This is a genomic window from Brevibacillus sp. AY1, from assembly GCF_029870785.1.
GTDB lineage: Bacteria > Bacillota > Bacilli > Brevibacillales > Brevibacillaceae > Brevibacillus > Brevibacillus invocatus.
Genome location: NZ_JAFLPN010000020.1, coordinates 1 through 54,466, shown reverse-complemented (window position 1 = coordinate 54,466; position 54,466 = coordinate 1). Strand labels below are relative to the sequence as shown.

General features: G+C 50.0%; 65 protein-coding genes and 2 pseudogenes (1 of these 67 cut by a window edge). 45 read left to right on the top strand and 22 right to left on the bottom strand.

The window, feature by feature from the left end:
• The 4 genes from JZI27_RS16080 to JZI27_RS16065 form a co-directional block, all read left to right on the top strand.
• Window positions 1–384: the final stretch of a sulfite exporter TauE/SafE family protein gene (locus JZI27_RS16080; protein ID WP_280208257.1), read on the top strand. It extends 441 nt beyond the left edge of the window; 384 of the gene's 825 nt are visible here — the last part of the coding sequence; its start codon lies beyond the left edge, outside the window; the stop codon is at window positions 382–384.
• Window positions 385–412: 28 nt separating this feature from the next.
• Window positions 413–1,852: a bifunctional metallophosphatase/5'-nucleotidase gene (locus tag JZI27_RS16075; RefSeq protein ID WP_122908894.1), complete on the top strand. Its 1,440-nt coding sequence runs from the start codon at window positions 413–415 to the stop codon at window positions 1,850–1,852.
• A 74-nt stretch (window positions 1,853–1,926) separates the two neighbouring features.
• Window positions 1,927–2,229, top strand: coding sequence for a YunC family protein (locus JZI27_RS16070; protein ID WP_122908895.1), 303 nt, complete (start codon window positions 1,927–1,929; stop codon window positions 2,227–2,229).
• A gap of 140 nt (window positions 2,230–2,369) precedes the next feature.
• Complete coding sequence (locus JZI27_RS16065; RefSeq protein ID WP_280208285.1) at window positions 2,370–3,464, top strand: HD-GYP domain-containing protein; 1,095 nt, start codon at window positions 2,370–2,372, stop codon at window positions 3,462–3,464.
• Between the two features lie 6 nt (window positions 3,465–3,470).
• Here JZI27_RS16065 and corA read toward each other — a convergent pair whose 3' ends face one another.
• Complete coding sequence (gene corA, locus JZI27_RS16060) at window positions 3,471–4,406, bottom strand: magnesium/cobalt transporter CorA (protein WP_122908896.1); 936 nt, start codon at window positions 4,404–4,406, stop codon at window positions 3,471–3,473.
• A 392-nt stretch (window positions 4,407–4,798) separates the two neighbouring features.
• Between corA and JZI27_RS16055 the strand changes: the two genes are divergently transcribed.
• The 5 genes from JZI27_RS16055 to yunB all read left to right on the top strand — a co-directional run bounded on the left by JZI27_RS16055 (window position 4,799) and on the right by yunB (window position 10,165).
• Window positions 4,799–6,748, top strand: a complete 1,950-nt coding sequence (locus tag JZI27_RS16055) for an AMP-binding protein (RefSeq protein ID WP_280208254.1) — start codon at window positions 4,799–4,801, stop codon at window positions 6,746–6,748.
• Window positions 6,749–6,946: 198 nt separating this feature from the next.
• Complete coding sequence (locus tag JZI27_RS16050) at window positions 6,947–8,263, top strand: globin-coupled sensor protein (RefSeq protein WP_280208252.1); 1,317 nt, start codon at window positions 6,947–6,949, stop codon at window positions 8,261–8,263.
• Between the two features lie 160 nt (window positions 8,264–8,423).
• Window positions 8,424–9,023: a DUF4004 family protein gene (locus tag JZI27_RS16045; protein WP_280208250.1), complete on the top strand. Its 600-nt coding sequence runs from the start codon at window positions 8,424–8,426 to the stop codon at window positions 9,021–9,023.
• Between the two features lie 68 nt (window positions 9,024–9,091).
• Window positions 9,092–9,394 carry an MFS transporter gene (locus JZI27_RS16040; protein ID WP_251244597.1) on the top strand — a complete coding sequence of 101 codons (303 nt, stop codon included), beginning with the start codon at window positions 9,092–9,094 and terminating at the stop codon, window positions 9,392–9,394.
• A 42-nt stretch (window positions 9,395–9,436) separates the two neighbouring features.
• Window positions 9,437–10,165, top strand: coding sequence for a sporulation protein YunB (gene yunB, locus JZI27_RS16035; RefSeq protein WP_280208248.1), 729 nt, complete (start codon window positions 9,437–9,439; stop codon window positions 10,163–10,165).
• A gap of 70 nt (window positions 10,166–10,235) precedes the next feature.
• On the opposite strand, the gene JZI27_RS16030 is transcribed toward yunB, so the two are convergent.
• Window positions 10,236–10,913: a hypothetical protein gene (locus JZI27_RS16030; RefSeq protein ID WP_280208246.1), complete on the bottom strand. Its 678-nt coding sequence runs from the start codon at window positions 10,911–10,913 to the stop codon at window positions 10,236–10,238.
• Between the two features lie 202 nt (window positions 10,914–11,115).
• Between JZI27_RS16030 and kynA the strand changes: the two genes are divergently transcribed.
• The gene (gene kynA / locus JZI27_RS16025) at window positions 11,116–11,964 is read left to right on the top strand and encodes a tryptophan 2,3-dioxygenase (RefSeq protein ID WP_280208245.1); all 849 of its coding nucleotides are present in this window, start codon (window positions 11,116–11,118) and stop codon (window positions 11,962–11,964) included.
• Between the two features lie 19 nt (window positions 11,965–11,983).
• On the opposite strand, the gene JZI27_RS16020 is transcribed toward kynA, so the two are convergent.
• The gene (locus JZI27_RS16020; protein ID WP_251244601.1) at window positions 11,984–13,516 is read right to left on the bottom strand and encodes an aldehyde dehydrogenase family protein; all 1,533 of its coding nucleotides are present in this window, start codon (window positions 13,514–13,516) and stop codon (window positions 11,984–11,986) included.
• 218 nt (window positions 13,517–13,734) lie between these two features.
• Window positions 13,735–14,742, bottom strand: a complete 1,008-nt coding sequence (locus JZI27_RS16015; RefSeq protein WP_251244602.1) for a M23 family metallopeptidase — start codon at window positions 14,740–14,742, stop codon at window positions 13,735–13,737.
• Between the two features lie 165 nt (window positions 14,743–14,907).
• Here JZI27_RS16015 and JZI27_RS16010 point away from each other — a divergent pair, with 165 nt between their 5' ends.
• The 3 genes from JZI27_RS16010 (at window position 14,908) to lipA (ending at window position 19,208) form a co-directional block, all read left to right on the top strand.
• Window positions 14,908–16,032: a metallophosphoesterase family protein gene (locus tag JZI27_RS16010; protein WP_280208242.1), complete on the top strand. Its 1,125-nt coding sequence runs from the start codon at window positions 14,908–14,910 to the stop codon at window positions 16,030–16,032.
• On the top strand, window positions 16,029–18,221 hold the full coding sequence (locus tag JZI27_RS16005; protein WP_280208240.1) for an ATP-binding protein: 2,193 nt from the start codon (window positions 16,029–16,031) through the stop codon (window positions 18,219–18,221). Before JZI27_RS16010 ends, JZI27_RS16005 begins: the two co-directional genes overlap by 4 nt.
• Before the next feature lie 99 nt (window positions 18,222–18,320).
• Window positions 18,321–19,208 carry a lipoyl synthase gene (gene lipA, locus JZI27_RS16000; RefSeq protein WP_122908907.1) on the top strand — a complete coding sequence of 296 codons (888 nt, stop codon included), beginning with the start codon at window positions 18,321–18,323 and terminating at the stop codon, window positions 19,206–19,208.
• 63 nt (window positions 19,209–19,271) lie between these two features.
• Here the strand turns inward: lipA and JZI27_RS15995 are convergent, their stop codons facing one another.
• Window positions 19,272–20,171: a YhcN/YlaJ family sporulation lipoprotein gene (locus JZI27_RS15995; protein WP_280208238.1), complete on the bottom strand. Its 900-nt coding sequence runs from the start codon at window positions 20,169–20,171 to the stop codon at window positions 19,272–19,274.
• A gap of 135 nt (window positions 20,172–20,306) precedes the next feature.
• Between JZI27_RS15995 and JZI27_RS15990 the strand changes: the two genes are divergently transcribed.
• On the top strand, window positions 20,307–20,936 hold the full coding sequence (locus tag JZI27_RS15990) for a YutD family protein (RefSeq protein ID WP_245996763.1): 630 nt from the start codon (window positions 20,307–20,309) through the stop codon (window positions 20,934–20,936).
• A gap of 131 nt (window positions 20,937–21,067) precedes the next feature.
• On the opposite strand, the gene JZI27_RS15985 is transcribed toward JZI27_RS15990, so the two are convergent.
• The 3 genes from JZI27_RS15985 to glpX all read right to left on the bottom strand — a co-directional run bounded on the left by JZI27_RS15985 (window position 21,068) and on the right by glpX (window position 22,753).
• Window positions 21,068–21,334, bottom strand: a complete 267-nt coding sequence (locus JZI27_RS15985; RefSeq protein WP_122908910.1) for a hypothetical protein — start codon at window positions 21,332–21,334, stop codon at window positions 21,068–21,070.
• Window positions 21,335–21,498: 164 nt separating this feature from the next.
• A complete protein-coding gene (locus JZI27_RS15980; protein ID WP_122908911.1) occupies window positions 21,499–21,768 on the bottom strand; it encodes a DUF3055 domain-containing protein in 270 nt (89 codons plus the stop codon).
• Between the two features lie 10 nt (window positions 21,769–21,778).
• Window positions 21,779–22,753 carry a class II fructose-bisphosphatase gene (gene glpX, locus JZI27_RS15975; RefSeq protein ID WP_280208234.1) on the bottom strand — a complete coding sequence of 325 codons (975 nt, stop codon included), beginning with the start codon at window positions 22,751–22,753 and terminating at the stop codon, window positions 21,779–21,781.
• Between the two features lie 242 nt (window positions 22,754–22,995).
• Between glpX and hepT the strand changes: the two genes are divergently transcribed.
• The 3 genes from hepT (at window position 22,996) to JZI27_RS15960 (ending at window position 24,999) form a co-directional block, all read left to right on the top strand.
• Complete coding sequence (gene hepT, locus JZI27_RS15970; protein WP_280208233.1) at window positions 22,996–23,430, top strand: type VII toxin-antitoxin system HepT family RNase toxin; 435 nt, start codon at window positions 22,996–22,998, stop codon at window positions 23,428–23,430.
• 91 nt (window positions 23,431–23,521) lie between these two features.
• Entirely contained in the window at window positions 23,522–24,151 is a 630-nt protein-coding gene (locus tag JZI27_RS15965) for a helix-turn-helix transcriptional regulator (RefSeq protein WP_251244609.1), read from the top strand.
• Between the two features lie 65 nt (window positions 24,152–24,216).
• Window positions 24,217–24,999, top strand: coding sequence for a TIGR01457 family HAD-type hydrolase (locus JZI27_RS15960; protein WP_280208231.1), 783 nt, complete (start codon window positions 24,217–24,219; stop codon window positions 24,997–24,999).
• Here JZI27_RS15960 and JZI27_RS15955 read toward each other — a convergent pair.
• Window positions 24,961–25,503, bottom strand: coding sequence for a phosphatidylglycerophosphatase A family protein (locus tag JZI27_RS15955; protein WP_122908917.1), 543 nt, complete (start codon window positions 25,501–25,503; stop codon window positions 24,961–24,963). The two genes, JZI27_RS15960 and JZI27_RS15955, sit on opposite strands and share 39 nt — an antisense overlap.
• 132 nt (window positions 25,504–25,635) lie before the next feature.
• Here JZI27_RS15955 and JZI27_RS15950 point away from each other — a divergent pair, with 132 nt between their 5' ends.
• From JZI27_RS15950 to JZI27_RS15940, 3 genes are read left to right on the top strand one after another with little or no spacing between them, the layout of a single operon-like run.
• Window positions 25,636–26,721: a hypothetical protein gene (locus JZI27_RS15950; RefSeq protein WP_280208230.1), complete on the top strand. Its 1,086-nt coding sequence runs from the start codon at window positions 25,636–25,638 to the stop codon at window positions 26,719–26,721.
• On the top strand, window positions 26,678–26,908 hold the full coding sequence (locus JZI27_RS15945) for a hypothetical protein (RefSeq protein WP_280208229.1): 231 nt from the start codon (window positions 26,678–26,680) through the stop codon (window positions 26,906–26,908). Before JZI27_RS15950 ends, JZI27_RS15945 begins: the two co-directional genes overlap by 44 nt.
• Window positions 26,908–27,816, top strand: a complete 909-nt coding sequence (locus JZI27_RS15940; protein WP_122908960.1) for an alpha/beta hydrolase — start codon at window positions 26,908–26,910, stop codon at window positions 27,814–27,816. The genes JZI27_RS15945 and JZI27_RS15940 overlap by 1 nt, the downstream gene beginning before the upstream one ends.
• A gap of 58 nt (window positions 27,817–27,874) precedes the next feature.
• Here JZI27_RS15940 and JZI27_RS15935 read toward each other — a convergent pair whose 3' ends face one another.
• Window positions 27,875–28,102 carry a NifU family protein gene (locus JZI27_RS15935; protein WP_122908920.1) on the bottom strand — a complete coding sequence of 76 codons (228 nt, stop codon included), beginning with the start codon at window positions 28,100–28,102 and terminating at the stop codon, window positions 27,875–27,877.
• Between the two features lie 188 nt (window positions 28,103–28,290).
• Between JZI27_RS15935 and cysK the strand changes: the two genes are divergently transcribed.
• The 4 genes from cysK (at window position 28,291) to JZI27_RS15915 (ending at window position 31,205) form a co-directional block, all read left to right on the top strand.
• The gene (gene cysK, locus JZI27_RS15930) at window positions 28,291–29,214 is read left to right on the top strand and encodes a cysteine synthase A (RefSeq protein ID WP_251244611.1); all 924 of its coding nucleotides are present in this window, start codon (window positions 28,291–28,293) and stop codon (window positions 29,212–29,214) included.
• A 2-nt stretch (window positions 29,215–29,216) separates the two neighbouring features.
• Window positions 29,217–30,350: a bifunctional cystathionine gamma-lyase/homocysteine desulfhydrase gene (locus JZI27_RS15925; RefSeq protein ID WP_280208228.1), complete on the top strand. Its 1,134-nt coding sequence runs from the start codon at window positions 29,217–29,219 to the stop codon at window positions 30,348–30,350.
• A gap of 36 nt (window positions 30,351–30,386) precedes the next feature.
• On the top strand, window positions 30,387–30,722 hold the full coding sequence (locus JZI27_RS15920; RefSeq protein ID WP_251244612.1) for a YuzD family protein: 336 nt from the start codon (window positions 30,387–30,389) through the stop codon (window positions 30,720–30,722).
• Window positions 30,723–30,890: 168 nt separating this feature from the next.
• Window positions 30,891–31,205 carry a hypothetical protein gene (locus JZI27_RS15915; RefSeq protein ID WP_280208227.1) on the top strand — a complete coding sequence of 105 codons (315 nt, stop codon included), beginning with the start codon at window positions 30,891–30,893 and terminating at the stop codon, window positions 31,203–31,205.
• A 122-nt stretch (window positions 31,206–31,327) separates the two neighbouring features.
• Here JZI27_RS15915 and JZI27_RS15910 read toward each other — a convergent pair whose 3' ends face one another.
• Entirely contained in the window at window positions 31,328–31,642 is a 315-nt protein-coding gene (locus JZI27_RS15910) for a hypothetical protein (protein ID WP_280208226.1), read from the bottom strand.
• A gap of 110 nt (window positions 31,643–31,752) precedes the next feature.
• Between JZI27_RS15910 and JZI27_RS15905 the strand changes: the two genes are divergently transcribed.
• Window positions 31,753–32,094 carry a hypothetical protein gene (locus JZI27_RS15905; RefSeq protein ID WP_280208225.1) on the top strand — a complete coding sequence of 114 codons (342 nt, stop codon included), beginning with the start codon at window positions 31,753–31,755 and terminating at the stop codon, window positions 32,092–32,094.
• 106 nt (window positions 32,095–32,200) lie between these two features.
• On the opposite strand, the gene JZI27_RS15900 is transcribed toward JZI27_RS15905, so the two are convergent.
• Together JZI27_RS15900 and JZI27_RS15895 are read right to left on the bottom strand one after the other, a co-directional pair.
• Window positions 32,201–33,058 (bottom strand): AraC family transcriptional regulator, encoded by an 858-nt coding sequence (locus JZI27_RS15900; protein ID WP_183184971.1) that lies wholly within the window; start codon window positions 33,056–33,058, stop codon window positions 32,201–32,203.
• Window positions 33,059–33,135: 77 nt separating this feature from the next.
• Window positions 33,136–33,393, bottom strand: coding sequence for a hypothetical protein (locus JZI27_RS15895; RefSeq protein WP_122908926.1), 258 nt, complete (start codon window positions 33,391–33,393; stop codon window positions 33,136–33,138).
• A 231-nt stretch (window positions 33,394–33,624) separates the two neighbouring features.
• Here JZI27_RS15895 and JZI27_RS15890 point away from each other — a divergent pair.
• Window positions 33,625–34,206 (top strand): annotated as a pseudogene (locus tag JZI27_RS15890) (beta-eliminating lyase-related protein); the annotation flags it as partial.
• Window positions 34,207–34,389: 183 nt separating this feature from the next.
• On the opposite strand, the pseudogene JZI27_RS15885 reads toward JZI27_RS15890, so the two are convergent.
• Together JZI27_RS15885 and JZI27_RS15880 are read right to left on the bottom strand one after the other, a co-directional pair.
• Window positions 34,390–34,476: pseudogene (locus tag JZI27_RS15885) on the bottom strand (NUDIX hydrolase); the annotation flags it as partial.
• Between the two features lie 107 nt (window positions 34,477–34,583).
• Entirely contained in the window at window positions 34,584–35,651 is a 1,068-nt protein-coding gene (locus JZI27_RS15880) for an NAD(P)/FAD-dependent oxidoreductase (protein WP_280208221.1), read from the bottom strand.
• A 174-nt stretch (window positions 35,652–35,825) separates the two neighbouring features.
• On the opposite strand from JZI27_RS15880, the gene JZI27_RS15875 reads away from it, so the two are divergent.
• Window positions 35,826–36,086, top strand: coding sequence for a DUF1450 domain-containing protein (locus JZI27_RS15875; RefSeq protein WP_280208220.1), 261 nt, complete (start codon window positions 35,826–35,828; stop codon window positions 36,084–36,086).
• 101 nt (window positions 36,087–36,187) lie between these two features.
• Here the strand turns inward: JZI27_RS15875 and mqnE are convergent, their stop codons facing one another.
• Window positions 36,188–37,291, bottom strand: coding sequence for an aminofutalosine synthase MqnE (gene mqnE / locus JZI27_RS15870; protein WP_251244617.1), 1,104 nt, complete (start codon window positions 37,289–37,291; stop codon window positions 36,188–36,190).
• Window positions 37,292–37,546: 255 nt separating this feature from the next.
• On the opposite strand from mqnE, the gene JZI27_RS15865 reads away from it, so the two are divergent.
• Window positions 37,547–37,774, top strand: a complete 228-nt coding sequence (locus tag JZI27_RS15865; RefSeq protein WP_122908932.1) for an aspartyl-phosphate phosphatase Spo0E family protein — start codon at window positions 37,547–37,549, stop codon at window positions 37,772–37,774.
• Window positions 37,775–37,954: 180 nt separating this feature from the next.
• Window positions 37,955–38,311: an iron-sulfur cluster insertion protein ErpA gene (gene erpA / locus JZI27_RS15860; RefSeq protein ID WP_122908933.1), complete on the top strand. Its 357-nt coding sequence runs from the start codon at window positions 37,955–37,957 to the stop codon at window positions 38,309–38,311.
• An 84-nt stretch (window positions 38,312–38,395) separates the two neighbouring features.
• On the opposite strand, the gene JZI27_RS15855 is transcribed toward erpA, so the two are convergent.
• Entirely contained in the window at window positions 38,396–38,854 is a 459-nt protein-coding gene (locus JZI27_RS15855; RefSeq protein ID WP_280208216.1) for a DinB family protein, read from the bottom strand.
• A 139-nt stretch (window positions 38,855–38,993) separates the two neighbouring features.
• On the opposite strand from JZI27_RS15855, the gene JZI27_RS15850 reads away from it, so the two are divergent.
• The 5 genes from JZI27_RS15850 (at window position 38,994) to JZI27_RS15830 (ending at window position 43,121) form a co-directional block, all read left to right on the top strand.
• Complete coding sequence (locus tag JZI27_RS15850; RefSeq protein ID WP_280208215.1) at window positions 38,994–40,496, top strand: DUF4153 domain-containing protein; 1,503 nt, start codon at window positions 38,994–38,996, stop codon at window positions 40,494–40,496.
• A gap of 54 nt (window positions 40,497–40,550) precedes the next feature.
• Window positions 40,551–41,375 carry a metallophosphoesterase gene (locus JZI27_RS15845; protein ID WP_280208213.1) on the top strand — a complete coding sequence of 275 codons (825 nt, stop codon included), beginning with the start codon at window positions 40,551–40,553 and terminating at the stop codon, window positions 41,373–41,375.
• Window positions 41,376–41,500: 125 nt separating this feature from the next.
• The gene (locus JZI27_RS15840; RefSeq protein ID WP_122908935.1) at window positions 41,501–41,887 is read left to right on the top strand and encodes a cupredoxin domain-containing protein; all 387 of its coding nucleotides are present in this window, start codon (window positions 41,501–41,503) and stop codon (window positions 41,885–41,887) included.
• Window positions 41,888–42,047: 160 nt separating this feature from the next.
• Window positions 42,048–42,407 (top strand): hypothetical protein, encoded by a 360-nt coding sequence (locus JZI27_RS15835; RefSeq protein WP_251244620.1) that lies wholly within the window; start codon window positions 42,048–42,050, stop codon window positions 42,405–42,407.
• Window positions 42,408–42,572: 165 nt separating this feature from the next.
• Complete coding sequence (locus JZI27_RS15830; RefSeq protein WP_280208210.1) at window positions 42,573–43,121, top strand: hypothetical protein; 549 nt, start codon at window positions 42,573–42,575, stop codon at window positions 43,119–43,121.
• Window positions 43,122–43,148: 27 nt separating this feature from the next.
• On the opposite strand, the gene JZI27_RS15825 is transcribed toward JZI27_RS15830, so the two are convergent.
• Window positions 43,149–43,427, bottom strand: coding sequence for a hypothetical protein (locus JZI27_RS15825; RefSeq protein ID WP_280208208.1), 279 nt, complete (start codon window positions 43,425–43,427; stop codon window positions 43,149–43,151).
• Between the two features lie 214 nt (window positions 43,428–43,641).
• Window positions 43,642–44,652 carry an NAD(P)/FAD-dependent oxidoreductase gene (locus JZI27_RS15820; protein ID WP_280208207.1) on the bottom strand — a complete coding sequence of 337 codons (1,011 nt, stop codon included), beginning with the start codon at window positions 44,650–44,652 and terminating at the stop codon, window positions 43,642–43,644.
• A 386-nt stretch (window positions 44,653–45,038) separates the two neighbouring features.
• Between JZI27_RS15820 and JZI27_RS15815 the strand changes: the two genes are divergently transcribed.
• Genes JZI27_RS15815 through JZI27_RS15805 form a run of 3 tightly spaced genes read left to right on the top strand, consistent with a single transcriptional unit; the run spans window position 45,039 to window position 47,020 of the window.
• Complete coding sequence (locus tag JZI27_RS15815) at window positions 45,039–46,229, top strand: NAD(P)/FAD-dependent oxidoreductase (protein WP_122908939.1); 1,191 nt, start codon at window positions 45,039–45,041, stop codon at window positions 46,227–46,229.
• 4 nt (window positions 46,230–46,233) lie between these two features.
• A complete protein-coding gene (locus JZI27_RS15810) occupies window positions 46,234–46,485 on the top strand; it encodes a hypothetical protein (protein WP_122908940.1) in 252 nt (83 codons plus the stop codon).
• Window positions 46,486–46,543: 58 nt separating this feature from the next.
• The gene (locus tag JZI27_RS15805) at window positions 46,544–47,020 is read left to right on the top strand and encodes an NUDIX domain-containing protein (protein WP_251244622.1); all 477 of its coding nucleotides are present in this window, start codon (window positions 46,544–46,546) and stop codon (window positions 47,018–47,020) included.
• A gap of 18 nt (window positions 47,021–47,038) precedes the next feature.
• Here JZI27_RS15805 and JZI27_RS15800 read toward each other — a convergent pair whose 3' ends face one another.
• A complete protein-coding gene (locus JZI27_RS15800) occupies window positions 47,039–47,320 on the bottom strand; it encodes a MarR family winged helix-turn-helix transcriptional regulator (protein WP_280208204.1) in 282 nt (93 codons plus the stop codon).
• Between the two features lie 215 nt (window positions 47,321–47,535).
• Here JZI27_RS15800 and JZI27_RS15795 point away from each other — a divergent pair, with 215 nt between their 5' ends.
• From JZI27_RS15795 to JZI27_RS15785, 3 genes are all read left to right on the top strand, one after another.
• The gene (locus JZI27_RS15795; protein WP_183184975.1) at window positions 47,536–47,679 is read left to right on the top strand and encodes a YuiA family protein; all 144 of its coding nucleotides are present in this window, start codon (window positions 47,536–47,538) and stop codon (window positions 47,677–47,679) included.
• Window positions 47,680–47,857: 178 nt separating this feature from the next.
• On the top strand, window positions 47,858–48,118 hold the full coding sequence (locus JZI27_RS15790; RefSeq protein ID WP_122908943.1) for a YuiB family protein: 261 nt from the start codon (window positions 47,858–47,860) through the stop codon (window positions 48,116–48,118).
• A gap of 149 nt (window positions 48,119–48,267) precedes the next feature.
• Complete coding sequence (locus JZI27_RS15785; RefSeq protein ID WP_251244624.1) at window positions 48,268–48,888, top strand: 3D domain-containing protein; 621 nt, start codon at window positions 48,268–48,270, stop codon at window positions 48,886–48,888.
• Window positions 48,889–49,018: 130 nt separating this feature from the next.
• Here the strand turns inward: JZI27_RS15785 and JZI27_RS15780 are convergent, their stop codons facing one another.
• Together JZI27_RS15780 and JZI27_RS15775 are read right to left on the bottom strand one after the other, a co-directional pair.
• The gene (locus tag JZI27_RS15780) at window positions 49,019–49,795 is read right to left on the bottom strand and encodes a cobalamin-binding protein (RefSeq protein WP_280208201.1); all 777 of its coding nucleotides are present in this window, start codon (window positions 49,793–49,795) and stop codon (window positions 49,019–49,021) included.
• 25 nt (window positions 49,796–49,820) lie between these two features.
• The gene (locus JZI27_RS15775; protein ID WP_245996770.1) at window positions 49,821–50,300 is read right to left on the bottom strand and encodes a divergent PAP2 family protein; all 480 of its coding nucleotides are present in this window, start codon (window positions 50,298–50,300) and stop codon (window positions 49,821–49,823) included.
• 221 nt (window positions 50,301–50,521) lie between these two features.
• Between JZI27_RS15775 and JZI27_RS15770 the strand changes: the two genes are divergently transcribed.
• The 5 genes from JZI27_RS15770 to JZI27_RS15750 all read left to right on the top strand — a co-directional run bounded on the left by JZI27_RS15770 (window position 50,522) and on the right by JZI27_RS15750 (window position 54,143).
• The gene (locus tag JZI27_RS15770; RefSeq protein WP_122908947.1) at window positions 50,522–50,893 is read left to right on the top strand and encodes a DUF309 domain-containing protein; all 372 of its coding nucleotides are present in this window, start codon (window positions 50,522–50,524) and stop codon (window positions 50,891–50,893) included.
• A gap of 57 nt (window positions 50,894–50,950) precedes the next feature.
• Complete coding sequence (locus JZI27_RS15765; protein WP_251244626.1) at window positions 50,951–52,450, top strand: leucyl aminopeptidase; 1,500 nt, start codon at window positions 50,951–50,953, stop codon at window positions 52,448–52,450.
• 44 nt (window positions 52,451–52,494) lie between these two features.
• Window positions 52,495–52,926: a CoA-binding protein gene (locus JZI27_RS15760; RefSeq protein WP_280208197.1), complete on the top strand. Its 432-nt coding sequence runs from the start codon at window positions 52,495–52,497 to the stop codon at window positions 52,924–52,926.
• Window positions 52,927–53,067: 141 nt separating this feature from the next.
• Entirely contained in the window at window positions 53,068–53,664 is a 597-nt protein-coding gene (locus JZI27_RS15755; protein ID WP_122908950.1) for a sulfite oxidase-like oxidoreductase, read from the top strand.
• A gap of 158 nt (window positions 53,665–53,822) precedes the next feature.
• Window positions 53,823–54,143, top strand: a complete 321-nt coding sequence (locus tag JZI27_RS15750) for an SDR family NAD(P)-dependent oxidoreductase (protein WP_122908951.1) — start codon at window positions 53,823–53,825, stop codon at window positions 54,141–54,143.
• Window positions 54,144–54,466 lie beyond the last annotated feature (323 nt).

The window sequence follows — 54,466 nt, the reverse complement described above, 5'->3', positions numbered from 1 at the left end:
AAGGAATACGAATATGGATACAGCCGCTGGATGGCGATTCTTGTCGCCTTTTTTGTCGGCATCACGTCTTCCTTGTTCGGTGTGGGAGGCGGTGTGCTGATGGTGCCAGCCATGATCATCCTGTTCCGTTTTCCACCTCACATTGCTGCTGCCACTTCCATGCTGGTCATCTTGTTTTCGGCTGTCGTAGGCTCGGTCACGAATGTCTGGCATGATCATGTGAGCTGGTTGTATGCGGCGATGCTGGCGCCAGGCGCATGGGCTGGCGGCAAGATGGGAGCTTTTGCGGCAAGCAGGATGAAAGGCAAGACGATCGTGCTGTTGCTTCGGGTTCTTATTCTGGGGATTGCGATACAAATGATTGGAGAGACCGTGCTCGGATAATCTCCGGGAAAGAGAGGGAGGGGAGATCGTGGCGGACACCTGTACCTTGCATATGCTGCATACCAATGATTTGCACAGTCATTTTGCGAGTATGCCCCGTATCGCCACCTGTCTTCGCACGCATCGGAAGGATTGGGAGCAGCGGGATGAGCGCGTGCTGACCCTCGACATCGGCGATCATCTGGACCGGATGAGCATGATCACAGAAGCGAGCTTTGGCAAAGTCAATGTGGAGATCATGAACCGGAGCGGCTATCAGTATGCGACCATCGGAAACAACGAAGGCATCACGTTGACAAAGTCCAAGCTGGATGACCTGTATGAAGCAGCCGCTTTTACGGTGATTGCAGGCAATTTGCTGGAGGGCGCGGACGACACTGTGCCCAAGTGGGCTGTTCCTTACGCGATTCATCAATGGTCCGATCTGCGGGTAGCCTTGCTCGCAATGACGATTCCCTATCCGCACTCCTACAAAAGCATGGGCTGGGAGATCAGGGAGGTATTGCCGTTGCTTGTCGAGCAAGTCGCTGCTTTGCGCTCGCAGGCTGATATTATTGTGTTGATGTCCCATCTTGGCTATCAGGAGGATTGTCGCCTGGCAGAACAGGTAGATGGGCTGGATGTGATATTGGGTGCACATACCCATCACCTCTTGGAGCACGGTGTACGGGTAGGAAATACCTTGATTGCACAGACAGGGCGCTTCGGACAATACGTCGGCCATGTACGGTTGGTCTGGGACAGGACGGCCGGACAGATCACCGAAGCTGAAGCAGAGGTATTGGCTTCCGAAAAGTATCAGCAGGCAGAGGATATCGTTGCCGTCATTCAAAGGGAAGAGAAGAAGGCGGAAGAGCTGCTTTCCCGACCGCTGACCGTGCTTGGAACAGATTTGTTGATGAATTGGGAACAAGAGACGCCGTTCGCTTCTTTCCTTGCTGCCAGTATCCGCGAGAAGACGGGAGCCGAGATCGGGCTGGCCAATGGCGGACTCCTGCTCTCTGATCTCCACCACGGCAGCGTAACGTCAGCAGATCTCTTGCGTTGTGTGCCCCACCCGTTGAATCTGTGTGCTGTCACCTTGACGGGCGAGCAGCTCGGTCAAATTCTGGAACAGGCGATCCAGCCCGAGATCGTCAGGAAGAGGCTGTACGGTTGTGGATTCCGTGGACAGATCGAGGGCTGGATGGGTGTGGACGGCTTGCAGATCCAGTACCTCCCAGCCGAGCGGCCGAGCATCGTGTCCATTGAAGTGAACGGTCAGCCACTGGTGAGTAATCAGGAATATCGGGTCGGCACAGTGGATATGTTCATGTACAATCGACTGTTTCCAACACTTTTACAGGGAAGCGATATCCGCTTTTTCCTGCCTGCCATGCTCCGCGAGATTCTGGCAGAGACACTCTGCAATGAGCAAATGCTGCTTGGCGCGTTTTCACCCAGATGGATTCCGGTCGAGGCTGGCTGAGGCTGTACGTACACCTTTCCGCTTTTCATGTCATAGGATATATCGCCATGAAGAGTGACGAAGGAGGATGTGCGATGGTCGAAGTACAGCCTATTCATTTTCCAGAAGGAACAGCAATTGCGGTGAGTGTCCAACTGCCCAAGACGACGCTATTGGCAGTCACGACAGACCGAGGGTATATCATGTGCGGCGCGCTAGATGTCGGTCTGCTGAATGAACGTCTGGCCAAAAGAGAGATTATTGCCGGGCGTGCAGTAGGGGTAAAGACCATTCAGGAGCTGTTGGATGCTCCGCTGGAATCCGTGACGATAACAGCTGAAAATATGGGGATTACAGCAGGAATGATCGGAAAAGACGCGATTGTCAAAATGCTGTAGAAGCAACCTGGCCAAAGCAAAAGCCTTTGTCGAACGATGACAAAGGCTTTTCGCCATAACATTGTGCAAAATATCGTGTAGAATCGAGTCGAATCACGCTATAATAGGTGTACCATGATGAAAGGCGAATGTTGGAAAATATGAGACTGATATCGATTCGAAAATGTCGTCCGGGTGATACCCTGGCGCGCTCTATTTATACGGAAACCGGCATGGTGCTTGTCGGTGCGGGTGTAGAACTGACTGACCGCATGCTGACCAGACTGAAAGCGAAAAATATAACAAGCCTATATATCCAGGATAAACGGACTGACGATATTTTTATTGAAGGTGTCATATCTGAAGAGACGCGCAGAGAAGCGATGTCGATCATTCATGAGACCTTTTCTGCGGTGAACGAATTTCCTCAAAAATGGCAGCAGATTTTTTCGGACAGGTCCTTTGGGCGACAATTGCGCCAGATCATGGCTGCGGTTGCTGACGAAATGAAGGGCTGCCGCTCCGCGATGAATCTGATGGCAGATGCATGTGCTTTCGATAATTACATCTTTACCCATTCCTTCAATGTAGCGCTTTATAGCTCTGCGCTGGCCATGAAGAGTGGCTTTTCGGAAAAGGAAATCATGGAAATCGGCATTGGTGGTATGCTGCACGATATCGGCAAGATGAATGTACCCGACGAAATCCTGAAGAAGCCTGGCAGATTGACGCAGGAAGAGTTTGAGTTGATGAAAAAGCATACGGAGATCGGTTTCGAGCTGCTGCGCAGGCAAGACGAGATTCCCTTGCTGGCAGCGCACTGTGCGTATCAGCATCACGAACGCTGGGACGGTTCCGGCTACCCTCGCCAGCTGAAGGCCGAGGAAATACATCCGTACGCTCGCTTGATGGCAGTCGCGGATGTCTTTGACGCGCTGACGACACATCGCATCTACCGGGAGCCGATGCTGCCGCATGAAGCGATGGAGGTCTTGTATTCGGGAGCAGACAGACTGTTCGATCAGAAATACGTTTTGGCGCTTCGAGACACCATCGCCCTTTACCCGTTGGGACTTAGTGTCACGCTGAATTCAGGGGAGGCGGGGGTCGTCGTGGATGCCAATCAGGGGCTGCCGAGCCGTCCGATCATTCGCATCCTCGCTGACGAAAATGGCAATCAGCTGGACGAGCCTTATGAATACGACCTTTCCAAGCGACTTCATTTGATGATTGTGGCCTGTGACGAGCTGGTATAGCAGTCGTTACAGCCATTCTTTCTTTTTAAAAATGACAAACATGGTAATGCCAATCGTGGCCATGCTGCCGAGTACAATGTAGTAGCCGTAGGGAGAGCTTAATTCTGGCATGACATCAAAGTTCATACCGTAGATGCCCGTTACGATCGTCAGTGGCATGAAGATTGTCGTCAATGCGGTGAAGATGCGCATGATGTCATTCGCTCGCCCGGCGAGTGCTGCCTGGTATGCTTCTCGCAAGTTGCCGATCAGGTCGCGGAACGTATCAAAGCTTTCCACGACTTTGACGGCGTCGTCTACGATGTCACCGAAATACTTTCGCAGGTAAGGATCGATCAGTGGAAGTTCTTTTCTGTGCAATTCATCAATTAAATACCGCTGCGGCAACAGCATTTTACGCGCGTACAGGATTTCACTGCGCAGACCGATAATTTGTTCGAGATGGGATTTCCGCGTATTCATTAATATTTCTTCTTCCAGATTCTCAATAAGATCCTCGATATTCTCAATCACGTCAAAAAAGCGATCCACAATATCATCGATCAGATAGTACAGAAAGGCAGCAGGACGATTGATTTCCTTTTCCCGGATGAGGGAGAGCATTTGCTCCAGCTCAGGAGCTTCCTGCTTGGTCACCGTGATGATGGTCGTACTGCCGAGAAACAGGTTGATTTCGCGCAGGAAGATATCTTGATTGTGAAACGTAATGCCATTGACCACGAGAAAATAATGATCGTCGTAGACTTGCAGCTTAGGACGCTGTTCCTCTTCATCGATGCAATCCTCCACGGCTAGATGGTGCAAGCCGAAGAGAGGCTGCAACACGGATAGATCGAAAGGGGTAGCGTCTATCCAGTAAAATCCGTTGTCTGGCGCAAGCAATGTCTGCTCGATGTCATCAATCGGAGTGAGTATTCCGTTCTGGATCAGTTGTATGTTCATGGATTTTTCTCCTGCTGGTGGTTTGATTTGCTAGGACTATACGCGGCCAGATCTCGCGGAGGATCAAGTCGTATGCCGACCGAAGGGCTTCGTGGCTTGGCGGAGAAAACACCGTCTGTTGCCCATTTCCCGGCTTATCCATCCCGTTCCCCCCTTTTTTCGCTCCCTACATTAAAGAAGGTATGATCCGTTGTTTGTCTCTTATCCCCGCGTGGATCGTATCCTCATTAGTCTTCCTCATTTTGCAAAAGCACTCATCCGCATTTTACCATATATGGCGGGAACGCTGAAATTGGCAGGACAGGCCGGGCTATTGACAGAGTAGGAACAACGGCTGAAAATGGTTGTAAGATATTTTTTCTGAAAAATCGGATAAATACGGAGGGAACGCGATGACTCGTACGCGCGATGTAGTCTGGCAGCCGTCACAAGAACAACAACAGCAGAGCAATCTCTGGCGTTTCATGGAACAGGAGCAAATCGCGGATTATCCCACCTTGCTCAAGCGCTCTGAAGAAGATGCGAGCTGGTTCTGGGATGCATTTATCCGTTTTGCCGACATTCAATTTGCCCAACCTTACGACCAGGTACTGGACGATTCGAATGGATTGTCAGACCCCAAGTGGTTTGTTGGCGGAAAGATCAATCTGGTTCATAATTTTCTCGATAAATGGGCGCAAAATCCCTCTACGGCAGAACGCATGGCTCTGATCTGGGAAGGGGAAGGGGGAGAGGAGAAACGCTACAGCTTCCTTGAGCTTTACAGGCAGGTGAATCGCTTTGCCCATACGCTGGGAAGATTGGGCGTGGAGCGGGGAGACCGTGTAGCGATCTACATGCCGATGATTCCAGAAACCGTAATTGCGCTTTACGGGATCTACAAGGCGGGAGCTATTGCCGTGCCGCTATTTTCCGGGTTTGGTCCAGAAGCTGTCGCGGTTCGCTTGCGTGATGTGGAGGCCAAGGCAGTCGTCACGGCTGACGGCTTTTATCGTGGCGGGCATCAGGTTTTGCTCAAGCACGTGCTGGACAAGGCACTGGAGACAGTTCCTTGTGTTCAGGCGGTTTTGGTTGCAGCGCGATTGGGCGAAAAAGTGCTGCTAACACCTGGACGCGACTGGCATTGGAACGAATGGATGGAGCAGGTGCCGGACCAGTATGAGACCGTAGCTACAGACGCGGAAGAGGTCTGCATGGTCAGCTATTCCTCAGGTACGACGGGGAGTCCGAAGGGAATCGTCCACGTACATGGTGGGATCGCAGTCAAAACAGCGGAGGTCGGGATGTTCATCTATGACATCCGGGAGAACGATGTTTTTACGATGATCACGGATTTTGGCTGGATGATGGGGCAGCTACCGCTCTTTTCGGCCCATAGTGTAGCAGCTCCTTTCCTGATGTACGAAGGTAGTCCGATGCATCCGGATCCAGGGAGAATCTACCGGCAGATTGAGAAGCATCAGGTAAGCGTGTTCGGCGCTCCAGCTACTGCCTTGCGGTTGCTGAAAACCTACGCGGAGCCATTTCGGGAAAAAGCAAACCTGGACTCGCTGCGAATACTGGGGCACACCGGAGAACCAATCGATGAGGAGACCTGGAGCTGGTATTTGTCATGGACGGACGGAAAGGCTCCCATCATTAACGGTAGCGGGGGTACAGAGGTTTTCGCAGAAATCCTGTCCTCGATCAGCATTTTGCCGCAAAAGCCCACTTGCCTTGGAGCGACGCCAGCTGTAGGAGCGAGGGTCGTAGATGAGTCGGGAAAACCAGTGGAGCGAGGCAAGGCGGGCTACCTTGTCTTTACGGTTCCACAACCGGCACAGACGCGAGGCTTTTGGCGAAATCGCCAGCGGTACATGGACACCTATTTTCCACTCGGAAATGAGATGTGGTGGCAGGGGGATATCGTGCTGGTAGACGAGGAGGGCTATTGGTTCCATCATGGGAGAGCCGATGATGTGATCAAAGTATCGGGGAGAAGGACAGGGCCAGGAGAGCTGGAGGATGTCGTATGCCAGTACCCGGATGTATTGGAAGCCGCTGCGATTGGCGTTCCCCATCCGATGAAGGGCGAAGAGATTGTGCTGTTCGTCGTGCCGACACCGAAATCCCGTCTTGATCCGGATGCGTTAAAGCAGCATGTGTCTGCCAAGCTGGGTAAACCGTACGAGCCGGGTGAAATACACCTGGTAGCAGACCTGCCGAAGACCCGTACGCAAAAGATCATGCGCAGACTGATGAAACAGCATTATTTATCTCAGGCGCTCGGGGATACCTCCAGTCTGATGAATCCTGGAGCATTGAACCAATTGCCGAGAAGACAAAAAATGAAACAAGGCTAAAAGGCATAAATTAAGAAGAAGGCTTCGTCAAATGATTTTTTTGACGAAGCTTTATTTCTTCAGCGAATCGTGTTTCTTACTATGTTTACAGAAATCAAAAGAAAGGTATATAATTCATAGGATATATTGAAATCATAATATCTATTGAATTTATTATAAGAGTGTAAATACCTATAGGGTTAAGAAGGAGTCCAATCAATGAGTACTCGTCCGTTTTCCAGCTTGTTCGGAGTAAAAGGGAAATCTAATGGTGAATCATTTTTTGGTGAGGTAAAGGAGCAAGGGGAAGTTCACATCGCCCCAGGTTCTCTTTTGTCAAGACAGCTAGAGCTTATTCATCTGACTGAACACGATTTGTCCATAGCCAAAGCGATCCAACCTGTAATCATTCAAAATATTAATAAAATTGTCGATGCATTCTATGACAATATTGCCAACGAAGAACTGCTCATGACGATTATCAATAACAACAGCACGATCGATCGACTGAAGCAGACGCTAAACCGCCACATCACCGAGATGTTTTGCGGCAAGATCGACAGTGAGTACATCGCACAGCGCAGCCGGATTGCGATCATCCACATGCGCATTGGTCTGGAACCAAAATGGTACATGTGCGCGTTTCAAAATCTCCTGGTCTCAATCATGGGACTACTGGACGAAGCGATCAAGGACAAGCGTGAATTCGTACAGGCGATCCAGGTCGTGACGAAAATCCTCAACATCGAGCAGCAAATCGTCCTGGAAGAATACGAAAATGAGCATGAGCGCGCGCGTCAGAAGGAACAGAAGAAAAAAGACGAGCTGCGCGTCGCTCTGGCCAACTCTGCGCATGAGCTTGCTGCTGTAGCAGAGGAAAACAGCGCTTCTGTCGAGCAATTGACCGAACAGGCTCGAGAAGTAGTACGCTTTGCCGAGAATGGGACAGGCTATTCCAGCAATGCGCAGCGCCTTTCCCAGGAAGGTAAAGAGAAGCTGGAGAACCAGCAGGATCAGATGAAATTGATTCAAAACAGTGTTCACCAGATCTCGGATGAAATGAAAATGCTCGAGGATAACGCGGAAAAAATCCGTGGAATTGTCGATGTCGTGACTGCTATTGCGGAGCAAACCAATCTGTTGGCACTGAACGCTGCTATTGAGGCAGCGCGTGCTGGCGAGCAGGGACGTGGCTTTGCGGTCGTTGCCGATGAAGTGCGCAAGCTGGCCGAGCAGACCAAAAAGTCGGTATCCGGCGTCCGTGAGCTGATCGAAAAAACCAATCAGCAAACGGTTGTATTGTCTGCTGTAGTCCATGAAATTCAGACACTCGTTCACTCCAGTACAGCTATGACCAATGAAACGAACGCATTCTTCGAAGGGATCATAGAAGCAGTGGCCGACAGTAAAGAGCAGAGCAGCCAAATCCAACGTGAGCTGGAAAACTTCTTCCGCGTCATGGAGGATATGAACCAGGCCGTAGCGCAGGTAGCTTTCTCTGCGGATGAACTGTCTGACATCACTGAAAATCTGTAGACGAGCCAGCAGGTAAACGAATAGAAGCAGAGGTACATCGTCTTGCATGAGGGCGGTGTGCTTCAGTATGTAAAAAGAGAAACCAGGGTTTCTCTTTTTTTGTACTATCGGAAAGTTTAAGTGCGCTAAAGCGTTAAAAGATTAGCGGAAGATAGTATAAGTGCAACTAAGGCTCCGCCAAAAGCTTGGCGTAGCCAAGTTTTCTAATGCGTGTGTTCCGGAGGAGTGGTTTATACGCAAATCCACCTTTACCGGTCAGGAGACGTTTTTTCCAAAGGATTTAATTCTCTCTCGCATCGATCAAATCATCAACAAAAAAGATGATTTATCGCTAGATGAATTGGCAGAGAAGCTGTCCCATTCTCCATTGTTGCCTGATCTATATGCGACTTCAGATGATTTAAAGGAACGTAACATTGTTTCGGTAATTGTGTTAGACCGTTATGGAGCCTCACCGGGCAGCGAACAAGCGGCAGTCTATTCCTTTCAACAAATGCTACCGCTTTTTACGATCAATCAGCTGCTAGCCAATGGCGAGATCAGTCTGGAAGAAGGGGGGCTGTTGCTGGAAACGCTGAACGAGCAATGGCCAAAGCCGGATGGCAAACCCTATGAACTTCTGTTTTTCAGGAAGATGGGGGTGTCTTCGTGCCTGCTGGTATCCGTTCCGGCAGATCTTCATTTTGATAAAGGTGTGAAAGTGGTCGCGCGAATTTCGCTGGTGGAGCTGGCGGAGCAATTGAAGGGCAAGCTGATCTAAGGGGGAAATCATATGTCTCGATCAGAACGCGAAGCAAACGATTTACCCAATCTGAAGACTGGTCGTTAATGAGCGTGGGGGCATGGGCAGGAACATATCTGATCTCGCATATCCGGCTTCCACTCATGACTGGCCTTTTGATGACATCGCTTTTGTCTGCAATAGCGGTTACGGTTGCATTTTACGGAAGCCAGCTTTGGAGCGTGTTGCTGCTACTGAGTGTAGCAGGGGTTTTTACGGGAGCTGCCCAGGTTTGCAAAAATACGCTTCTTCAGCAGGCAGACAGCTGGATTCGAGGCAGAGTGATGGGCAATCAGAACACGCTCAGTCGCAGTGGTTCCTGTAACGAGGGTTTCTTCCAAAGGCTATAGTCTTTTTTAGGCTTTTTCACCATAGGATGTACCAACTGGGAGGTGACGGGCTTGGCGATGTTTCGACCCCGTCGGCGTTGGAGAAACCCGCTTTCCCGAACCAAAGCCTTCATGATCGCGTTGGTCATCTTTCTGGTCATGACCATCCAGTCATTGGTATTCCTTGAAAAGCGGCTGGAGCCCACGCTTTTGATTCTCGCCTCGCAAAAGGCTGAGCAACTCGCAAAAGATGCGATTACAGATGCTGTGACCAAGCGGATTTCCCAACAAGGTGTCGACTTTAATCAGATTGTCATGATCGAGAAAGACAATGAGGGGCGAATTCAGGCATATCAGTTCAACTTTCGAGAGTATGCGCGCATCGTGGGAGAGACCACTTCGCGTGTGCAAAACAAGCTGCAGGAATTTGAGAAGGATAAGGTAGAACGGACGATTCCGTTAGGGTTGGCAACCGGCAACAGCTTTTTAGCGAACATGGGTCCAGAGCTGCCCATCACTTTTGTACCTATCGGGTCGGTGAAGACGAGACTGGAAACGGAGCTGAAAGAGGCAGGCATCAACATGGTGCTGGCTACTGTCTACATCTTTGTCGAGGTGGATTTGCGGATCGTCATTCCGTTTGCGACAGATGAGAAGACCGTAACGACGAAGATACCCATCACCCACTCGCTGATTATCGGTGATGTGCCGCAATACTTGTACAACAATCCGGATGGCAAGCCGGATGTGCCGCGTGCCCAATCAGAGTTCGAGGCACCTCCTGCAAAGTAACGATGGCAGCTTAACAGGAAAAATCCTCTTGCACAATACCGTTGCAGGAGGATTTTTTACGTGTATTGAGTTATTTAGGCGTGACAGAAAGTCGGATGGTTTTCGTGGTTTTCCCTGTTCGGTTCCATTCCAGTAGCGTTTCATACGAATTGTCCGGCGTATCGGGGACCGTGATCTCCAGTGAGGTTTCATGCACCCATTTCACATCGAGGATCGGAAAGACAAAATCTGATGATAATACCTGTTCTGTCACGACGGGATCACCCCATACAACTGCGGGTTCGAGTGTCTCCGTATGGAGGATCATGATGCTGTTGCGAACCAGCTCCGTTCCTTCATTTCGACCCAGGAGGATCGCCAAAAGTCGTTCATCAGGGGAAAAGGAATGGCTGATCCAAAGACTTCCTTCATGTAAAGAAAGGGACTTGAATGCTTCGTCCTTCATCTGCACAAGCACGTGGTCACACAGCTTTGACCCGCAATTGAATCGGATGTCCCCGTACACGATGCCAGTCAGTGACGTAAAGGCTGTTCCCTGGATTCGTCGGATTTCCACCTGTCGTTCTGATGGGGTGTAGGATTCCAGGAACTTGTAGAGAGTCTCCACCTTTTCAACAGGGATCGAGAGCGAGCCCGAATCCAGGGGGAGCTCGATGTATTCTTGCGCATCCGAGGGAGCGCATCCGGATGCCAGAATGGTCAGGAAAAAGAGGACACAACACATGCAGAGCCACGATTTCAATGCCACTTCACCTCCTTTGTGCAGCATGATAGTAAGCAGGATTATGGCTCAACCCGAGTAGTCAAACCAGCCAGAATCAAACATATTGACACCGTGTCAAAAAGTTAATAAACTGTAGTCATAAAATTCTTTATTTTTTATTCAGCTTGCGAAGGAACTGCTTTTCTCCTATCGATAGGAGAAATTACGACCATAAAGGAGAGCGTCTATGTCAAACCACGACCAGCATGTACAGGCGGGAAATGAAAAGAGCATTCACATGGATTTTTCAAAGGACATGTCGTACGGGGATTACCTGCAGCTTGATAAAATCCTTTCCGCCCAAAAACGTCTATCCGATCATCATGACGAAATGCTGTTCATCGTCATCCACCAGACGAGTGAATTGTGGATGAAAATGATTTTGCATGAATTGGAAGCTGCGATTCAATGTATTTGGGAAAAAAATCTCGATCCGGTTTTCAAGATGCTGTCTCGCGTCTCGCGTATTCAACAGCAGCTGATTCAATCCTGGGACGTGCTGTCCACATTGACCCCGTCTGAATATCTGGAATTCAGGGATAAGCTGGGCAAATCATCCGGCTTTCAATCCTATCAAAACCGACTCATCGAGTTTGCTATGGGCTACAAGAGCCCGCGAGCACTGGCAGTTTTCGAGCATGAGCCGGACATTCATGCCCAGCTGAAGAAAGCCCTGGAATCGCCGGGCTTGTACGATGCTTCCATCTTCATGCTTGCTGAAAGAGGGCTGCCGATCGATTCCAGCGCATTGAATCGCGACTGGACGCAGGATTATCAGCCAAATGAGAGTGTGGAAAACGCCTGGCTCGCTGTGTACCGGGATGTCAATCAATATTGGGATCTGTACGAGCTGGCTGAAAAGCTGGTGGATATCGAGAACCGTCAGCAGCAATGGCGCTTGAACCACATGTTCACCGTGGAACGCATCATCGGCAACAAGATGGGCACAGGGGGATCATCGGGTGTCCAGTATCTCAAGCGAGTCCTGGATCACCGTTTCTTCCCTGAACTGTGGAGTTTACGTACAAAGCTATAAGGAAAAGGCAGGTTCTGGACTATTCGCGCAGACGTCTGAACTCTCGCCAGATAGCACCCAAAGCATTGAAATTCCATTTTCGGTTTTTGCCGTAGAGCAGGTTTGTCACGCCAGTCATCATCGTGAGCTGATCGTCGGTATAGGGGTACCAGTTCAGCTCGCGGTTGCGCTTGCCGGGATCATGGATAATGGAGATGCTGTGCGTAAAGGATTGCAGGCTGAGTGGTCCGCGATAGCGGCCGATTCCGCTTTCTTTTACGCCGCCAAAGGGCAGATGGGGATTGGCAAAGCTGATGATGACATCGTTGATGCACACATTGCCGCTTTCCAGCTGTTCCGCCAAATGGCGGGCCCTAGCTCGATTCTCGGACCAGACGGACGCATTCAGGCCGTACGGAGATCGATTGGCCAACTCAATGGCCTCCTGCTCCGTAGAAACACGCATGATGGGTAGGACCGGACCAAAAGTCTCCTCCTGCATGATTTTCATGTCCGGGGTAACATTCGTCAATATAGTGGGTGGCATAAACATGTCATCTGCGGGAAAATTCCCCCCCAGAACGGCTGTTGCTCCCTCGGCAACAGCCTCTTTTACGTGCTGCGCCACAATTTCGCGTTGATCGGGAAAAGTCATGGAGCCTACTTCGGCACCGGTAGGATGGCCTTGGCGCAGGGCTTTTGTTTTTTGCGTGACCAGCTCGACAAAACGGTCGTGCACAGATTCATGCACAAAGACGCGTTCTACGGACATGCAGACCTGACCCGCGTTGGTAAAAGCGCCCCAAACTGCGGCGTTCGCAGCCCGTTCCAAAGGAGCATCGGAGCAGACGATCATCGGGTCTTTTCCGCCAAGCTCCAGTTCAACAGGAATGAGGTGTTCAGCGGCAGCCGCCATGATTTTTTTGCCTGTCCGAACCGATCCTGTGAAAAAAATCTTGTCGGGTCGGGCTGCTACCAGCTCTTGTCCGACCTCACGACCGCCGTGCAGGACACGAATCACCCCTTCAGGGAGAGGGACAGCACGGAATAGCTCTTCGATGATCAAACCTGTGGCGGCTGTTACCTCGGAAGGCTTCAGCACGACGGTATTTCCGGCGATCAACGCAGAGAGGACTGGTATGACTGCAAGCTGGAAGGGATAGTTCCAGGGGGAGATGACTGCTACGACACCCATTGGTTTGTAATGAATGTACGATTTCTTGGGCCAAAGCAGCAGCGGAGTGGGTACCTTTTGCTTGGCCAGCATCTTCTCGGCATGCTTCTCATAAAAACGAATGGTATCGATCGTCACGAAGATCTCGGTCATGTACGCTTCAAAATGAACTTTTCCGGTATCCTGGCTGATGCGTTGGGCCAGATCCTCGCCGTGTTCGACCAAGTAATGACGCAGTCGCGACAAATAGGCGACCCGGTCTGAGAGGGGAGTGGCTGACCAGGCTGGATGAGCGGCACGGGCTTTTTGAACTGCTTGCCTGACCTGATCCGGTGTAGCTTCTTCCAATGAACCCAGGATTTCACCAGTAGCAGGGTTTTGCATAGTAAGGACAGACATAGGTTTACACCTCGCTCATAGGGTACGCTCTAAGATGATTCTAGGAACCGGCTTTTGCTTCTGTCAAGAATAGTTAGAAAAACTTGGCTTATCGCCTAGTCCGATAGCGAAAGCCATAGTTCTTCTCATACTTTCATCCTTTACTGCGTCAGCGAAGTTGAATTTTCTGAAAGTGCAAAAAAGAAGCGGTCATTTCACCGCTCCCTCGCACGTAAGGTTTAACGCTTTTTTAACCGTTCCCAGCGGCGCAAATACGGATAAGGGTCAAATGCCCACTCATTGCCGCCAGTTTCGCGGTACATGCCGTAGTGAAGATGAGGAGGGAATTTGCCCGAAGTCCCAGGCTTTCCATAGCCCGAGCTCCCCACGTAGCCAAGCACCTGTCCCGGCTCCACGATGTCACCCGTCTTCAGCCCCTTTTTAAAGGAAGAGAGATGGGCATAGTAGTGGTACACATTGGACATATCCCGCATTCCGATGCGCCAGCCTCCATAACGGTTCCAGCCGAGCACTTCAATCATGCCGTAGCCCGTGCTGAGCACGGGAGTACCATAGCCGGCGAAAATGTCTGTTCCTTCATGGATGCGGCGTCCTCCCCAGCCGCGTGCTGCACCCCAGGTACTGCGGTAGCTGTAGGTGTAGCGCGGAGGAATGGGAAAGTAGCGTTCATCCAGATCGAGGTGCTGGTATTTGTCATAAATAATCGCAAACTGATGAATCGTTCGGGCCGAACGTCCTCGCTGATAGTAAGACCACAAGCCAATACGAAAATCATCAGGAGTAAACCCGTAGTCGGACAGGAAGTGAATCATGGCTGCCAGGACATCCCGGTCATTGTTGCGATCGGCTATCCCATCACCATCGCCGTCCAGACCCATTCCGCCAAAAAACTGAATCGATGCGGGGTTCGTATCGGTATCATCCGGATTCAAGTCCCCTCCCCATTTCGAGACAGGGATGTCGATCGCGGTCAATCTTTTTGCCGCAGTCTCTGGTTCCGTATTTCGCTTCTTGCGTATTTTCATCGCCCGTTCATATTGATCGATGGCAGCCAGATACGCCCACGGTATCCCGTATGTGGCTTCCATTTGATGAAATAGCTGGAGTCGCTCCTGCAGAATTGGATCGGCAGGCTTGGCGGATGGAGCTGCGCCTGCCATCTCCAACGGCAGGACAGCGGATGCTACGCACAAGCTGATCGAAATGATGAGGCGGAACACTCTCATGCCGTCTCCCTCCACCCAAGGTAGTTTCCTTTGTAGTTTCTGACAGCGACCGTGAATTATCCCAGATACTTTTTGGAAGGGCTTTTCAACGCTTCCCTGCATCCTGTAATATAAAAGGGAAAATATGTTCGTAGTTTTTGGCTGCAGATGAGGAGTTGAGGGGGTTTGCTGTCATTTATTCATACGGCGGACGTGCATCTGGATGCGCCGCTGCAAGCCTTGTCTGATGTGTATGAGCTCAGACAGGATGATTTTCGACGGACGATGCGCCAGATTCGCGATCTTGTGGTGGACAGGCAGGTAGATTTCTGGCTGGTCGCAGGGGATCTTTTGGAATATCACGGAGGACGTCGCTCGACTGCTCTGTTTCTCCGCGATCTTTTTGCCAGTGTAGCTCCGGTGCCTGTATGTATCGCTCCAGGCAACCATGACCCTTGGAGAGCCGATTCTTTTTATCAAAGCCTGAGCTGGCCTGGCAATGTCTACTGGTTCACACCGGAGTGGGGAGCTTTTGAATTTCCGGAAAAATCCTGTGTGGTCTACGGTTGGGGTTTTCCGGAGCCTCATTTCTACGAGTCGCCACTGAACACGTTCCCAGGGAAGTTGGACGGGTACCGGCATCACCTGATGGTTTTGCATGCCCACGTTCTCCATGGCGCAGGGGAAGAGCATCATCCGTACGCTCCAGTCTCCGTACAGGAAATGGCAGATACCGGGATGGATTATATTGCACTGGGGCATATCCACAAGCCCATGCAGTTCTCACATCCTGTCAAAAGGCAGCCATTTGCTGCATACCCTGGAACGCCTGAAGCGATAACGGTCAAGGAAGAAGGTGATCGCTGTGTCCTCTATGGTGAGCTGGACCATACGGGAAAGCTGGTGCTGCAATACGTTCCGGTCGCCCAGCGCAGGGTGAGCAAAAGAGAAATTACGCTAGATGGTGCCGAGACGATGGAGCAGCTGGTGGAACGGCTGCAATGCGAACTGGCGAACGAACCTGTGGAAAATTTGGTGTACGTCACGTTGACCGGCGAGAGGGCAGCTCATTTCACCCCGGCTATTCCCGTGCTGCAACAACGCTTCCGCCATTTTTTCCTCATTCAATTCCGCGATCAGACCTGGCCGGATGTGGATGAGGAGAAGCTGATCTCGGAAGGCGGCGTACTGGGCAGGTGGCTGGCTAAGCTGGCAGAAGCGGAAGCTCAGGCAGTAGGTGAAGAGGAGCGCCAGATCGTCCGGATGGCTCGCAGGGAAGCGTTGGCCCGGATTGGGGGGAATACAGGGTGAGAATCGACGAGCTTCAACTAAAGGGATTTGGCAAGTGGCAGGATGCCGAGTTTCATTTTGCCCCGGGGATCAATCTTTTCTATGCGCCGAATGAAGCGGGCAAATCCACTTTGTTGCAGGGCATTTTCGCTGCACTTTACGGGATGAAGCGCGATTATGTGAAAACTACGCGCTATCTGCCTGAATATGAAAAATACCGTCCGTGGCATCAGGGAGAGTACGAAACGATCGTCACCTACCAGCTGGCTGGCAAGACGTATCGGTTGCATCGCTCGTTGTTGAAGGAAAGAGAACAGGCACGCCTGTTTCTCGATCCCGAATGGACGGAATTGACCGATGTGTATCAGGAGGATCGACGCAAGGAACGCAATTTTGTGGAGAAGCATTTGGGGCTTGGCCGCAGTCTGTTTGCCGATGTGACCTGGATCAGGAGAGAGCCGCTGACAGCAGGTGAGCATCTCATGCCGGCGCTGAAGGCGGAGACGGAGGAAGCCAACCCGATGATTCACAAAATTCTGGGTGAGCTGGATCGTGAAGTGAGCACGATCGGAAAGAAGGAACGGGCCGAAAACACATTGCTGGGCAAGGCATCTACCCTCGTAGCCCAGAAAGAACAAGAACTCCGGCATGCGGAGTCCGTCTCGCACGAGGTCGGCAGGTTGTCCCGGCAGATCGCCGACTGGGAGATGGAGCGAGTGAGGCAGGAGCAGCAGCGCCAGCGACTGCTTCAAGGCAGAGAGCATTGGGCCAAAAAGGATGAGGAATGGCAGAAACGATGGCAGCTCAGCTATACGGCACCGGATGAACAGCAGTGGGTATGGTGGGAGAACAGCGCCCAGTCCCAGGAGGAGCGTAGCTTGCATCAAGGGACGAGACAGGCGCTTAGTCGACTTCAAACGACAATGCAGGATGAGCTTTCCGTGAACCTGTCTAATTCTGTGCAAATCAAGCAGCGAAGTGAACTGGAGCATATACAGCAGGATTACGAACAGGGCGTACGACTCAGGCGTCACTGGGAAGAGGCTCACATGGAGCTGGCGCGACAGGCTGCAGTATCAAGGCTTTCAATCGGGAGGGAAGCTCGACAGTCTTCTGGAGGGGCTGCCTGGCCTTGGGCGATTGCGGTCGTACTGGCGGGACTTGGATGTATCTCCTTTTTATTTGATCAAGCTGGCAGTGGTGGAATTGCTCTGGCATTGGCTTTTATTGCAGCAGGATACGGCTGGTGGATGAAAAGCAAGTCGAAAGCACCACGTAAAGCGACGGACGACGCGAGATCGGAGGAATGGCAGAACATCCAGCAGGAGATCTCTCAGCTGGACGAAAAGCTGGGGATGCTGCTGCGAAAATGGCAAGTGACTGATTGGGATGCGTTTCTGGAGCGAAAAGAAGAGCAGCATCATCAGCTGCGCTCGCACGAATCAGAGCGGTTGACTTCTGAGCTCGCCAAAAAAGAGGAAGAAAGCACCTTGTTGCAAGAGTGGGGAAATAAGGTGCGTACCTGTCTGGCTCGGGAAAAAGAAGCATGGGAAAGTGAGCGCACCAACTGGCAGACGGAATTGTCTCGCAGTGAAGAGCGATTACAGGAGATCAGGGAGCAGATTGCCAAAGCCAATGGGCAGATGGAAGCCCATGAAGGAGTCTTCGTGGCACAAGCCAGGAGTGAATATGAAGACGCGGTGATGAGCCTTGAGCAATTGCAGGTTAGGCGTGAAGCGCTAAAGCTCGCGCGGGATATGCTGCAGGAAGCGCTGGAGGAGTGGAACCGCGACGTCTCTCCTGCTGTAAACCAGCACGCCTCCATGGTGATGGACAAAATTTCGGCGGGCGTCTATCGCGAAGTACGGCTCGATCCACGGGAAGGCTTTGCAGTACGTGTGCTCGAACCCGCCAGAAAACAAATTCTAGAACAGGAGCAGTGTTCGACGGGTACCCAGGACCAGCTCACATTCGCGCAGCGGCTTGCACTCTTGCAGCACGTCAGTCAGCAGACAGAGCCATTGCCCTTGTTTCTCGATGATCACTTTGTTCACTACGATCAAGATCGATTGGAAAGAGCCTTGATGTACCTGCTCGAATTGGGTGAACAGCACCAGATATTCCTGTTTACCTGTGTGGAGCGCGAGCAGCTTTTTTTAGCCAAATGGCTGCGTGCCCATGACAGACATGCCATCCATCAGCTGGCCTAAGGTTTGGGCAAAACCTTTGGAATGGGTAAAGAGGTTGCCCCACCCATGACCAACCTCTATAATGTTCGTAAGGAATAAGTCAGATGAGGAGTGGGCCCTATGTCGCAACGGAAACCCGAGTGGCTCAAGATCAACCTTGTATCAGGCAAAGAACTGGCCAACTTTAAAGAACTGAAACAGACGATGCGGAGCAAGACTTTACATACGGTATGTGAAGAGGCAAAGTGTCCCAATATTCATGAGTGCTGGGCCAATCGGACAGCTACGTTCATGATTTTGGGAGATATTTGTACCCGTGCCTGTAGATTCTGTGCAATCAAAACCGGTCTGCCCACGGAGCTGGATCTGGCTGAGCCAGAACGTGTAGCGGAAGCAGCAGAGCAGATGGGGTTGCAGCACGTCGTCGTGACCTCTGTAGCTCGTGACGATCTGGCTGATGGGGGCGCACAAATTTTTGCGGAAACGATCAAGGCAATACGTCGCAGATTGCCGCTCGCCTCTGTAGAAGTATTGATTCCTGATTTTCTGGGAAACTGGGATTCATTAAAAATTGTGATGGATGCACGACCGGACGTTCTGAATCACAACATCGAGGCAGTACGCCGCATGTCAGACCGTGTACGTGCCCGGGCAAAATACGATCGGACACTCGCTTTGTTGAAAAAAGCAAAGGAGCTGCAGCCGGATGTCCCGACCAAGTCCAGCCTGATGATCGGGGTGGGCGAGACGGTGGAGGAAATTTTGGAGACCATGGACGACCTGCGTGCAGCTGACGTCAATATTATGACAATCGGTCAGTACCTTCAGCCGACGAAAAAGCATCTGGATGTCGTGCATTACTACCATCCCGATGAATTTGCCCGAATGAAGGAAGAAGGCATGAAACGCGGATTCAGCCACGTCGAGGCTGGACCTCTGGTGCGAAGCTCTTATCACGCTCATGAACAAGCCAACGCGGCAAAGGAAACAATCGCTCAAGCCCAATAAGAATGGAAAAGCCACCCATCCAGACCACAAAGTGCAGGATGGGTGGCTTGTTTTACTTCTCATTTAGCGGCTGGAAATGCCGATAGGGGATATGGAGGTATTTTTTGCTTTAACCCCAGCGTGCTTACCATCCGTACCTGTAATGCGTTGAACCAAAGCTCGCACAGGGTGGTTTCCATTCGTACCTGCTACAGAAAACTTGCTGGAACGGCTGGCCAGCTGCGTCATTTCCCTGATGTGTGCTGCGTTGTCGGTCACATGTACTTTATAGTAACGAGGAGAGACGGACATCGCGCTCATTTTCGCCTGTTTTTTGGCTTCGCGAACATTTTTGCCATCTGTCTGCAGTCCGACAAGAACTTCTCGGTCCGTTACCAATACGGTTGAGCGTTGAACACCTGGGCAGCTGGAGGTTACATTGCCAACAACTTGTGCCAAAGCTTCGCGGTCAACATAGACATGATTGGCGTTGTTCATGCCCCTGACGCCAGCTGTGTTGCCAGTCGTATTCTTCACGAATTGGGCATATCCCAATTGAGGCATACTTGTACTCATAGTGCCCATTCCGCGGTTTCCCGTATTTTGGTAAATCGAGTGACCTCTCATGCCGCTGTTGTAGCTGTAATTGCTGCCGATATGGCCGTCGGAAAAGGCATTGTAAGGTCGGCTGCCATTGGTAAAGGCGTTGTAGTTGTTGTTGGCTGCTGTACCCATGCCGGCAAAGCTGCCAGCTCCTGCATTGGAGTAGCTGTTGTAGTTCCCAGCATTGTTCTGGGTTCCTCTGCCATCACTGGTACGGTTGCGCAGTCCATCGATACTCAGGCCGTGCATGCCATCGAAATTGCGCACAGACTGGGTGTTTGTCTTGTTCGGAGTGGTGTAGGTCGGAGCTGCGTTATTACCACAAGCAGAAGCCATCAAAGCGATACCTGCAATTGCTGGGACGAGCCATTTCTTATTCATTGGAACACCTCCTACACGATAGAATGTCCACGGAGTCATCGGCGTTTTCGTGGGAATTTTAGTCGATAAGAATTTTGTTGTTGGGTGAAATATGGTAAGATGGTTGTAGTATGCATGTGTGAGGAGGAAGCGGACTTGATTCGCACGCAAGCCGGTACTTATGAAATCATGGAAGAAAATCGTGATGGCTGGAACCCCGAAGCATTCAAGGAGCGCTATAGCGATATACTCGACAAATACGACTACATCGTAGGCGACTGGGGTTACGGTCAGCTCCGTCTGCGGGGGTTTTATTCCGACGCGAATCGCAAAGTGCCGTTCGAGCAGCGAATTTCCGCTTTGGATGAATACCTGCACGAATTTTGCAACTTTGGATGTCCGTACTTTGTTTTGCAAAAGGTAAAAGGTGTTCTGGTAACGGATGACACCAAGTTGATAGATCAATCGGGATTGGATGTAGAAGCTGATTTCCGGCAGGATCAGGGTCGTGACGAAACGATCCAGACAGAGCGCAAAGAACGCCGCCGTTTTCATCCCCGACAAGGCAAACAGGATCGGGCAGATAGAAATAGCAATGGGAATGGACCTGAGCAACGATCAGCGACAGGTCGCAATGAAAGGTCTGACAAGCCCAGATTCAACAAAGAAAAGTCTGAGCGAAATGGACGGGATTCCTCCAAGGATCGGCGTCCGAATCAAGCACGCCCCAATCGCGAACGAGATAAAGTGTCGAGTGGTTCCAACCAACCCAAGCGCGAATCGTAAACCATGTGGCATCGCTTAACCTTTAGATCATATGATTGAAAAGCAAACCAAACAGCCCCTTTTCCTATGGAGAAAGGGGCTGTTTGCTTAATCTCGCTATCATGGGGAGGCAACAAGATCCTCCATTACCGTCAAAACCCGCCGAATCCGCCAATTCCGCCGGGTCCGCCGAATCCCCCAATCCCACCGAATCCCGAATACGGATAAGGGTAGGGATAGTACGGGTAAGGGTAGGGATACGGATAGGGATAGGGATAGAACGGGATCACGATGACTTCAGGGCTATTTCTTCTCCCGCGGAAAAAAACGGGGTGATATTGATCTTCTGGAATGGTCTGATAATCCTGTTCATGCGTCATGGCCTGTTGTTGGTGATAGTCAGGTTGATAAGGTTGCATCGTGCGATATGCACTCCTCTCGATGTCTGTATGTGCAGTAGCATTATACGGGATATTTGCCCTAGAGGAGCGTTGTCCCCCGTGAAATGGGCGCCAACACGCCAATGCAAAAAGGGAAGAGCATGGATAGCTCTTCCCTTTCATGAGAACAACAGGATAATGGCTTAAATGATGGTTTCCAAAAAGGAGTGCAGCTCTTCTGCTTCAGACTCGCTCAGGTTAAAAGCGTATTCCAGGTAACCTTCTTCTTTCAAATCGTCGTGTCCAATAATAGCAGAACGGCCGTTTTGGATGTTGATGACGAGTTTTTTGCCATAGAAACGATTGGTTGTCGTAATCGCCAGATCAAATCGAGTAGACTCTGCCATGAAGCTGACGAAGCGGGTTTTGGTTTCCTCCACGTCGTCGTACAAATAGAACAATTCTTGAGACATGCGAATCCCCCTATCTCCAGTTGAAATTTGGTTTGTGCTCTGTGTTGTGCAGCGCACGTACAAAGCGAATCGTCTTGGTTTGGGCGCGCATGACGATGGAATGCGTTTCTACCATGTCGTCGCCAAGGTAACGGACACCTTGCAAAAGCTCGCCATCCGAGACACCTGTTGCGGCAAAGATGGCATCTTCTCCTTTGACCAGATCGTTCAAGGTGAGAAGCTGCTCTGGATTGGCCAGCCCCATGCGGATGCAGCGATCCCTTTCCGCGTCGTCTTGCGGCTTGAGCTGAGCCTGCATGTCGCCACCCAGGCATTTGATCGCAGCAGCACTGATGACGCCTTCTGGAGCGCCTCCGATCCCAAGAAAGAGGTCAATTCCAGTCTGTGGCAAACAGGCTGCGATTGCCGCTCCGACGTCACCATCACCGAACAGCTTCACTCGTGCTCCCTTTTCCCGGACTGTGTCGATAATCGCCTGGTGACGCTCGCGTTCCTGGATGATGACTGTAACGTCTTGTATGCGCTTGTTGTTGGACTCTGCAACGATTTCTATCATTTTATCCACTGGATCGTGGAGTTGGATCTTCCCGGCGGCACGTTTGCCTACGGCCATTTTCATCATGTACATGTCAGGAGCGTGCAGCAAAGTGCCACGATCTCCGATGGCGATGACGGACATTGCGTTGTTATGCCCTTTGGCGACAATGGTCGTGCCCTCTAGGGGATCAACAGCCACGTCTACTTCGGGTCCGTTTGCATCCGCATGACCCAATTTTTCACCAATGTAGAGCATGGGGGCCTCATCCAGCTCGCCTTCACCGATGACCACTGTACCCCGCATGTTGATGGTATCAAACATGGACCGCATGGCGCTTGTAGCGGCTCCATCTGCTTCGTTTTTCTTGCCGCGCCCCATCCAATGGGATGATGCGAGTGCCGCCATTTCCGTTACTCGTACGATTTCCAGTGCCAGTTCGCGTTCCACAAGTGTTTCCTCCCTTATTTCATCCCGGCAAAAATACACCACACCATTGTAACATAAAGTACAAGCAGATTCGTGACAGCGTGTACAAATTTGGTATACTGATGGATGAAAAGAGGTGAAAGCCGTGAGCAATTCCTATCTGCAGGAAGGGGAATTGGTTCTTCTCGTCCTTGTACTCACATTCGTCATAACTATATATTATGCAAAAAGAAAAGCCAAAAAGCGAAAGTAAGGAGAATTCCATGTACGACGTAAATACAAAGCGCATAGATCAGGTTTTTGTCCATATGAACAAGATGCTGGAATTGCTGGAAACACTGAATGATCGTGGAAAGGAAGCCGTCTTAGCGGATGAAGTAGCGGTAGCGGCGATGGAGCGGGGACTGCATCTGTCGATTGAAGCCGTCATTGATGTAGGCAATGCCCTCATCGACGGTTTTATCATGCGTGATCCGGGAAGCTACAGTGATATTGTCGAAATCCTTCGCGATGAGCAGGTGATCGACGAGCATCAGGCACGTGTGCTGACCCAAGTGACCGATTTCCGCAAGCACCTGGTCAACGAGTACACCGATGTGCCTGTACCACAGATGCTTGAGGTCGTGCAGGATTCGCTTCCTACCTTGCGTCAGTTTGAACCTGCTGTTCGTGCTTATCTGGACAAAGAGCTGTTTTAGTACAGTGTGCGGATTTTTTATACAAAACGCTTTCATTAGTTTACTAACGTATCGAAATCCGCTACAATAAAGTGAAAGGGCGGTGATACGTATGACAAATGAAGGAACATCCACCCGTGATCAAATCTTGCACATGCTGAAGGTAAAAGGATCACTCTCTGTCAGCGACATGGCCGTCGATCTTGGGATCACGGAAATGGCAGTGAGACGTCATTTGAATACCCTGGAGAGGGATAATCTAATCAAGTCTACGCTTGTACGCCAAGCGATGGGACGCCCAACCAACGTATATTCCTTGTCGCAGGAGGCAGATGAGCTGTTTCCTCGCAATTATTCTCATTTGACACTGGATTTTTTGCGTGATCTGCAAGATATAGATGGATTGTCAAAAGTGGAAATGCTGTTCCGTCGTCGCGAAAATCGATTGGAAGAAACGTACCGGACTCAAATGCAGGGAGACCTAGAGGAACGTGTAGCCAAGCTGGCCGAACTGCAAAATGATAAAGGGTATATGGTGGAATGGGAAAAGGACTCGTCAGGTGACGGGTACCGCATCCAGGAGTTTAACTGTCCGATCTCACAGGTAGCTCGTGAATACAACCAAGCGTGCAGTTGTGAGCTTTCTCTGTTTCGACGCGTGTTGAACGCCCAGGTGGAGCAGACCTCGTGTATGGCCAAGGGTGGAGAAAAATGCGTGTTTGAGATCAAAGAAGCGAAGTAAGCTGAAAAACAACATCCACTCGTTGCTTGAGTGGATGTTGTTTTTCTATAAAGGAGTGCAGTAGAGTGAAATCATACAATGGCTATCTGCTTGATCTCGATGGGACAATCTACCGCGGAACAGAAGCGATAGAGGGAGCCAAAGAATTTCTCAGTCATCTCAAAGATCAGCACATTCCGTATCTTTTTCTGACCAACAATTCGTCTGCTTCCCCGCAGCAGGTGGCTATTCGCTTGCAAAAGATGGGCATAGATGCTTCTCCCGATGAGGTGTACACCTCAAGCATGGCGACAGCCCAATACATGTCCGAACACGAAGCAGGCTGTACGGTGTACATGATCGGGGAGGAGGGATTGCGCCAAGAGCTTGTTCAGCGTGGTTTTGTGTTGACGGAAGAATCGCCACAGTATGTCGTCGTGGGCATTGACCGCACATTTACCTACGAAAAACTGGCGATTGCTGCGACCGCTGTACGTAAAGGTGCCAAACTGATCGCAACCAATCCTGACCCCGCTATTCCGACTGAAAAAGGGCTTCAGCCAGGGAATGGCTCTCTCATTGCCGCTGTTTCAGTAGCAGCTGCAACAAAGCCGATCGTGATCGGCAAACCAGAGCCGATCATCGTCCGCTATGCGCTGGAAAGGCTGGGGACTGAAGCTGCACAGACTCTGGTGGTGGGGGATAACCTGCATACCGATATTGAAGCGGGGGCCAATAGCGGACTGGACAGCCTGCTCGTATTGACTGGTTATTCGACTCGCGAGGATGCAGAAGATCACGCCGTACAGCCGACTTATATCACAGAGGATTTAACTGCGTGGCGGCGAAGAATCAGCAGGGGTGTCTAGACACTCCTCGCGCTGCTTCTGACGATGCGCGATACGACTGGAGGCTGCAGCTGCAATCGCGCCTACGAGATCGTCGAGAAAGGTATGCACACCAGCGCTCTTGTCGTTGAGCTGCTCCAGTTTCCCGTACTTGAGCTTGTCCACATAGCCAAAATTGGTAAATCCGATGCTGCCATACAGATTGACGATCGCCAGGGCAAGCACTTCGTCTACTCCATAGAGCGGTTCATCGGCTTCGATGATAGCCTGGAGAGGCGGGAGAATCCGTTTTTCCTCTGCGAAGATATCCAGCTGGATGCCGGTCAAAAGCGCGTTTTGGACTTCCCGTTTTTTGAGTACGGAATAGACGCTTTCGCGGCAGTATTCCAGGGTTAGATCCGGGATGTAATTTTTTTGTAGAAACATCACGATGTCTGCGATATCATCCAGAGTGACGCCGCGCTGTTTGAGCAGATCGATGACGATATGTAGACAGGACGTACTGTTCAACGGATGATCTTCCATGTTTTCGCCACCTTTCCAGTTATGTACCGAGCAGGCATGAATCTAGTATCTGCATCCAGGTAGGCACCTATCCTACCGCTCTTACATACAATGGGCCATGAGGGTGAAGGTGCGTGAGGAGGTTGGCATCACATGGAGGAAAAAGAATTTTTGGAAGAGGAATACGGATTCGTCATTAACGGATCGCGTGAATCAGGCGCCGGCCGTGTATTGGAAACGGACCAGGGTTTGTTTTATCTGTTTACTGCACCAGCAGGTTACAAATATAAAAGCAAAATGATTCAGCGGGTAAGAAAGCATATCAGCCAGCAGCAGGAGATCGGAATGCTGAAGCTGGTAAAGACTGTCGGGGGTCATACACATACCTTTCATGACGAGCAGCTGTATTATCTGTATCGAGGGATCCGAGAGCTAGAGCAGGAGGACCCTCATTATGCCTGTGGTCAATCATTGGCTCGATTTCACCAATCAACGGCTTCATTCACCGGTGACAAAATTTTTCTTCCCTACAGTTCATTGGGAAGCTGGCCCAGCATGTGGCGGCGAAAGCTCCGCCGATACAACGAATATCGGGATGAACTGGACGATGTGAGGGCAGAGCTTACGTCTATGGATGAGTATTTGCTGACCTGCTATACCTACGTCCATCAGCTGGGAGAAACGGCTGTCCAATATTTGTATGCGGCAGGCTACGACAAGGTCGTAAAAGAGACGGCTCAGTTTGGAAAAGTAGCCTACCAAAATTTTGATCAAGGGTTTATGCTTTGGAATGAAAAGAAAAGCAGACTGATGGCTGGGGAATGGGACTGGGTGTTCGACATGCGCACCCGTGATATTGGACAGTGGTTAAAGGCAGAGAGCAGGCGCAACGGATGGCAGGATGAGACGGCGATCCGCTTCCTCGACGGGTACAACGATGTATCTCCTCTGCTCGATAGCGAATATGCCATTATCTATGGTCTTATGCTGTATCCGGGCCGTTTCCTCAAGCTGGTGGAGTCGTATCATGAGATTCCGGAAGAAGAACGCGCTGATGTAAACGCAGAAGTCTGGCATTCGCATTTGGAAGACGAGCTTGTTCACATGGAAACTGCACTCCGTCGGTATCCCCAGATGATCGCACAACAGTACGGCACGTCCATTCCACACATTGACTGGTTGTGGAGGTTGGAAGATGAAAATACCACTCAAAATCGTGACGAGGCTCAAAGCGAATAAAGCCATCGGGTTGAGGCTGATACAGCTGACAGCACAGACACGGCGGTTAATGGAAAAGCGGAAATGCTCGCTGTTGAAACCGACGGCCGTGTCTGTCGCTGTGTCCCAAAAGAAAACCGGTGACAAGGCACTGTCGCTGTTCGTCTTCGTCCACGTGCTGATTGGAAAGGAGCCGTTCCCCTCATGATGAGTACTATACTCTACAGTGTAGTCGGCCTATTGCTGGCAATCGTTGTCATCATTGCACTGATCGCATTCCAAGTTACCTGGAAACTGACGCACCCCAAGCGAAAGCCGCTGGATATGGACCCGAAGGATTTTGGGCTGGAACATGTGGAGAACGTACGATTTTCCAGCAGAGAAGCAGGGATTTCGCTGGCAGGCTGGTATATGTCTGCCGAGCGTGAGACGGGACATTCACGCAAGAAAACCTTGATTTTTTCGCATGGCTACAGTCAGAACAGGCAGGAGCCACATCTGCCAGCCTTGTCTTTGGCCGCACAGCTGGTAAAGGATGGCTACGACGTGCTCATGTTTGATTTTCGCAATGCAGGAGAATCGAGTGATGCTTTGACGACAATCGGTCTTCGCGAGCAGCAGGACTTGCTCTCGGCGATCGATTACGTAGAGAGCAGCAGACCGGGACATGCGTTGGGGCTAGTCGGATTTTCGATGGGTGCAGCCACTTCTTTGCTGGTGGGGGGAATGGATGATCGAATTGAGGCGATCGTTGCGGATTCGCCGTTTTACTCCCTGCGAGAATATCTGGAAGAGAACTTGCCAAAATGGACGGGCCTGCCACGATTTCCTTTCAACTGGTTTATTTTGACGCTAAGTCCGATCCTGCTGGGCGCCAATCCACGTGAAGTAAAGCCTTACGAAGCTGTAAAACAGGCGAAAAAGCCGATATTTTTCATTCATGGAACCGGAGATGAAACCGTGCCTTGCCAGAACAGCGAGCGGCTTCGTGCCTTGGCGACGAATGAGCAAACGGAGCTCTGGCTGGTGCCCAAGACGGGACATGTACGCAGCTATGCCCGTTACCCGGAAGAGTACGGGCAAAAAGTGATTCACTTTTTTAACGAGGTTCTTTGAGAATGAAAAAAGCAGCTAAGCGGAAAAATCCGTTAGCTGCTTCTACGCCTGTATCGGCTTAGAATACTTGTTGTACTTCCTTAATACCAGGGATTTCTTCAATCAGAGCGCGTTCAATCCCGGCTTTCAGGGTGATCGTGGATGATGGGCAGCTACCGCATGCTCCCATCAGGCGCAGTTTCACGATGCCATCTTCCACATCGACGAGTTGTACATCGCCACCGTCACGTTGCAGATACGGACGCAGTTTATCGAGTACTTCTTGTACTTGATCCATAACTTCCATGCTACATTCACTCCTTTCCCAGCTTCTCCTTTATTATAATCATTACGCGATGATAAATCCACGCCTTACATGCCTGGTCTACACTTTGGATGGCAATATGCTTCTTGTATGCAGTGTATCCCCTTTTCAACGAAATCACATGTTATAATAGACAAGAAAAAAGAACTTTGTGATAAGGAGTCATTGACGTGAACGTATATCGGAATGTCAAGGAACTGATCGGAAACACGCCCATTGTGGAAATTACACAGTTTGAACTGCCAGAGGGAGTTCGCCTGTTTGCCAAATTGGAGTATTTCAATCCTGGCGGCAGCGTCAAGGACAGATTGGGAATGGAGCTGATCCGGGCGGCAGAAGAGAATGGACAACTCAAGCCTGGCGGCACCATTATTGAACCTACAGCAGGAAATACAGGTATTGGGGTAGCATTAGCTGCGGTAGGCACGGGTTATAAAGTTATTTTCTGCGTACCGGCCAAGTTTTCCGAGGAAAAGCAAGAGCTCATGCGTGCACTTGGAGCCGAGGTGGTCAATACGCCGACAGAACAAGGCATCAAAGGGGCAATTGCCAAGGCACAGGAGCTGGCGGAATCCATTCCAGGCTCGTTTGTTCCACAACAATTTGCCAATCCTGCCAACCCGGATGCCCATTACAAAACGACCGGACCTGAAATTTGGAAACAAATGGAAGGTCAAGTTCAAGTATTTGTTGCTGGTGCGGGATCAGGCGGTACGTTCATGGGTGCAGCTCGTTATTTGAAGGAGCAAAATCCTAGCATTAAAACCGTGATTGTCGAACCAGAAGGCTCTATTTTGAATGGCGGCGAATCCGGTCCACATAAAACAGAGGGCATTGGAATGGAATTCTTGCCACCTTTCATGGACACCAGCTATTTCGACGCGATCCACACCATTCTGGATGTCGAGGCGTTTGATTGGGTCAAGCAACTGGCAGCCAAAGAAGGTATGTTGGTCGGCAGCTCTGCTGGTGCTGCAATGGCAGCTGCCCTGCGGGAAGCGAAGGAAGCCGCACCTGGTACGAACATCGTCGTGCTGTTCGCGGACAGCAGTGAGCGTTATCTCAGTAAGAAAATTTACCAAGGGGGTATTTAACCATGAGAATCAAAACACGTCTGATCCACGGCGGAATCGAGGGAGATCCGAATACAGGAGCCGTTTCGGTTCCGATTTATCAAGTAAGCACCTACAAGCAAGAAGCAATCGGCGTACACAAGGGCTTTGAATATTCCCGTACGGGCAACCCGACACGCCATGCACTGGAAACCTACATCGCCGAGCTTGAGGGCGGAGCGCGTGGCTTTGCTTTCGGTTCCGGTATGGCAGCACTTTCGACGATTCTTTCCCTGTTCAACAAAGGGGATCATCTGGTAGTAGGGGACGATGTATACGGCGGTACATACCGTGTCATCACCCGCGTGTTCTCCCGATTGGGTCTGGAAGCTACGTATGTAGATACGAGTGATCTGAAGGCAGTGGAGGCAGCCATTCGCCCGGAAACCAAGGCGATCGTCATGGAAACGCCAACCAACCCGCTGCTGAAAGTTAGCGATATTTCCGCCCTTGCAGACATTGCGAAGTCAAAAAATGTACTGCTGGTGGTCGACAATACGTTCATGACGCCTTATTGGCAGAATCCACTCGATTTGGGAGCCGATATCGTGTTCCATAGCGCGACCAAATACCTGGGCGGACACAGTGACGTCGTAGCAGGTCTGGTCGTAGTGAAGGACGCACAGCTGGGTGAAGAGATGCACTACGTTCAAAACGCGATTGGTGGCGTCCTTGGACCGCAGGATTCCTGGCTCTTGCTTCGCGGTATGAAAACATTGGGTCTGCGTATGGAAGAACATGAGCACAACGCACGCACGTTGGCGAAGTGGCTGTCCGAGCGCAGTGATATCAAGCGTGTGATTTATCCAGGTCTGTCCGGTCATTCCGGTCATGAGCTGATTCAAAAACAAGCGCGTGGATTTGGCGGCATGATCTCCTTTGACGTAGGCAGTGCAGAGCGCGCCGATGAAGTATTGGCAAAGGTGAAGTATTTTACGCTGGCAGAATCGCTCGGGGCAGTAGAAAGCCTGATCAGCGTACCAGCGCGGATGACTCATGCCTCCATTCCGGCAGAGCGTCGCGCAGAGCTGGGCATTACAGATGGTCTCGTTCGCATCTCTGTGGGGATCGAGGACGTACAGGACCTGATCGAGGATCTGGAGCAAGCTCTCTCCTAAAGGGCTCAGGAAGCGAATAGGCAGGTGACCAAAGCGATGAGTGTCGAAGTCAAGGTCTACGGGACAGAACAATTATGTGCGAGCTGCGTCAATCTGCCATCTGCCAAGGAAACAGCTGAATGGCTGCAGGCAGCCCTATCCCGCAAATTCGGGAGCGACAGCATTTGCATCACCTACAGCGATTTTCAACAACCACAGACAGAGGAAGACAAAAGCTGGTCGAAGCGTATTATTGAGGAAGATTTGTGGTATCCGCTTGTCGTAATTTCCGGGGAAATTGTCGGTGAGGGAAATCCGAAGCTGAAGGATATTTACGCGAAGCTGGAGAGCATGGGTCTTCAGCCGGTTGTCGAAGCCGTAGATAGTGAATAAAGCATTCTTATAGTAAACGACCAGATGTTCAGCCTCCCACTCGTGAGGGGGTGAAGCATCTGGTCGTTTTATCAGTCGTATTTCTGTCCTATGATGCAGACCATCACGTGCAATGGTTAAAATAGTATGGCGGCGTTTTCAAGTCACAGCGGATAAAGTATTCGACGCTTGGGTAAATCCCGATATGATAAGCCTCTGAGCATTGACGTAAGTGCCAACCAGGAAGTGTACGTAGCAGCCAAGCTGTACGACAAAGCTGGTAAAGTCGTACAAACGGAAGATGTCTCCGTCTACTCCCAGCCGTTCGGCGCTCTGACTCCGATCGACATGGACGGCAACGGAACCTATGAGCTGGTAGGGGAGCAACGCATTGTTGGAATGAATAACACGGACACGGTTTCCCGCATCAATACCGTATGGGGCTACCAAGGCGAAGGAAAGTGGAATCTATGGGAAGTAGAGTACTCCACCTTCCTGAAATAACACCCGGGTGAAGCCATCAACACGATGATCGGCCAATAAGATTAAGTAGTGATACGCTGACAGCCTCCTTTTCACACATGTGGATGAAAAGGAGGCTGTTTGCTTTTTTGCAGCTCGCATGTTCATGATCTCGATCTTAGGACTTGCAAATAGTTTTCTTCAAGCACGTTTTCTTCTGAGACAAGAATATCCATAAATTCCCTGTATAGTTGCTGCAGCTCCTCTTGCTCATTGATGAGCTGGACCGCTTGATCATAGGTTGGTTCATCCTTGTACCAATGGATCTCCATCCACGTGGAGTCATCTTCCTTGCTTTTTAAATGGACAGATTGTTTATCTACAAACCTTTCGTAGATGCTTTCGGCTGCTTTCTGGATCTCGACATACTCTTGCTCCCGGTCAGGCTTAATTCGGTACTTGTATACTTTTACAAACATCGCGGCCTCCTGAGGAACGTCTTGAATCGGTTCTAGCGTGAAGGTTCTACATTCTTTTGTCGGGTCATATAGTCCTTGATGAAGGCGTAATCAGATGGAGGGACGAACGAATGGACAATCCTTTGGCCCGATATTACGAATTGAAGGAAACACAAAAGCTGATAGAAGAAGAGCTGAATCTGTTGCGCAACGAGCTTCTGGAGGCATATGCAGAAGCGGGAAAAGCGGAAGCAGGGGAGTACCAGCTCACCATCAACCACCAGGAGCGGCGGGAATACAACGATGACAAGGTATTCAACGCACTGCCTGACGCATCGTTGTGGCGGCTCATGTCGAGAGCAGACACCGGCAAAATCGCCAGCCTGCTGAAGCTGAACGTCGTACAGGAACAATGGCTGACAGGGACCTACGAGCTGCGCAAGGTACCCGTGTTACGGGTGCAAAAACGTTAATGGAGCATGAAAGAATACGGTCAGGTTGGGCATGAGGTGTGAGCATGCCCAACCCTTTTTTATTTGGGATTACATGAATCAAGAACCAGCAAAAATTTACTTGTTTCTACTTGTCTTTGTTTACAACAGGAATCCAAAGCTCATTGCGCTGTTCTTCAGGCGGCAGGTAACATTCGATGGCTGGCAGGTAGGCGAGCTCGAATGCAGAGGCTGGCAGCCAATCCGCATAGAAGCGTTGCCAAGCAGATTGCATGGCGTCCGGAGCGCCAGGAACATCGAAGACCACCCATGCTGCTTCTGGAAAGTCGAGCTTGACCATGCCTTCTGGAGGATTTTTTTCAGAGACGATGGATAAGATGTAATCGAACTCCTCATTCCTGCCAAAGTCGCCATCGGCACAGACACCCAAAATCCCTCTGATCGGATGGTTCTCCCGGCGAATGTTCCAGAGTGCTTCAAAAATCCCCTGCTTGCTCGCGAGCTCCCAACGCTGTGGCAACACCTGAAAAGCCTCTTTCATGTTGACCTTTTCGCTGACTCCGACGATCTGAAAAGCGTCCAGTTTTTCTACGCGATAGTTCATTTCCACAGCTCCTTTAATACTGATTTGAAAAGACATGCGTGGATAGTCTTTCAGCTTCGTCCCTCGTGCACGCGCTGCTGTCGGAGTGGCTCCATGCATGCTGTGAAAGGCACGGGTGAATGCTTCGGGTGAGTCGTAGCCGTACTTGAGAGCGAGATCGACCACTTTGATCGGACTATTCTGGAGCTCATAGGCAGCGAGAGTTAGGCGGCGCCGTCTGATGTACTCTGCCAGCGAAACCTCCGTAATCGAAGAGAACATGCGCTGGAAGTGGTAGATGGAGCAGCAAGCGATTTTGGCTACTTGCGAATAGTTGATTTCCTCCGTGAGATGCTCTTCGATGTAGTCAATCACATCATTCATTCTCGTGACCCCATTCATTTTCACTGTCATCCTTTCCACAAATCAACGATAACGGATAGCTCCGATGGTCGCCGTGCATTTTTTGCCGGATAATGCTAGGGAAATCTCTTATTCTTAGAAGAGGCCAAGCGTTCATTGCCTCTTTTGAAGTTTCCAGTAATTTTCGCCAGGATGAGCTGTACCTCCTTGCTATCCTGTGCTGCGTTGATTTTTTGGAGAAACTTCTCAGCATCGTTTCCTTTCAGCATTTTTACCTGCTTGCCTAGATAGTCGAGGAAAATCGTATTGTTTTTGGCAATGCGGTAGCTAAAGGGCTCGTCGTCTAAACGATTTCGCTTGTCAATGGGTTCCATGCTTCCTCACTCCTTACTAAATGGGGTAATCTAATACGACCTGTTGAAATCTTCAGTAAAAAAACATGTGATTATGCTTTTCCCTAAGGAAAGTAGGTGTATAGTCAGAGGAGAGAGTAGAGCTTTACCCTTTGAAACAGAAAAGGAGTTGTACCCGATGAGTCCAATGACGCATTTGCAACAGGCCTATGATCGAGCGAAATACCCATTGACCGGTCACCGAACGAGGAAATCAAAATCCACCTGGATGGCGCACGACTCTTGGAGGTTCTCCCTTATTATCAAAAGACGGCAGCCGAGGTTTGCGCTTTGTTCGACAGTGTTTACCTGTCCTTCTACAAAGGAATTGGCGGTATCGCGGGAGCTATCCTCGCAGGAGACGAAGCTTTTACTACCGAATCCAAGGTGTGGAAAAGACGTCACGGCGGAGATTTGATCAGTCTGTACCCGTATATTGTCAGCGCTGACCACTACTTCGAGCAAAGGAAGCATCGTTTTCCAAAATACTACGAAAACGCAATCGAGCTTGCCCAATTGTATAATGAATGCCACGCGATTGTCACTCGACCCGCGATTCCAGTCTCCAACATGTTTCATGTCCATGTCGGAGTGCCAAAAGAGAAGCTGGAGCCGCTATTGGTCACGATCTACGAGGAGACGAATGTTGCTCTGACTCATTATCTGAGAGATGACAAAGAGACGGGTTGTTACTATGAGGTGAGCATTGGAGATCGCTATGATCAGGTACCCAAGGAAGATTTGAAGAGAGCGTTTCAATTGCTGAATGAGAGAATAAAAGCGCTCCAGGCCTAGTGGACGCTCATCGGACAACAGGTGTTTCGATACCTCGTGCCCAATCCCGGATAAAGGGCTCTTGATTTTCATTGAGAGGCTGGGGGAGGCAGTCACGTTCAAAGAATCCGTGTTCACTTGCACGCTGTAGACCTTGTCCTTGTTGGGATATTTCTTGTAACCGTGAGGACCAGAGTAAATTCCGAAGAGGGTCGGATTTTCCAGGACGAGGCCTGATTCTTCCTGAACTTCACGGAGTAGAGTTTCCAGAAAGGTTTCCCCAATTTCCATCAAGCCACCGGGAAGACACTACGTTTCGAACGATCAAACGTTACGAGCGCACATTTCTTCACAAAAAAGAAAACCTATCCGGCTAGTGGGCCAAATAGGTTTTTCAGCTATCCCATATGCTTTTTGTACATCCACAGCTGTCCGCTTTTGATTACGCGTGCCATTTGACCGACCAAAGAGACTTTTCCCATGCTGGCAAAGCCTTCTTTTTTCCCCAGCGAACCAAGGAAGCCCTTGTGCTTGAGTGGTGGCAAGGCAGTAGGGAACATTTCTCCCTTGATATCCAGCTTCAGAATCATGGCGATTTGATCACCCTGAAGCTCTGCGGTTTGCGCACTTGGAGCAATTTCTGTGCTGGCGCAATCCCCTACGACATAGACGTTGGGGTGGGAAGGAATTTGATGGTACGAGTTCAGCTTGGCACGTCCAATGTTGTCTTTTTCAATAGGAAGATTTCGCAGTATCGAGTTGGCCTGAATTCCTGCTGTCCAGACGATGACATCGCTATCTACCGGTTCATTGTGATTGTAGACCACACCAGGCTCGATACGTGTCACGCTAGCCATCGAAACGAGCTGCACATCATGTTCAATAAACCATTGAGATGCATACTCTTGCAGCTTTTTCGGGAATGGACTCAAAATGCTTTGTCCTCGGTCTATAATCCGTATATTCAGGTCAGGACGGCTCTCGCGCAGCTCAGCTGCCAATTCCACACCGCTCAGACCGCCACCAATTACAGAGACGGTACCATACGGGTTTAGACCGTTGATCGCTGTGTATGTGTTACGAGTGGAACGCATGGATTGAATGGAGCAGGTAAATTCCTGAGCTCCGGGGATATCGTGGTATCGGTCCTCACAGCCCAAACCGATCACCAGCCAGTCATAGGAGAGACTGTCCCCGTTGGCAAAACTGATCAGTTGCTCATCCATGTCAACTGCTGATACCTCGCCGTATTTCACCGTCAGGCGTGGATCATTGGGAAAGGCGACGCGCAGATGGGATTCTGGCTGTGTCCCTGCAGCCAGAGCATAGTACTCTGTCTTCAAACCGTGAAACGGCATCCGGTCTACTAGTGTGATCACTACATCGTCCGGCAATTCCGGGGACAGGACTCGCTCAATAATACGAAGACCCCCGTATCCTCCGCCAAGGATCACAAGTCGTTTCATAGAAGGTCTAGTCCTTTCTTCTGTCCGTTTTTTACAGCACCCATTCTATTTTTAGTTCTCTTTCACCAAAATTGCAAGCAGAATCTTTTTCCCGTAATCTCCGCTGGATTTTTACCGAAGACGAGGTACAATAAAGGTCATGAATATGTCTTGGCAATTGGCAGGTGACAAACGATGAAGCCCTTGGTAGAATTTTGCGCGAGCAACGTCGCTTCTTACACACAAGTCGTGGTGGATGCGCTGGAAAACGATCCTGAGCTGGATGTGGACGTGCTCGAATACGGTTGTTTAGGCTATTGTGGAGAGTGCTATATGGAGCCGTTCGCTCTGGTCAACGGAAAACTGGTACAAGCGCCGAGTGCAGAGGCGTTGTTGGATAAAATTAAGAAAGAATTGCAGGATGAGGAAGACATCTACGGCGATTTGCCGCTGTAAACGTAAACCACCTGATCTTGCTTCCTCTTACTATGGCAAAAAAAGAAAAAGCTGATTCCATGTATCTTTCCCAAGAGATGGAATCAGCTTTTTTCTTTGAATTAGTGCTCTTTGATTACGTTGTAGAAGGTATCGCGTTCCAGGGCGCGTTTGCCTGCACCTTTGATCAGCCAGACCAGCTCATCGACAGTCAGCGCTTGTTGCGTCAAAGCTCCTGCCGCATGGCTGATGCGCTCCTCGATCAAGGTACCGTGGGCATCGGAGATTCCCATCGTCAGAGAGAGCTGAGTCAGTTGGGTACCGATGTTGATGAAGTACGCTTTGATGTGCTGGAAATTGTCCAGCATCAAGCGGCTGATTGCCATCGTTTTCAGGTCATCAATCGCGGAGTTGCGGCGTTTGATTCCAGCTGTTGCTTTGATCGGCTGTACAGCGAGCGGAATGAATACCATGAAGCCGTTGGTGTCGTCTTGCAGCTCACGCAGGCGCAGCATGTGGATCACGCGCTCCTCCAATGTCTCGATCGAACCGTAGAGCATGGTAGTATGGGTTTTCAAACCAAGCTCATGCGCAGTACGGTGTACCTGCAGATACATGTCCGTGCTCGCTTTTTCCGGGCTCATCTTCATGCGATAGCGTTCGGTCAAGATCTCCGCACCGCCACCAGTCAGACTTTGCAGACCTGCTTTCATCAGTTCTTGCAGCACCTCGCGAATGGAGAGGCCGGCGATGCGCGAGAAGAACTCGATCTCTGCACCTGTGTACGATTTGATCGTCACGTCAGGATATGCTTTTTTCAGCGTGCGCAGGGTATCCAGGTAGTAGTCGAATGGCATGTGCTGGTTGTGGCCACCTACGATATGGAACTCGCGGATACCTGGATGGAAGCGCGTTTCTACATAGTGCAGCAGCTCTTCCATATTCATGGTATAGGCGCCATCTTCACCTTGATCTCGACGGAATCCGCAAAACTTGCAATGCGCTTCACAGACGTTCGTCGGATTAATGTAAAGGTTTTGCAAAAAGTAAACATTGTCACCATTTTTCTTCTGGTTCACGAAATTGGCTAGCTGACCAATGGTGAGCAGGTCGTTGGAATGAAACAGTGCAACGCCATCCTCAAGGGTCAAGCGTTCGCCGTGGAGAACTTTTTCTGCTACACCGGTAAGCGATTTGTCTTGGATGGCAATAGTACCGAGTGCCATTCCAATCACTTCCTTTCTACTAGTCATAAAAAAATCGGCTTGAAAATCGGACACAAGGGCATCTATATTATAAACTTCTTACCATGCACGAACAATATCATAAGTTCTCCAAGTGTCGACTGTAAAATTCTAACAATTCTCGGCAAAAAGCAACCAAAGATAGGAGAATGGTGGTAAAATTTGTTTGCTATATCTAGGCTATTCTTGTAAGATATAGGTATGTTAGTTCGATCTACTTTTAGGAGGAGCTCCAAAATGCGGGACATTTTACTCGAAAATATCGAACTCCTTCGACAGCGAATGGTTAACTTCGGGCTGGAGTTTGGACTGGATCATCCAAAAGTCCTAGAATACAGCATACAAATTGACAAACTACACAACGAATTAAACCATATCGATCATTCTCTGTCTCAGGCAGTAGACAATACCAATAAGAAACAGTATCGGTTTTTTCTAAGGGAAAACCAAGCGCATTTTGCATAGAGAGGGAGAGCCTCTCTTTTTTTCTTTTGTCTCCCTGCCCAGAAATCGAAGTCCTGCCCTCTGGGGGAGAGAATGGGCTCCGTAAGTGTAGGGGAACCTTGTGGGAGAGGATGCTTCTTTTGTATACTGAGTATAAGGAAGCAGGTGCTCCAAGTGACCTGGCAAAGGAGGGAAACAAGCATGATTACATTGACAGAGCAAGCCAGCCTGAAGGTAAAGGAAATGCTGGCTGCAGAAAATGATCCAAACGTGTTTTTGCGAGTGGGTGTCCGACCAGGCGGTTGCAGTGGCTTCTCCTACGGGATTGGCTGGGATAAAGAGATGAAGGAAGGCGACGAGACCTTCATGCAGGACGGAATTAAAATCGTTGTCGATCAGGACAGCTATCTATACATTAAAGGTACCGAAATCGACTACAAGGAGTCCATGATGGGCGGTGGGTTTGCCGTCAACAACCCGAATGCGATCGCTTCTTGTGGCTGTGGGTCGTCGTTCAAGACGGCGCTGGCCAAGGGCAAGGAAGAGAAGTGCGATTAATCCGAGCATGAACATGGAATAGAGAAAAGAGGACCTTTTTGACTGGCGAGATTCAATTGCCGTCAAAGAGGTCTTCTTTTTCATCTACAGCTTTCTGTCCACCAAACTGGCCGACACTGGCGCAAGCCCAAGCTCCCGGCTCCAGATGGATAGCTGCCCGATATGATGGATTTCGTGAGCGATCAGGTGGCGCAGAATATCGCCTTGTGCATAGGGCTGCTCATTCCAGGAGATGTGAACCATTTCGCGGTCCAGCTCGCTCGACCAGCCTTCGACAAAGGGGGCGACCTCCTCTAGCCAGGTATCAGACAACTCCCGGATGATCTGGAGAGTCTTCACTTTTTCAAAAGGCACCTGCACGTCCGGCTTCCCCTGAATGCCGCGAATCCAGCTATACTCCCCGTCCGCAATGTGATAGAGGGTGTAAAGAATGCTGCCTGCCCCACCGATGCGATCTCTCAGCAATTCCTCGTGCGAGAGCTGTTTGCATCTTTCAAACCACTCCCTCCGTACCTCCCAGTTGTAGCGAAAAAGAACCTTCAAAGGAATCACTCCCTCATCATCTTTCTACTAGTGTAAGCGATTGGCGAAGGACTGTCTGGGGGATTTTGGAACCTGGCTGTATCGTACACGCTGTCCTCCTCGTATTTACCAGCGAATATCCATTAGAGGAGTGCGACGAATGATGATGGAAGAAACAACCGCGCAAAAAGGGATGCTGCGTCTCGGCATAGCCTCACTTGTGATCGGGATCTGGGCAGATTTTCTGTTCTTCGGCAAGGATATTGGAATCTCCTATATGTTGTTTGTCTTCAGCGTCTATGCCTTGTTTTTTTGGCAGGCGAAACAGAAGAGTATGCTGGTTCTCCGGCGTCGCCATCTCTTCGCCTGGGGGTTATCGCTGCCGATTCTTCTGCTTTCCACTACCTTTCTCTTATTTTCCAACACGCTGTTTCACTTCATCAATTGTCTGCTGATTCCGTTCTTGTTCATCGTCCAGACGATTCTGCTGACGGAAAGCAATCGCAAAAAATGGTACACACTGGACTTTTTGGGCGAGCTGCTCGGGATCGTGTTCATTCATACCCTGCGGCATGTGAGGACACCTTTTTCAGGAATGAAGGAGTGGCTCAAAAGCAGAGTCGATCAAAAAAAGTACGGTGTCGGATTGAAGGTCGCCACGGGAATCGGAATTTCACTTCCTATCTTGCTCGTTGTGCTGTCGCTTCTGTCACAAGCAGACGGGGTGTTTGGTTTCTTTCTGAGTGAAATTCCTCGGGTACTGCTGTCCTGGACTTCATTTGAGACGTTATGGCGACTCTTTTTAATTGCGCTGGTGGCATTGGGGCTGTTCGCCTATTTCCATGCGCTGATGGAAGAGCGTGAGGAGCATGTCGAGATCCCGGATCCTACCCGCGAAGAGCAGAAGATCGTCTGGGATGGGGTTATCATGGTGACAGTCCTGACGATGATCAATATCGTGTACATCGCGTTTACGGTGATACAGATCTCCTATTTGTTCACGGGAAACAAAATGCTTCTACCTGCGGGGATGACATACGCGGAGTATGCAAAAAACGGGTTCAACGAGCTGGTGATGGTCACTCTGATCAACTTCGCCATTCTTTTGATGACCATGCATTTTGCCTCCCGTGCAAAGCGCTTGCTGTATCGGTTGATTCAAGGTCTGCTCAGCCTGTTGACCGTTGGTACCGGATTCATGCTGTTCTCTGCGTATTTCCGCCTTTCCTTGTATGAAGCGTACTACGGGTATACCTATTCGCGCCTGCTGGGCCATGCGTTTATGATCTTCCTGGCCGTCTTGCTGGTCATCTCGCTGGTCAAGATCTGGCACGACAGATTTTCCTTGATCCAATCCTTTGCGATTGTTGGACTGGCTTCCTACGTTCTCTTGAACTATGTCAACATGGATGCCATCATTGCCAAAAACAACATTGCCCGTTATCACGACTCAAAGATACTCGACATCGATTATCTGACAGAGCTGTCGTATGACGCAGTTCCGATCATACTTTCGCTAGCAGAGGATGAGAGGGTTGGGAGCGAGGTGGTTTCCAAGCTGGAGAGGCGAATTGCAAAGCTCCCAGCGAATGACCAATGGCAGTCCTTTAATTTTTCCACCTATCAGGCAAAAAAATGGATGAGCCAGTCAGCAGGAAGATAGCCAGCTTTTTTCGAAGGATTCATCAGGCAACGGATCAGGGAAGGGGGGAAGGGCGTGGAGATTGGTCTCATCGCAACGATCATTGCAGGAATCAGCGTTATTGCTTGGCTGCTCATTCACACTTTGTTCGTGCAAACGACGGTTGTGGACATGAACCATGCCCGACTCCCGGCCTTGACCATCGTCCATATCTCGGATCTTCACGGCCGTACCCGTTTTCTCAACGGTTCCTTGCACCGTCTCATCAACGATTGGCAGCCCGATCTGGTATGTGTGACGGGGGATTTGGCGCAGCATCCAGAGCAGCTGGAGGGGGTCATGAGAGAAATAGCCAGGATACGGGCGAAAGACGGGATCTTTTTTGTGCCAGGCAATTACGAGCGGGAAGAGCTGCGAGGCTTTCGAAAAAGAAAGTACCCGAAAGACACGTATAACAGGATGAAGCAAGTCTGGCAGCAAAGCATGATCGTACTTGAAAACAGTGGTGCCAGCCTTTCCTATCATACGGGGAAGCTCGAGGTGTACGGCTTTGACAACTCGGAGTACGGAAATGAGCGCTATACGGGCGAACATGACGGAAAGGGAAAAGAGAAGGCCTTCACCCTGTTTCTCGCGCATTCGCCAAACATCATTTCCTCTATAAAAAGACACGAACTGACTGCTGATTTGCTGTTGACGGGTCATACACACGGCGGACAAATCCGGATCCTGGGCAAAACGGCAGGTGCTTACAAGCATTTTCACATCGGTGCCAAAGCGGATCAGCAGGTCGGGATCTTTGCGATTAGCCGAGGTCTCGGAACGACGAAAATACCGGTGCGCATGCATTGTTTTCCGGAAGTCACCATCTATCGCATCAATAAGGATGAGAAAAGATAGAAGTTCACCAAACCTTTGCCAGTTTGTCATGATTCGTTCACAGCTTCCCATATATTGGACATCAACTGTTCAGTACAATGGAATTGTAAAGATTAGAATAAGATTTTAAGAAAGAAGGGTCTCTTATGAAAATGAAGTGGGGTTTGCTGGTGTCGGCAGTAGCCGTATCCGCGATGTTAATGACAGCATGTGGTGGAGAAACAAAAGACCAGGCTGCCAGTGGCAACGAGGCTCCCGCTGCGGCTTCTTCTGGAACACAGGTAAACATCGAAGCAAGCAACTGGAAATTTAATCAGGATACATTTGAAGTAAAAGCTGGCGAAGAATTCACCATCAACTTCAAGTCCACAGAGGGTTTCCACGGAATCGGAATTGAAGGCCTCGATGTAGATTTGCAAAAGGACGGCAGCAAAACACTGAAAGTAGATCAGCCAGGAGAATATAAAATCTTCTGTAACATCACTTGCGGTCCTGACCACGGCAAGATGGTTGCCACACTGGTCGTGAAGTAAGGCTACAGTCCGATAACCTTGTTACCAAGCACTTTGTCCGTCATCGGGCAGGGTGCTTTTTAATTTTTATACATATTTTACCTTGAATTGGTGCAAGGTAAGAAAGCAGGTTTGCAGGAAGCGAACAGGTCGAACATGGAAGCAGGAAAAAAGGAGATGGATGGACCTGGAGAAACAACACTATTACGTCACATTGCAGTCCGGGACGACGGTTGCCGAGATCCGCAACGTCAAAGGTTCTTCTACGTACGACTATGAAATCGAGGCGACTGAAGTAGAAGTAGGGATGTTGCGTGATTTGTTCAACAACTGTATTCATGGAGATTTCATGATGTGGATGCATGGCCACACACTTTGGTCCGATATGCCAGACCGGGACAACGATGAATACGATGACAACCTGCGCGCGATTTACCAGATCATTTATCAGAACGGGACCCCAAAAACCAGAAACGATCTGGAGGAGATGGGAATCGTGAAGCTGTTTGGATTGGATCGAGAAGAGTTAAAGCCTTTCTAATCGTATCGGTAATAAGCTCTCAAGCGTAATCAGTCCGATGCCTCAAGCAAGCCCCCCTCTAAAACATGCTCTTCTAATTTGAGCGGGGCCCCAGCGAGGTTTTCTTCGCATTGCTTTCCTGTGACCTATTTTTAGAACCAAACAAAAGTACAAGGAGTGAAAAGAATGAAGCATTGGAAACAAGGAATAGTAGCAACTGTGCTGTTGATGGGGATGGTGATGCCTTTCGGCGCTCAGGCAGCTGATCATCAGGTACAGCCGAAAGCAGGTACATACACATCGGTTCCCGAGCAGGAAAATAACCATCACGGTCACCATAAATTCCGCATGCGTATGAGCGCCCACCAGAAAATGTACATGACGCTCCTGGCAGAAAAGTACACACCGTCCCAGGTAGCGGAATGGCAAACTGTACTGAAAGAGCGTGAAAAGCTGATCACCGAGCTGAAAGCCGCACGAGAAACATCTGGTCAGGAAGAAAAAGTAGAGGAAAAAGGAAAAGCGCCGGAGTCCGCTGATCGCAAGGAGAAGCAAGGCGAGGATACAGATCGACGTGCGAAGATGGAGAAGTTCAGAAAGGTGCATGAAGAGTTCGATACGGCAATCGAGACCGAGGATGCGGCGAAAATCAAGGAAGTGCTGCCAAAGCTATTGGAGCAATTGAAAGCCAAGAATGAACGGATGGCCAAGAAGCTGGCAGAGACCAAAAAATAAGGTTGGACATCGACAGGACGTACAAGCTCATACGTCCTGTTTCTTTTGCTGTTCAAACGCATTCCACTCCTGCACGATGACGGTTTGTTCCGCACTGCACCCGGGACACCAGCAGACATGCAGGCATTGGTGGTGGATAAAATCTGCATATCCGTTGTCCAGCTTGGAATCGTCAATCTCCCGGTACGGACTGTAGTCGCCGTAATAGTCATACAGGCGCCCACCATCGATCAACGGCTGCTGGCAGCGGGGACACTCCTCCTGCAACGTATCAAAGCCATTGCAAACTGGACACAGATGACTCATGGTGTAAACCTCCCCGTGCTTTCTTTTCTTTTACTGTGTGCGATGGCGGGAGGGGATATGCAGGATGAACGGACCGTTTATTTGGTTTCGATCCCCCGATGAGAGGGGACGTTTTCAATGAAAAAAAGCCTGCGCTACTCTAGGCGAGTGGCAGCAGGGCTTTAGTGGAGTTCGTCTAGTCAGAATGTAGAGAAATCTAATTCTACGTGTACAATTACGATTTGAAATTATCCATGCTGGAAGAGTGCCCAGGCTGTAATTTTGCGTTGGGGTTGATGTAGGCAATGGCGTTATTGACGGCAGTAGGAGCTTCACCGAAGCCGACTGCAATCAGCTTTACTTTACCTGGATATGTCGCGATGTCTCCTGCTGCGTAGATGCCTGGAATATTCGACTCCATGCGGGAATTGACCACGATCGAGCCTTTTTCCAGTTCCAGTCCCCAATTTTTGATGGGGCCGAGGGAGGAGATGAAACCAAAGTTGACGATGACAGCATCTACTTCGAGATCCTTCAGCTCTTTGGTTGTGCAGTGTTCCAGGGTGATGCGTTCAATATCGTTTTCTCCGTGCAAAGCAGAGATTTCATAAGGAGTTTTTACGTTCACTTTGGAGGACATCAGCATTTCTACACTGTGCTCGTGAGCGCGGAATTTGTCCCGGCGGTGAATCAGCGTCACTTCCTTGGCGATAGGCTCCAGCATCAGAGACCAATCCAAGGCAGAGTCGCCACCACCAATGACGGCTACGCGCTTTCCTTTGAAGGAGTTCAGATCGGTGACAAAGTAGTGCAGATTGGATTTTTCGTAGTTGACGGCGTCTGGATGCTCCAGTCTGCGCGGCTCAAATGCGCCTACACCTGCGGTAATAATCACCGTTTTAGAGTAGTGGATGCCTTTGTCGGTCGTAATCTCAAACACATCCTGATCATTTTTCACCACGTTTTCCACTTTTTCCTCAAGACATACGCTCTGCTGGAATTGGGAAATCTGGTCTTTCAGATTATTGATCAGATCCTGGGCCAAAACCTTAGGAAATCCGGCTACATCGTATATGTATTTCTCCGGATACAAAGCAGAAAGCTGCCCGCCAAGCTGAGGCATGCTTTCGATAATTTTTACACTAGCTTGTCGCATTCCGCCGTAAAAAGCAGTAAACAAGCCGGCAGGTCCGCCGCCAATGATCGTGATGTCATAGACTTGCTCGTCCTTTTGCAGAAAATTCAATCTCAGCACCTCCGAAATATTCTGAACAAACTCCTTCCTCATTATACCTGTACTTCCAATTGAAAAAAAGCGCCAACGATGAAGGTTTTCTGGAAAAGAGAATGCATGCTGGCAAGCTTTTGGCAGAGCCCGAAATATTCAGATCATACAAAAAAGCCTTGCAAAAGCGAATCACTGCCGATATGATGGGAGTGACTGTAAAAAAATTGTCACATTTTGCTTCGATCAAGTTTGTGCATTTTTTCACAGGTAGGACGTTCAAAGTGACAGGGCAATTATTCCGTTCATACGTATGTAATCATGATGGGCATCTTACTACTAACTAATCAAGTGAAATTTCGCACAAACTTCCACCAAATACCAAACAAACGAATGGAAGGGATACCATGAGCACACCCAAAATCCTCATCCTAGGTGCAGGCTACGGAGGATTATTAACCACTCTGCAACTGCAGAAGAAGCTGAATTACAATGAAGCAGAAGTTACTTTGGTAAACAAGCATAACTACCACTACATCACAACCTGGCTGCATGAGCCGGCAGCGGGAACATCTTCGGCAGATCATGCACGTGTCAATCTGGAAGGCATCATCAACACAAACAAGGTCAATTTTGTCAAAGGGACGGTTCAATCCATCCAATCAGAAGAGCAGACTGTCACTTTGGAAGGCGGAGAAGTCCTTTCCTACGACTATCTGGTCATCGGACTGGGCAGCGAGCCTGAAACATTTGGCATTGAAGGCTTGAAGGAGCACGCTTTTAGCATCCGCAGCATCAACGCTGTGCGCCACATTCGTGAGCATATCGAGTACATGTTCTCCAAGTATAAAAACGAGCCGGAGCGCACCGACTACATCACTTTTGTCGTTGGGGGAGCAGGCTTTACCGGAATCGAGTTTTGCGGCGAGCTGGGCGATCGCATCCCTGAGCTGTGCGAGGAATTCGACGTCGATCCTTCGCTCGTGAAGGTATATTGCATCGAGGCGGCTCCGACAGCTTTGCCTGGCTTTGATCCAGAGCTGATCAGCTATGCGATGGAAGTTTTGGAGCGCAAAGGAATCGAATTCAAAATCGGCACACCAATTAAGCAATGCACGCCGGATGGTGTCCTGCTGGCGACCGGTGAAGAGATCAAATCCAAGACCGTCGTCTGGGCGGCAGGTGTTCGCGGCAACAGCATCGTGGAAAAAGCAGGCTTTGAAGTCATGCGTGGACGCGTCAAGGTAGACGAATTCTTGCGTGCGCCAGGTCATGAAAATGTGTTCGTCGTCGGAGACTGCGCCCTGATTTTCAATGAAGAGGGCCGTCCTTACCCGCCAACGGCACAGATCGCTGTACAGGAAGGCGAAACCCTGGGTGACAACCTGGTCGCTATGCTGCGCGGCGAGCTGCCGCACAAGTTTACCCCTCATTTGCAAGGAACCTTGGCTTCCTTGGGCAAAGGCGAAGGGATCGGTCAGGTAGGCTCGAAAAAGCTGTTTGGCAGCACGGCAGCGATGATGAAAAAAGCGAGTGATTTGCGCTACTTGTACAAAATCGGCGGCGTTGGCCTCGCGATGAAGAAAGTCAAGCTGTAGAGCCATGCGTCATGCGAGTGTACAGGTCAGAGGATTGATGACCAGAGAAGAGCTTGATCGCTACAATGCCTTAATGGAAGTAGGCGGGTTTCTGGAAGAGCAGCACAGACACGACCTGGCTTGGCATGTGCAACGCGAAGTGGACATTTTGATCTTGCCCGCGATAGAGCGGTTGAAGGAAAAAGGGCGTGAGCGGGACAGAGAAAACCTCCGCTATATGATCGACAATGGACTGTTGGATGAAGACGACGAATAGACACATGTGCCCCCGACCTTAGTTCGGGGGTTTTGCATCGAGAAGGAGTGCGAAATAGATGAGAGCAGGCAAGGTATGGCTTGGTGCATGCGGAATTGTGATTCGCGGTGAAGAAGCACTGGTTGTGAAAAAGGCGTACAGCGGTTTGAAGGGGCAGTGGTCGTTTCCGGCGGGGTTTGTCCAGGAGGGTGAGACAGTAGACGAGGCTGCCGTTCGAGAGGTCTTGGAGGAGACAGGCATCGAGGCGATCATTCGTCACGTTGCTGCGATCCGCTCCGGTGTGATTCGTGAAAGCATCAGCGACAACATGGTGGTCTTCTGGATGGATTACGTCAGCGGCGAACCGCGTCCACAAGAAGGAGAGATTCTGGAGACGCGGTTTATGCCCATCGAAGAGCTGTTGACGCATCCGCTTTCTTCGACTTACCTGAAGATCATCCTGCCCAAATACAAGGAACGGGAGAGCGGGCTGAGCGGGCAAAGCCACGACATCGATCCTGTGTTTTCCTATACCTCGTACAAGATCTTCAAATGACAGGACTAGGGGAGAGAATTATCGATTCGAACGGGTGTTGGCTCTGATGAGACGTAAAACCTCCATGCAAGTGTCCAGATCTTTCGGAGCAATGCCTTTCACGGATTCGGCGATCGTCATGAGATTTTTTCGTTTATCCAGGGAATCCTGGGCCCGATAGACCAAACCTCGCTTCGTAAGCGTATTGATAATACGGGATGTACTTGGCTGGTCACGCATGGTTGCTGTAGCCAGCTCCAGCTGGGACAAGCCATCCTTTCGCCATAGCTCATTGAGGATGATCCATTGCTCTGTGGACACTTTACCGGCTGATTGGTTGAATAAAAAATCAAGAAATTCAGAGAATGACGTAGATAGAGAAAGATGATATCGCTTACATCCGCGGTACTTTTGCTGTTTTAGGGATGAAGCTGTTTGAAAAAAGAAAAAAACAAATGTTATTATTGAATTCATCTAAATAATCAGAAAATACATGCAATATTTGCCAGCGCATGAATTGGAAAGGGGAGATCAGCATGAGAACGAATCAAGAACAATGCCCATACTGCAAGGGAGAAGGGTACTTTCAACTGCTGCTGGGAGGAACGGAGAGCTGTCCGGGGTGTGAAGGCACAGGGGAATATTCCCTAAAAGAGACGGTAACCTCTGGAAGCAAGTAACGAAAGAGATCAAATGGAATTGACAGGCCGATCGCATTTCGCGATTCGGCTTTTTGCTGCGCGCTTGGTGGTATTGACCTGTTCCACTGATTTCGATACACTGAGATACGAAAACAAGCCATCTTTTTTCAATAGGTTCGTCTTTCGGTGCAAAGATAGGCAGGAGGTCTATAGGTCCATGAGTGTGCTGCAATTTATCGTTTCCATTGTCCTCTTCTCCGTTCTTGGCTTTGGGATCGGATTTATTTTTAACATGATTTTGCGTACAACCTGGTTTCCTGTTGTCATCGCGATTGGAATATTGGTAGGCACGCTGATTTTCCAGGGCATTGTTCCAGGCATTTGGGATGCTATTATTCTGGGCTGCGGAATGATCGGTACGATTGCCAGCGGCTGGACGATTCAAACGCTTCGCAAAAAAGGATATCGGATGTTTTAACAGCGGACAGGCCTTGAAAAAGGCTTGTTTTTACTTTCATGCAAATGGAAAGATCACAAAAAAACCGAATATTTCTGTAACGGAACAAAATTTGTGTATATTTTCCTCCTCCTCGGGACATGACTAGAACCGAGAGGAGGTTATCAGAAATGAATGGAAAGCGGATAGTAAGTATCCTCATGCTGAGCGTCATGATCTTGAGTGGCTTTGCCAGCGACGGGTACGGCTATAACGCAGTAGGAGATGGTCTGAGAGCCAACTCCGCGTTTGGAATCAAGGAAGTCAAGGAAGGTCAGCGAGTCGTCAAAAAGCGGAATGTATCCGCCAGCTCACTCACACAGGTGATAGATAAAACGGAAAGCATGCTGGATCAATATCCAAAAGTGCGTGTTGTTGCTACAGGCTATTACGCCGGAGTAGAATCTACCGGCAAGGACCCATCGCACCCGTCCTACGGCATTACCTATTCGGGTGTCAAAGTGCGAAGAGATGATTATTCGACGATCGCTGCTGACCTGCGTGTCTTCCCACTGGGGACGATTCTGTACATTCCTGGTTATGGGTACGGAGTTGTAGCCGATAAAGGAGGGGCCATTCGCGGAAACAAGATTGATCTATATTTCGAAACGAAACAAGATGTGTATAAATTGTGGGGGAAAAAGTCCGTAGATGTCTACGTGGTAAAGAAGGGAGAGGGCAAGGTCACAGAAGCCTTCCTCAATTCTCTGAACCAAAGAGGCGTAGCGGCTATGGCAGACCCCGTCCAGTAAGAAAAGGAAAAAAACGTTCAGGGCAAATGACAATCGGCCTTGGACGTTTTTTTGTACTGTTGGAAAGTATAGGTGCACGCGTACCCTTTGGGTATTAAGGCTCGCCAAAAGCTTGGCGTAGGCGGATTATCTAATGTTCGTTGGGGTGAAGGAGAGAGACCAGCTGCTCCAATCCATCGAGAATGCGAGGAGATGGACGACAGAAGAGCCCTTCCTCCAAGAGATGGACCTGGCCTAGACGGATGGCCTTCATATCCTGCCATTCAGGTCGTTCTGTGATCATGCTTGGCTTGATTCTTTTCAGATCGATTCCGCACCAGACTACACAGATATGATCCGGATTTCGCTCCATTACCATTTCACGTGTCGCCTTTACATTGGCGACCGGATAATCAGCGAAAATGTTTGTGGCGCCCGCGCATTCACTGACATCCGTCAGCCAGTTCTCTCCCCCAGGCGTATAGATCGGGTTGGGCCACCATTCCCAGTACAGAGCTGGCTTTTGCTCGTAGGAGGAGGTTTTTTGCCGGATGGTTTCCATTCTTTCGTCAAATTGAGCCGCAAGTTCCGCCGCTTTTTGCTGTGTTCCTGTCGCTTCTCCGACAAGCCGAATATCATCTGGTATTTCCCCGATACGAGAGGGGTTCAGGACGATGTGCGGAATGCTGCGAGCGCGCAACGCATCGATATTGGCTTCCATTCCCGGAACGCTGAGCGAGGCGACCACGAGATCGGGCTGCAGTGCAGCCACCCGGTCCATATCAATCGTCAGGTCAGGACCGACTCGCGGCAGATGCTGCCATTCAGCAGGCCAGTCAGAATGATTATCGAGCCCGACTACCTGCTGGCCAAGTCCCAAATAGTAAAGGATTTCCGTATTGCTCGGACAGATGGATACAATACGCATGAACCTTCCTCCTTCAGGGCATTTCCTAGAAAAGCGGATGGACGAGCAGTGCGACTACAACGCCCAGCGTACCGCCAATCAGAACTTCAATGGGCTGATGTCCGAGCAGTTCCTTTAATTTTTTTGCCTTTTCCTGTGCAGGGCGTGCTCTGAACACTTTCATGTTTTCCAAAAGGTGATTGAACTCATCAACCAGCTTATTGAGCACGGCAGCTTGCATCCCGGCATGACGACGTACCCCAGCAGCGTCAAACATGACGATGACTCCCAAGATGGCGGAGATGGCAAACATATTGCTGCCAAAGCCTTCGCGCAATCCTACTGCAGTGGAGAGAGCAGTGACGGCAGAGGAGTGGGAGCTGGGCATGCCGCCCGTACTAAACATCAAGGACCACATCCACGTTTTCGTGGTGAGAAAATGCAACGGGATTTTGATGAATTGGGCAATTCCTATGGCAAGCAGCGCAGCCCACAAGGGAAAGTTATCGAGAAAGTCATTTGCCACAGAATTCCATTCCTTTCTATGTACGCTTCTAGGTTTATTGTAACAGATGGGCGTATGGATCATCCGTTAACTTTATAAGAAAAAGCTTGATCTTTTTTAGAGAGTGCGTATGATCGCTCACGCATTCGTCAAAAGTGTTGATGCCCTTTTTACTGGATGTCAGCGAATGACAATCTGTGATACGATGAAAGTGAACGGGGGAAACGGAAGGGGTGCATGGGATGCATTTTCCCGAGCAATATCTTCAGTTCATCGATAAGTTCAATGCAGGCGAGTATTACGAGTGCCACGACCTGCTGGAGGAAATCTGGATGGAGGATAAATCAGACAAGTTTCTGCAAGGACTTTTGCAGCTGTCTGTCGGCCTATACCATCTGGAGTACGGCAATATTAAAGGTGCTCGCTGGATGCTCGGCAACGCGCGCAAGTATCTGTTGCGCTATAGTCCCAATCATTGGGGCCTTGATGTCCATGACGTGATCACATACATACAAACCTGTGAGGCTACACTTCCTGATGTCGAAGTCATTCCTTATGCCCAAGCAAAGGCCATCTCGTATCCTACTTATCGTTTGCGATTAGACACTAGCTAGTGAAAAAACAAATGCGATGATAATTGTATCCTAACTTAGGGAAAGAGGGAAGAGTATATGAAAGTAATCGTGGAAAAACGGATGCAGCTCGTGAGCACCGAATGTGACGAACTGATTGTTCCTCTATGGAAAGGCGAGTCTTTAGCGCAGGTTTACCCGGAGCTGAATCAGGCTTTTGACGGCGGTTTGGAAGCGCTTCAAGAGAACAAGGAAATAAGTGGCGATGCCAAAGCTGTTGCGGTGATCCACGGAATGGGCAGAATAGCTGCGAAAAAGCTGATCGTCATCGGCATGGGCGAACCGGAGAAATTCGATTTTGTCGCTGCTCGCAATGCGTGGGGAAAAGCGGCGAAAACCGTACTTTCCAAGGGAAGCAGCAAAACGGTAGCCATCGATCTGCCGACGACAGACAGACTGGACGCGGATCGGGTAGCGCAGGCGGCGACAGAAGCATTCGGGCTGGCTGACTATCATTACGAGGGATATCGCAAAAAAGCGAAGCGTGAGACGGATTCAGTCGACACCGTGCGCATCCTGGCTTCAGAAGATGCCAACGAAGTGATCAGCGCAGGCGTTGGGCGCGGATGGGCCTTGGTTCAGGGCACGAATCTCGCCCGTACTCTCGTGAATGAGCCGGGTAATTACTTGCCACCTCGCGTTTTGAAGGATGCGGCGGTGGAAGTGGCTACACGCCATGGCATGCAGGTTGACGTGCTGGAAAAAGCAAAGCTGGAGGAGCTGGGCATGGGGGGCGTCCTCTCCGTCGCACAGGGAAGTGTGGAGGAGCCTTACGTAATCGCCATTCGCTACCAGGGACGGGAAACCTGGGATGATGTGATCGGCTTGATCGGAAAAGGGGTTACGTTTGATACAGGCGGCATCTCCATCAAGCCGGTCGCAGGTATGGAAAATATGAAGTCGGACATGGGCGGGGCAGCAGCGATGATCGGCGCATTGGAAGCGCTGGGACAGCTCAAGCCAAAAGTGAATGTGCTTGCAGTCATCGGTACGGTCGAGAATATGCCATCGGGTTCGGCGTTCCGACCAGGAGATGTCATCACCACGATGAGCGGAAAAACCGTGGAGATCATCACCACAGATGCAGAAGGCCGTCTGGTTCTGGCAGATTGCATCACCTACGCCAAGGAGCAGGGAGTATCCTGCCTGATAGATGCCGCTACCTTGACGGGTGGAATTGTCGTTGCATTGGGGAACTACTGCTCCGGTGCCATGACCAATAACCAGGAGCTGGTGAACGAGCTGCTGGATGCTGCAGAGGTAGCGGGTGAGCGTTTGTGGCAGCTGCCTACTTTTGAAGAATACCGGGAATTGAACAAGAGTCATTATGCCGACCTGAAGAATTCGGGTGGACGCAACGGTCATGCCATCGTCGGTGGGGTCTTTTTGCAGGAATTCGCCGAGGATACGCCGTGGGTGCATCTGGATATCGCGGGTACAGCCTACAACGTCAATCAGGGCGATATGCAGCCAGCCGGTGGTACAGGTGTCATGACTAGGACCATCACACAGTTCGTGACCAATCGAGCGAAAGCCTGACAAATTCATTCAAACCATTAATCATATAGAGGAGAGTGGAGTTCATGGTACAAAATCCAAGTAATGAAACACGTCGCCAACTGCTTGAGGATGCGAAAACAATCGCAGTCGTGGGTCTCTCCAATAAACCGGACCGCACGAGCTATATGGTAGCAGCCGCCATGCAAAACGCGGGCTACACCATCATTCCGGTCAATCCAGTGATTGCGGGTGAGACGGTTCTGGGAGAAAAGGCAGTAGCTACACTCGCTGAAATCGATTCGCCAGTAGATATCGTCAACGTGTTTCGCAAAAGCGAGGACATCCCGCCAGTAGCGCAGGAAACCTTGAACATGAAGAACAAGCCGAAAGTGTTCTGGATGCAGCAAGGGATTTCCAATGACGAAGCGGCTAAGCAAGTCAGCGAAGCTGGAATCGAGGTCGTCAGCGATTTGTGCATCAAGGTCGATCATGCACTGCTGCGAATCGGAAAATAAGAAAGCAAAACCCTCGCTTCCTCGCGGGGGTTTTGTCACACATGCAGCCAGCACATTTCGTGGAGAAACATCTCTTGCGGAGCAGGGCTTGATGTGATAAGAAAAGAAGCATACGAAAACATCGTGGAAGGAGTGGGCAACATGTTTTTCAACCCGTCAGCGGAGACGAAACAGGATCGGATTCCTCCCAATCAGAAGCAAACGACAGGATTTCCTGTTCTTCATTACGGTGAGGTACCCGAGTATACCGATCTGGCAACCCAGTGGAACCTGCGCATTTTTGGACTTGTGGAGGAAGAGGTAACGCTTTCCTATGAGCAGGTCATGGCTTTGCCAAAGGGCAATACGACCAACGACATCCACTGCGTGACAGGCTGGAGCAAGCTGGATAACGAGTGGGAAGGAGTTCCGGTAGAAGAAGTGACCAAGCTGGTCCGGATCAAGCCAGAAGCCAAATACGTCATGCTGCATGCGGAGCACGGCTGGACAGCCAATCTGCCACTCAAGGATTTTCTCACTCCTGGCAATCTCTTTGCGAACAAGCACAATGGCGAGGAGCTAACCCCGGAACACGGCTGGCCGCTTCGTTTTGTCGTTCCGCATCTGTATTTCTGGAAGAGCGCCAAGTGGGTGCGCGGGATTGAGTTTATGGAGAAAGACAAGCAGGGCTTCTGGGAGAAGAATGGGTACAATATGTACGGTGATCCGTGGAAAGAGCAGAGGTTTGCATGGGATTAGTCCTTAACCGAGCAACATAATAATTTTGGGCAGTGTGCGCAGCAGGAGAAATTATTTTCTCCTGCTGTTTCGTTATGAGAGGATGATTTTGACACACTGATTTGTATTTGCTGTACTATCAAAATATTGAAATAAATGAATAGGTTGGAGGAGAAACTATGCAGGAGTTGAACGGAAAAGTAGTGCTTATTACGGGAGCAAGTTCTGGAATTGGTCGTGCGACAGCGGAACTATTGGCTTCAAGAGGGGCGAAGGTTGTTATCAATTACAATTCAAACGAAAAGGGTGCGACAGAAACTGTTCAAGCCATTCGAGGGCACGGTGGTGACTGTATAGCTATCCAAGCAGATGTCACGAACAAAGAGCAAGTCGAGGCAATGGTCCAAAAAGTAGTTTCCATTTACGGAGCCGTTCATATATTGGTAACTCAACTTTCGCAGAGCGAAAATGAGCGTATTCCCTTGGTACAGCAAGTCTAAAACCAATTTTAGAGTACTCCTTGAAAAATAGAAAAACACCACTCCGTTTGGTAAAGTGAAAGTGTCGAGGAATCACTACCATACAGGAGAGGTGTCCTTTCTATGATAGAGCAAACTCAACAAAACAATCAACTCCCTGCCGAAATCAAAATGGCTTGGAAAGAACTGAAAGTGCTGCATCACTTGAAAACCGCCTATTTTCTTCATTTGGTAAATACATTTCACCCATTAATATTGTGAAATTTCAATAACGGATAGACGAAACGGATCAGGACAAGTACGTGAAAAAGTTAACGACCAAAGCATATCTACTCCTGTTTTTG

What these genes read in the sequence shown, in the direction of transcription:
- JZI27_RS16070 (WP_122908895.1), top strand. Translation starts at nt 1,927, where the DNA reads ATGGTCGAAGTACAGCCTATTCATTTTCCAGAAGGAACAGCAATTGCG.
- JZI27_RS16065 (WP_280208285.1), top strand. Translation starts at nt 2,370, where the DNA reads ATGAGACTGATATCGATTCGAAAATGTCGTCCGGGTGATACCCTGGCG.
- corA (WP_122908896.1), bottom strand. Translation starts at nt 4,406, where the DNA reads ATGAACATACAACTGATCCAGAACGGAATACTCACTCCGATTGATGAC.
- JZI27_RS16055 (WP_280208254.1), top strand. Translation starts at nt 4,799, where the DNA reads ATGACTCGTACGCGCGATGTAGTCTGGCAGCCGTCACAAGAACAACAA.
- JZI27_RS16050 (WP_280208252.1), top strand. Translation starts at nt 6,947, where the DNA reads ATGAGTACTCGTCCGTTTTCCAGCTTGTTCGGAGTAAAAGGGAAATCT.
- JZI27_RS16040 (WP_251244597.1), top strand. Translation starts at nt 9,092, where the DNA reads ATGAGCGTGGGGGCATGGGCAGGAACATATCTGATCTCGCATATCCGG.
- kynA (WP_280208245.1), top strand. Translation starts at nt 11,116, where the DNA reads ATGTCAAACCACGACCAGCATGTACAGGCGGGAAATGAAAAGAGCATT.
- JZI27_RS16020 (WP_251244601.1), bottom strand. Translation starts at nt 13,516, where the DNA reads ATGTCTGTCCTTACTATGCAAAACCCTGCTACTGGTGAAATCCTGGGT.
- JZI27_RS16015 (WP_251244602.1), bottom strand. Translation starts at nt 14,742, where the DNA reads ATGAGAGTGTTCCGCCTCATCATTTCGATCAGCTTGTGCGTAGCATCC.
- lipA (WP_122908907.1), top strand. Translation starts at nt 18,321, where the DNA reads ATGTCGCAACGGAAACCCGAGTGGCTCAAGATCAACCTTGTATCAGGC.
- JZI27_RS15995 (WP_280208238.1), bottom strand. Translation starts at nt 20,171, where the DNA reads ATGAATAAGAAATGGCTCGTCCCAGCAATTGCAGGTATCGCTTTGATG.
- JZI27_RS15985 (WP_122908910.1), bottom strand. Translation starts at nt 21,334, where the DNA reads ATGCAACCTTATCAACCTGACTATCACCAACAACAGGCCATGACGCAT.
- JZI27_RS15980 (WP_122908911.1), bottom strand. Translation starts at nt 21,768, where the DNA reads ATGTCTCAAGAATTGTTCTATTTGTACGACGACGTGGAGGAAACCAAA.
- hepT (WP_280208233.1), top strand. Translation starts at nt 22,996, where the DNA reads ATGTACGACGTAAATACAAAGCGCATAGATCAGGTTTTTGTCCATATG.
- JZI27_RS15965 (WP_251244609.1), top strand. Translation starts at nt 23,522, where the DNA reads ATGACAAATGAAGGAACATCCACCCGTGATCAAATCTTGCACATGCTG.
- JZI27_RS15955 (WP_122908917.1), bottom strand. Translation starts at nt 25,503, where the DNA reads ATGGAAGATCATCCGTTGAACAGTACGTCCTGTCTACATATCGTCATC.
- JZI27_RS15950 (WP_280208230.1), top strand. Translation starts at nt 25,636, where the DNA reads ATGGAGGAAAAAGAATTTTTGGAAGAGGAATACGGATTCGTCATTAAC.
- JZI27_RS15945 (WP_280208229.1), top strand. Translation starts at nt 26,678, where the DNA reads ATGAAAATACCACTCAAAATCGTGACGAGGCTCAAAGCGAATAAAGCC.
- JZI27_RS15940 (WP_122908960.1), top strand. Translation starts at nt 26,908, where the DNA reads ATGAGTACTATACTCTACAGTGTAGTCGGCCTATTGCTGGCAATCGTT.
- JZI27_RS15935 (WP_122908920.1), bottom strand. Translation starts at nt 28,102, where the DNA reads ATGGAAGTTATGGATCAAGTACAAGAAGTACTCGATAAACTGCGTCCG.
- JZI27_RS15925 (WP_280208228.1), top strand. Translation starts at nt 29,217, where the DNA reads ATGAGAATCAAAACACGTCTGATCCACGGCGGAATCGAGGGAGATCCG.
- JZI27_RS15920 (WP_251244612.1), top strand. Translation starts at nt 30,387, where the DNA reads ATGAGTGTCGAAGTCAAGGTCTACGGGACAGAACAATTATGTGCGAGC.
- JZI27_RS15910 (WP_280208226.1), bottom strand. Translation starts at nt 31,642, where the DNA reads ATGTTTGTAAAAGTATACAAGTACCGAATTAAGCCTGACCGGGAGCAA.
- JZI27_RS15905 (WP_280208225.1), top strand. Translation starts at nt 31,753, where the DNA reads ATGGACAATCCTTTGGCCCGATATTACGAATTGAAGGAAACACAAAAG.
- JZI27_RS15900 (WP_183184971.1), bottom strand. Translation starts at nt 33,058, where the DNA reads ATGAATGGGGTCACGAGAATGAATGATGTGATTGACTACATCGAAGAG.
- JZI27_RS15895 (WP_122908926.1), bottom strand. Translation starts at nt 33,393, where the DNA reads ATGGAACCCATTGACAAGCGAAATCGTTTAGACGACGAGCCCTTTAGC.
- JZI27_RS15880 (WP_280208221.1), bottom strand. Translation starts at nt 35,651, where the DNA reads ATGAAACGACTTGTGATCCTTGGCGGAGGATACGGGGGTCTTCGTATT.
- JZI27_RS15875 (WP_280208220.1), top strand. Translation starts at nt 35,826, where the DNA reads ATGAAGCCCTTGGTAGAATTTTGCGCGAGCAACGTCGCTTCTTACACA.
- mqnE (WP_251244617.1), bottom strand. Translation starts at nt 37,291, where the DNA reads ATGGCACTCGGTACTATTGCCATCCAAGACAAATCGCTTACCGGTGTA.
- JZI27_RS15865 (WP_122908932.1), top strand. Translation starts at nt 37,547, where the DNA reads ATGCGGGACATTTTACTCGAAAATATCGAACTCCTTCGACAGCGAATG.
- erpA (WP_122908933.1), top strand. Translation starts at nt 37,955, where the DNA reads ATGATTACATTGACAGAGCAAGCCAGCCTGAAGGTAAAGGAAATGCTG.
- JZI27_RS15850 (WP_280208215.1), top strand. Translation starts at nt 38,994, where the DNA reads ATGATGATGGAAGAAACAACCGCGCAAAAAGGGATGCTGCGTCTCGGC.
- JZI27_RS15840 (WP_122908935.1), top strand. Translation starts at nt 41,501, where the DNA reads ATGAAAATGAAGTGGGGTTTGCTGGTGTCGGCAGTAGCCGTATCCGCG.
- JZI27_RS15835 (WP_251244620.1), top strand. Translation starts at nt 42,048, where the DNA reads ATGGACCTGGAGAAACAACACTATTACGTCACATTGCAGTCCGGGACG.
- JZI27_RS15830 (WP_280208210.1), top strand. Translation starts at nt 42,573, where the DNA reads ATGAAGCATTGGAAACAAGGAATAGTAGCAACTGTGCTGTTGATGGGG.
- JZI27_RS15825 (WP_280208208.1), bottom strand. Translation starts at nt 43,427, where the DNA reads ATGAGTCATCTGTGTCCAGTTTGCAATGGCTTTGATACGTTGCAGGAG.
- JZI27_RS15815 (WP_122908939.1), top strand. Translation starts at nt 45,039, where the DNA reads ATGAGCACACCCAAAATCCTCATCCTAGGTGCAGGCTACGGAGGATTA.
- JZI27_RS15810 (WP_122908940.1), top strand. Translation starts at nt 46,234, where the DNA reads ATGCGTCATGCGAGTGTACAGGTCAGAGGATTGATGACCAGAGAAGAG.
- JZI27_RS15805 (WP_251244622.1), top strand. Translation starts at nt 46,544, where the DNA reads ATGAGAGCAGGCAAGGTATGGCTTGGTGCATGCGGAATTGTGATTCGC.
- JZI27_RS15795 (WP_183184975.1), top strand. Translation starts at nt 47,536, where the DNA reads ATGAGAACGAATCAAGAACAATGCCCATACTGCAAGGGAGAAGGGTAC.
- JZI27_RS15790 (WP_122908943.1), top strand. Translation starts at nt 47,858, where the DNA reads ATGAGTGTGCTGCAATTTATCGTTTCCATTGTCCTCTTCTCCGTTCTT.
- JZI27_RS15785 (WP_251244624.1), top strand. Translation starts at nt 48,268, where the DNA reads ATGAATGGAAAGCGGATAGTAAGTATCCTCATGCTGAGCGTCATGATC.
- JZI27_RS15780 (WP_280208201.1), bottom strand. Translation starts at nt 49,795, where the DNA reads ATGCGTATTGTATCCATCTGTCCGAGCAATACGGAAATCCTTTACTAT.
- JZI27_RS15770 (WP_122908947.1), top strand. Translation starts at nt 50,522, where the DNA reads ATGCATTTTCCCGAGCAATATCTTCAGTTCATCGATAAGTTCAATGCA.
- JZI27_RS15765 (WP_251244626.1), top strand. Translation starts at nt 50,951, where the DNA reads ATGAAAGTAATCGTGGAAAAACGGATGCAGCTCGTGAGCACCGAATGT.
- JZI27_RS15760 (WP_280208197.1), top strand. Translation starts at nt 52,495, where the DNA reads ATGGTACAAAATCCAAGTAATGAAACACGTCGCCAACTGCTTGAGGAT.
- JZI27_RS15755 (WP_122908950.1), top strand. Translation starts at nt 53,068, where the DNA reads ATGTTTTTCAACCCGTCAGCGGAGACGAAACAGGATCGGATTCCTCCC.
- JZI27_RS15750 (WP_122908951.1), top strand. Translation starts at nt 53,823, where the DNA reads ATGCAGGAGTTGAACGGAAAAGTAGTGCTTATTACGGGAGCAAGTTCT.